Annotated in this window: 54 protein-coding genes, 1 tRNA gene and 1 other RNA gene (2 of these 56 cut by a window edge); 45 read left to right on the top strand and 11 right to left on the bottom strand. The window is 43.8% G+C overall.

Going from position 1 to position 57671, the window contains the following annotated elements; translation table 11 throughout:
* From nagA to RH061_RS20630, 4 genes are all read right to left on the bottom strand, one after another.
* Positions 1-240, bottom strand: partial view of an N-acetylglucosamine-6-phosphate deacetylase gene (gene nagA, locus RH061_RS20645; RefSeq protein WP_311072661.1) — the 5' end (the start) only. It extends 930 nt beyond the left edge of the window; 240 of the gene's 1170 nt are visible here — the first part of the coding sequence; its start codon is at positions 238-240; its stop codon lies beyond the left edge, outside the window.
* A 133-nt stretch (positions 241-373) separates the two neighbouring features.
* Entirely contained in the window at positions 374-1288 is a 915-nt protein-coding gene (gene murQ / locus RH061_RS20640) for an N-acetylmuramic acid 6-phosphate etherase (protein WP_311072660.1), read from the bottom strand.
* Positions 1269-2354 (bottom strand): DUF871 domain-containing protein, encoded by a 1086-nt coding sequence (locus tag RH061_RS20635; protein ID WP_311072659.1) that lies wholly within the window; start codon positions 2352-2354, stop codon positions 1269-1271. Before RH061_RS20635 ends, murQ begins: the two co-directional genes overlap by 20 nt.
* Positions 2355-2462: 108 nt before the next feature.
* Positions 2463-3836, bottom strand: a complete 1374-nt coding sequence (locus RH061_RS20630; protein WP_311072658.1) for a PTS transporter subunit EIIC — start codon at positions 3834-3836, stop codon at positions 2463-2465.
* A 270-nt stretch (positions 3837-4106) separates the two neighbouring features.
* Here RH061_RS20630 and hprK point away from each other — a divergent pair, with 270 nt between their 5' ends.
* From hprK to RH061_RS20605, 5 genes are all read left to right on the top strand, one after another.
* Positions 4107-5042, top strand: a complete 936-nt coding sequence (gene hprK, locus RH061_RS20625; RefSeq protein ID WP_311072657.1) for an HPr(Ser) kinase/phosphatase — start codon at positions 4107-4109, stop codon at positions 5040-5042.
* Positions 5043-5320: 278 nt separating this feature from the next.
* Positions 5321-6133: a prolipoprotein diacylglyceryl transferase gene (lgt, locus tag RH061_RS20620; protein WP_311072656.1), complete on the top strand. Its 813-nt coding sequence runs from the start codon at positions 5321-5323 to the stop codon at positions 6131-6133.
* A 74-nt stretch (positions 6134-6207) separates the two neighbouring features.
* The gene (locus RH061_RS20615) at positions 6208-7152 is read left to right on the top strand and encodes a nucleoside recognition domain-containing protein (protein ID WP_311072655.1); all 945 of its coding nucleotides are present in this window, start codon (positions 6208-6210) and stop codon (positions 7150-7152) included.
* Entirely contained in the window at positions 7142-7786 is a 645-nt protein-coding gene (ppaX, locus tag RH061_RS20610) for a pyrophosphatase PpaX (RefSeq protein WP_311072654.1), read from the top strand. The genes RH061_RS20615 and ppaX overlap by 11 nt, the downstream gene beginning before the upstream one ends.
* 1 nt (position 7787) lies before the next feature.
* The gene (locus RH061_RS20605) at positions 7788-8324 is read left to right on the top strand and encodes an acyltransferase (RefSeq protein ID WP_311072653.1); all 537 of its coding nucleotides are present in this window, start codon (positions 7788-7790) and stop codon (positions 8322-8324) included.
* A 313-nt stretch (positions 8325-8637) separates the two neighbouring features.
* On the opposite strand, the gene RH061_RS20600 is transcribed toward RH061_RS20605, so the two are convergent.
* Positions 8638-9189, bottom strand: coding sequence for an HAD hydrolase-like protein (locus RH061_RS20600; RefSeq protein ID WP_311072652.1), 552 nt, complete (start codon positions 9187-9189; stop codon positions 8638-8640).
* 193 nt (positions 9190-9382) lie between these two features.
* On the opposite strand from RH061_RS20600, the gene RH061_RS20595 reads away from it, so the two are divergent.
* From RH061_RS20595 to RH061_RS20525, 15 genes are all read left to right on the top strand, one after another.
* Entirely contained in the window at positions 9383-10558 is a 1176-nt protein-coding gene (locus RH061_RS20595) for an ATP phosphoribosyltransferase regulatory subunit (RefSeq protein WP_311072651.1), read from the top strand.
* Entirely contained in the window at positions 10555-11178 is a 624-nt protein-coding gene (gene hisG / locus RH061_RS20590; protein ID WP_311072650.1) for an ATP phosphoribosyltransferase, read from the top strand. Before RH061_RS20595 ends, hisG begins: the two co-directional genes overlap by 4 nt.
* Before the next feature lie 122 nt (positions 11179-11300).
* Positions 11301-12569 (top strand): histidinol dehydrogenase, encoded by a 1269-nt coding sequence (hisD, locus tag RH061_RS20585; protein WP_311072649.1) that lies wholly within the window; start codon positions 11301-11303, stop codon positions 12567-12569.
* 24 nt (positions 12570-12593) lie between these two features.
* Positions 12594-13181, top strand: coding sequence for an imidazoleglycerol-phosphate dehydratase HisB (gene hisB, locus RH061_RS20580; RefSeq protein ID WP_311072648.1), 588 nt, complete (start codon positions 12594-12596; stop codon positions 13179-13181).
* Positions 13182-13236: 55 nt separating this feature from the next.
* A complete protein-coding gene (gene hisH, locus RH061_RS20575) occupies positions 13237-13875 on the top strand; it encodes an imidazole glycerol phosphate synthase subunit HisH (protein ID WP_311072647.1) in 639 nt (212 codons plus the stop codon).
* Positions 13875-14606: a 1-(5-phosphoribosyl)-5-[(5-phosphoribosylamino)methylideneamino]imidazole-4-carboxamide isomerase gene (hisA, locus tag RH061_RS20570; RefSeq protein ID WP_311072646.1), complete on the top strand. Its 732-nt coding sequence runs from the start codon at positions 13875-13877 to the stop codon at positions 14604-14606. The genes hisH and hisA overlap by 1 nt, the downstream gene beginning before the upstream one ends.
* Complete coding sequence (gene hisF / locus RH061_RS20565; RefSeq protein WP_311072645.1) at positions 14606-15364, top strand: imidazole glycerol phosphate synthase subunit HisF; 759 nt, start codon at positions 14606-14608, stop codon at positions 15362-15364. Before hisA ends, hisF begins: the two co-directional genes overlap by 1 nt.
* The gene (gene hisIE, locus RH061_RS20560; RefSeq protein ID WP_311072644.1) at positions 15361-16005 is read left to right on the top strand and encodes a bifunctional phosphoribosyl-AMP cyclohydrolase/phosphoribosyl-ATP diphosphatase HisIE; all 645 of its coding nucleotides are present in this window, start codon (positions 15361-15363) and stop codon (positions 16003-16005) included. The genes hisF and hisIE overlap by 4 nt, the downstream gene beginning before the upstream one ends.
* A 491-nt stretch (positions 16006-16496) precedes the next feature.
* Positions 16497-18005 carry a tetratricopeptide repeat protein gene (locus RH061_RS20555; RefSeq protein WP_311072643.1) on the top strand — a complete coding sequence of 503 codons (1509 nt, stop codon included), beginning with the start codon at positions 16497-16499 and terminating at the stop codon, positions 18003-18005.
* 222 nt (positions 18006-18227) lie between these two features.
* Positions 18228-19178 carry a thioredoxin-disulfide reductase gene (trxB, locus tag RH061_RS20550; protein WP_311072642.1) on the top strand — a complete coding sequence of 317 codons (951 nt, stop codon included), beginning with the start codon at positions 18228-18230 and terminating at the stop codon, positions 19176-19178.
* 469 nt (positions 19179-19647) lie between these two features.
* On the top strand, positions 19648-20106 hold the full coding sequence (locus tag RH061_RS20545) for an NUDIX hydrolase (protein WP_311072641.1): 459 nt from the start codon (positions 19648-19650) through the stop codon (positions 20104-20106).
* Positions 20107-20137: 31 nt separating this feature from the next.
* The gene (gene rapZ, locus RH061_RS20540) at positions 20138-21031 is read left to right on the top strand and encodes an RNase adapter RapZ (RefSeq protein WP_167833117.1); all 894 of its coding nucleotides are present in this window, start codon (positions 20138-20140) and stop codon (positions 21029-21031) included.
* On the top strand, positions 21028-22011 hold the full coding sequence (locus RH061_RS20535) for a gluconeogenesis factor YvcK family protein (RefSeq protein WP_311072640.1): 984 nt from the start codon (positions 21028-21030) through the stop codon (positions 22009-22011). Before rapZ ends, RH061_RS20535 begins: the two co-directional genes overlap by 4 nt.
* Positions 22012-22138: 127 nt before the next feature.
* The gene (gene whiA, locus RH061_RS20530) at positions 22139-23086 is read left to right on the top strand and encodes a DNA-binding protein WhiA (protein WP_226085834.1); all 948 of its coding nucleotides are present in this window, start codon (positions 22139-22141) and stop codon (positions 23084-23086) included.
* Positions 23087-23108: 22 nt separating this feature from the next.
* Positions 23109-23366, top strand: coding sequence for an HPr family phosphocarrier protein (locus RH061_RS20525; RefSeq protein WP_311072639.1), 258 nt, complete (start codon positions 23109-23111; stop codon positions 23364-23366).
* Between the two features lie 59 nt (positions 23367-23425).
* On the opposite strand, the gene clpP is transcribed toward RH061_RS20525, so the two are convergent.
* A complete protein-coding gene (clpP, locus tag RH061_RS20520) occupies positions 23426-24031 on the bottom strand; it encodes an ATP-dependent Clp endopeptidase proteolytic subunit ClpP (RefSeq protein WP_311072638.1) in 606 nt (201 codons plus the stop codon).
* Between the two features lie 362 nt (positions 24032-24393).
* On the opposite strand from clpP, the gene RH061_RS20515 reads away from it, so the two are divergent.
* The 18 genes from RH061_RS20515 (at position 24394) to RH061_RS20430 (ending at position 43674) form a co-directional block, all read left to right on the top strand.
* A tRNA-Arg gene (locus RH061_RS20515) sits at positions 24394-24465 on the top strand.
* Between the two features lie 447 nt (positions 24466-24912).
* Complete coding sequence (gene rpoN / locus RH061_RS20510) at positions 24913-26256, top strand: RNA polymerase factor sigma-54 (protein WP_311072637.1); 1344 nt, start codon at positions 24913-24915, stop codon at positions 26254-26256.
* 265 nt (positions 26257-26521) lie between these two features.
* Entirely contained in the window at positions 26522-26782 is a 261-nt protein-coding gene (locus tag RH061_RS20505; protein WP_311072636.1) for a glutaredoxin family protein, read from the top strand.
* 123 nt (positions 26783-26905) lie between these two features.
* Positions 26906-27931, top strand: a complete 1026-nt coding sequence (locus RH061_RS20500; protein ID WP_311072635.1) for a sugar-binding transcriptional regulator — start codon at positions 26906-26908, stop codon at positions 27929-27931.
* A 49-nt stretch (positions 27932-27980) separates the two neighbouring features.
* Positions 27981-28988 (top strand): type I glyceraldehyde-3-phosphate dehydrogenase, encoded by a 1008-nt coding sequence (gene gap / locus RH061_RS20495; RefSeq protein ID WP_192470056.1) that lies wholly within the window; start codon positions 27981-27983, stop codon positions 28986-28988.
* 128 nt (positions 28989-29116) lie between these two features.
* Positions 29117-30301, top strand: coding sequence for a phosphoglycerate kinase (locus tag RH061_RS20490; RefSeq protein ID WP_311072634.1), 1185 nt, complete (start codon positions 29117-29119; stop codon positions 30299-30301).
* 164 nt (positions 30302-30465) lie between these two features.
* On the top strand, positions 30466-31227 hold the full coding sequence (tpiA, locus tag RH061_RS20485) for a triose-phosphate isomerase (RefSeq protein WP_311072633.1): 762 nt from the start codon (positions 30466-30468) through the stop codon (positions 31225-31227).
* Positions 31220-32758 (top strand): 2,3-bisphosphoglycerate-independent phosphoglycerate mutase, encoded by a 1539-nt coding sequence (gpmI, locus tag RH061_RS20480; protein WP_311072632.1) that lies wholly within the window; start codon positions 31220-31222, stop codon positions 32756-32758. The genes tpiA and gpmI overlap by 8 nt, the downstream gene beginning before the upstream one ends.
* Positions 32759-32782: 24 nt before the next feature.
* On the top strand, positions 32783-34081 hold the full coding sequence (eno, locus tag RH061_RS20475; RefSeq protein ID WP_311072631.1) for a phosphopyruvate hydratase: 1299 nt from the start codon (positions 32783-32785) through the stop codon (positions 34079-34081).
* A 613-nt stretch (positions 34082-34694) separates the two neighbouring features.
* Entirely contained in the window at positions 34695-35504 is an 810-nt protein-coding gene (locus RH061_RS20470) for a polysaccharide deacetylase family protein (protein WP_311072630.1), read from the top strand.
* Positions 35505-35626: 122 nt separating this feature from the next.
* Positions 35627-35860 (top strand): preprotein translocase subunit SecG, encoded by a 234-nt coding sequence (gene secG / locus RH061_RS20465; protein WP_102264285.1) that lies wholly within the window; start codon positions 35627-35629, stop codon positions 35858-35860.
* Positions 35861-36032: 172 nt separating this feature from the next.
* On the top strand, positions 36033-36779 hold the full coding sequence (locus RH061_RS20460; protein WP_311072629.1) for an alpha/beta hydrolase: 747 nt from the start codon (positions 36033-36035) through the stop codon (positions 36777-36779).
* A gap of 84 nt (positions 36780-36863) precedes the next feature.
* The gene (gene rnr, locus RH061_RS20455) at positions 36864-39254 is read left to right on the top strand and encodes a ribonuclease R (RefSeq protein ID WP_311072628.1); all 2391 of its coding nucleotides are present in this window, start codon (positions 36864-36866) and stop codon (positions 39252-39254) included.
* Positions 39255-39401: 147 nt separating this feature from the next.
* Positions 39402-39869, top strand: a complete 468-nt coding sequence (gene smpB / locus RH061_RS20450; protein ID WP_226643393.1) for an SsrA-binding protein SmpB — start codon at positions 39402-39404, stop codon at positions 39867-39869.
* 157 nt (positions 39870-40026) lie between these two features.
* Positions 40027-40362: a transfer-messenger RNA gene (ssrA, locus tag RH061_RS20445) on the top strand.
* Positions 40363-41082: 720 nt separating this feature from the next.
* Positions 41083-42792, top strand: coding sequence for an ATP-dependent nuclease (locus RH061_RS20440; protein WP_311072627.1), 1710 nt, complete (start codon positions 41083-41085; stop codon positions 42790-42792).
* Positions 42793-42857: 65 nt separating this feature from the next.
* On the top strand, positions 42858-43391 hold the full coding sequence (locus RH061_RS20435; RefSeq protein ID WP_311072626.1) for a hypothetical protein: 534 nt from the start codon (positions 42858-42860) through the stop codon (positions 43389-43391).
* Between the two features lie 142 nt (positions 43392-43533).
* Positions 43534-43674 (top strand): hypothetical protein, encoded by a 141-nt coding sequence (locus RH061_RS20430; RefSeq protein WP_311072625.1) that lies wholly within the window; start codon positions 43534-43536, stop codon positions 43672-43674.
* A gap of 69 nt (positions 43675-43743) precedes the next feature.
* Here the strand turns inward: RH061_RS20430 and RH061_RS20425 are convergent, their stop codons facing one another.
* Positions 43744-44583, bottom strand: coding sequence for a tyrosine-type recombinase/integrase (locus tag RH061_RS20425; RefSeq protein WP_251618767.1), 840 nt, complete (start codon positions 44581-44583; stop codon positions 43744-43746).
* A gap of 145 nt (positions 44584-44728) precedes the next feature.
* Here RH061_RS20425 and RH061_RS20420 point away from each other — a divergent pair, with 145 nt between their 5' ends.
* From RH061_RS20420 to RH061_RS20395, 6 genes are all read left to right on the top strand, one after another.
* Positions 44729-45583, top strand: a complete 855-nt coding sequence (locus tag RH061_RS20420; RefSeq protein ID WP_311072624.1) for an alpha/beta fold hydrolase — start codon at positions 44729-44731, stop codon at positions 45581-45583.
* A gap of 480 nt (positions 45584-46063) precedes the next feature.
* The gene (locus RH061_RS20415) at positions 46064-46534 is read left to right on the top strand and encodes a DUF5412 family protein (protein ID WP_311072623.1); all 471 of its coding nucleotides are present in this window, start codon (positions 46064-46066) and stop codon (positions 46532-46534) included.
* Between the two features lie 29 nt (positions 46535-46563).
* Positions 46564-47472 carry a polymorphic toxin type 44 domain-containing protein gene (locus RH061_RS20410; protein WP_311072622.1) on the top strand — a complete coding sequence of 303 codons (909 nt, stop codon included), beginning with the start codon at positions 46564-46566 and terminating at the stop codon, positions 47470-47472.
* Between the two features lie 1630 nt (positions 47473-49102).
* Positions 49103-49825, top strand: a complete 723-nt coding sequence (locus tag RH061_RS20405; RefSeq protein WP_311072621.1) for a hypothetical protein — start codon at positions 49103-49105, stop codon at positions 49823-49825.
* 833 nt (positions 49826-50658) lie between these two features.
* On the top strand, positions 50659-52470 hold the full coding sequence (gene ltrA, locus RH061_RS20400; RefSeq protein WP_463675596.1) for a group II intron reverse transcriptase/maturase: 1812 nt from the start codon (positions 50659-50661) through the stop codon (positions 52468-52470).
* Between the two features lie 219 nt (positions 52471-52689).
* Complete coding sequence (locus tag RH061_RS20395) at positions 52690-53118, top strand: NUDIX hydrolase (protein ID WP_311072620.1); 429 nt, start codon at positions 52690-52692, stop codon at positions 53116-53118.
* Here RH061_RS20395 and RH061_RS20390 read toward each other — a convergent pair.
* The 4 genes from RH061_RS20390 to RH061_RS20375 are packed head-to-tail and all read right to left on the bottom strand — an operon-like array spanning position 53103 to position 56059.
* Positions 53103-53339 (bottom strand): DUF5348 domain-containing protein, encoded by a 237-nt coding sequence (locus RH061_RS20390; protein WP_311070899.1) that lies wholly within the window; start codon positions 53337-53339, stop codon positions 53103-53105. The genes RH061_RS20395 and RH061_RS20390 overlap by 16 nt on opposite strands.
* On the bottom strand, positions 53336-54136 hold the full coding sequence (locus tag RH061_RS20385; RefSeq protein ID WP_311070901.1) for an ExeA family protein: 801 nt from the start codon (positions 54134-54136) through the stop codon (positions 53336-53338). The genes RH061_RS20390 and RH061_RS20385 overlap by 4 nt, the downstream gene beginning before the upstream one ends.
* Complete coding sequence (locus RH061_RS20380; protein ID WP_311070902.1) at positions 54129-55484, bottom strand: DDE-type integrase/transposase/recombinase; 1356 nt, start codon at positions 55482-55484, stop codon at positions 54129-54131. Before RH061_RS20380 ends, RH061_RS20385 begins: the two co-directional genes overlap by 8 nt.
* A 44-nt stretch (positions 55485-55528) precedes the next feature.
* A complete protein-coding gene (locus RH061_RS20375) occupies positions 55529-56059 on the bottom strand; it encodes a DUF6431 domain-containing protein (RefSeq protein ID WP_311070903.1) in 531 nt (176 codons plus the stop codon).
* Between the two features lie 607 nt (positions 56060-56666).
* Between RH061_RS20375 and RH061_RS20370 the strand changes: the two genes are divergently transcribed.
* Positions 56667-57671, top strand: partial view of an IS110 family RNA-guided transposase gene (locus tag RH061_RS20370; protein ID WP_311072619.1) — the 5' portion only. It continues 198 nt past the right edge of the window; only the first 1005 of its 1203 coding nucleotides appear in the window; the start codon lies at positions 56667-56669; its stop codon lies off the right edge, out of view.

Raw genomic sequence — 57671 nt, 5'->3', positions numbered from 1 at the left:
GATCGCCTCAATGGTTCCATCCATCGTATCGGATCCGCCAGCACCGTGAATGTGCACATCGATGAACCCTGGGACAATCGTGCTGCCCGCTGGAAGCTCGACGACCTCGGCCTGATGTTGGGGGAGGGAGGTTATCGGGCCCGTTTCGGCAATCTTCCCGTGCTTTATATAAATAAATCCTTTTTCAATCATGCCAACCTGTGTTAACACAGAGGCATTGATGAGCAATAAATCCTTCATTTTATATCACCTGAAAGTTGTGTCCTGTTCTTCTTTCTTTACCCTTTGTCACTCTTATTATACAAATACCCGCCAGGGCTTGTCTATACCACAATACGCAAGTGTTGGTGAAGTCGATTTTGGTATAGACAGGTTATTTGCCGTTGTTTTCGTAAAAATCGCTGATGGCGTCGCGCAGATAGCCTTCATGTTTTTCCAAAAGTTCTTTTGCCTCAGTGCCCCTGAGTCCCGTCGTGATTTGGAGGATGGCCGCTTTCGTGTGATAGTTTTGCTCCTTTATGGCTGTTCGAGCTTCCTCGTCAGACGCACCGGTTGCCATTTTCACGATATTGACAGCGCGGTTATGTAATTTTTCATTCGTCATCTGGACATCGACCATCAGGTTGCCATATACTTTGCCCAGTTTGATCATCGAAGCAGTTGACAGCATGTTCAAAATCAGTTTCTGGGCCGTACCTGCTTTCATCCTTGTGGAACCGGTGATCACTTCAGGTCCGACAACCGCGGCAATGGTATGGTCGGAGATTTTCTCCATTTCGGAATCCTTGCTGCAGACCACGGATACTGTTGTTGCTCCAATCTCCTTTGCGTACTCCAAAGCCCCAATCGTATATGGTGTGCGTCCACTGGCAGCGATCCCTACAACAATATCATCAGGTGTCAGGTTGATGTTTACCAGATCAGCCCGGCCCTGGTCTTTGTCATCCTCGACTCCTTCCAGTGCTTCGGTCATCGCTTCCTTGCCGCCGGCGATGATCCCGATGACAAGTTCCGGGGCCGTTCCGAATGTCGGAGGGCATTCGGAAGCATCGATGATTCCGAGCCGCCCGGAAGTCCCTGCACCAATATAGATCAGTCGGCCGCCGTTTTTAAAGGCAGCGACGATTTTGTCGACGACTTCCGAAATGTTCGGAACCTGCCTTGCGAGCACATTCGGAACGATTGTGTCCTCCTGGTTGATAACGGTGATGATTTCCTCTGTCGACATCAAGTCAATATTCATTGTTTTCGGGTTCTGTTGTTCTGTATTAAGCTTTGCTATTTCCATGTCCATCCCTCACAATAAAATGAAATTTTTGTCCTGCTTTGATCTCATCAAGCAATGGCAGGTCTTCATGTACTACTTTACCAATGCAATTTACTTTTTCGTCCTGTGGCAGGTCATTTACGGCGATTTGCAATTCGCCAGCATAGCGGCCGTATAGCTCATTGTCGATGGTAATCGTTCCGCGCAGCCTTTCGTGCTGATTAGAAGGTGGAATCTTTACTTCTCCTATCGAAGCAAAGGAGCGTGATTCAACCGCCCTAATGACATCGCGGGCAGGGTCCATTCGGTTCGTCAGCGGCCTATTCATTAATTCGGAGTGCTCCTGGCTTTCGGGCTCAATCCGCAGCGGGATGATTTTTTTACCCAAGAAAGCCAATAACTCCAGCTGTTCGTCTGTTACAGAGTGATCCCCAATCAAGATCTTATCGGTAAAACAAGAGCCCATCAGTTCTGCAGCAGCTATGTGCGGCAGCTGACACCGATGTTTTTCAAGGGTAGGGAGCCCGGAAAAAACAGGCCCGCGCAAATCCTTATCCCCAGGGACGAAAGCCATTGTCGTAATTCCAAAGGAACGGAACATTAGATTTCTTTCTATCAGGAAACCCTTGTCCAATCCCGTTTCAGGGCGCGGGTAAAAATTATGCCATGCTTCGACGTTGCCGGTATTTAAACCGGCACCTTTCCAGGCAAGCAGTTCCTCTTTCGTTACCGTACTGGCATTGATTCCTATCTTCATTTTATGCGAAAGCTCCACAATCTGCTGTATTGTAAATCCATAATCAGCCCTGATTCCCGATAGCCCCCATTGAAGCAGCTCATCGTATTGCTCCCATTCGAGGCCGAGGTAATCCAATGAGCGAGGAGAGACATCGGCCATCAGCTCCATGCTATGCTTTTTCGCAAGTTGTCCGAGCTTCTGTAAAAGCTCTTTATACTCAGCAGGATTGTCTTCAGGTATATGTAAGGAAGTGAAGATGGAGTTCAGTCCATATTGAGCTGCTTTTTCAATCCAGGCTGCATTTTGATCCATCATATCCTTTTTCAGATATACGGAAATGCCAAGCATGGCAATCCCTCCAATCAAAAATGTGTGTTTGAAAATTGAACAACGAAAAGGCCACTAGAAAAGAAGAAAGGAGGAAAATTGCTCTCCTCCTTTTTCTGTATTTGCCTGTTAGATGTCTTTAGCCATTTCTTCTTTAAAGCCAAACGTCCAGGTGAAGATGAACCCGAATACGTAGGCAAGCAGAAGCCCAAGCAAGTAGAGCAGTATTTGATTTGTATGAACTAGGAAGGCAAGCGGGATACCGGAAACACCGATGGCAATCGTTGCAATTTTAAAGAATGCCTGGAATGCTCCGCCGACTGCTGCCCCTAGACATGCAGTGATGAATGGACGGCCAAGCGGCAGGGTGACACCGAAAATAAGCGGTTCGCCGATGCCGAGCATACCAACTGGAAGCCCGCCCTTGATGACCTTTTTAAGTCTCTCATTCTTTGTTTTAAAGTAAATCGCAAATGCCGCACCAACCTGGCCTGCACCACCCATTGCAAGGATAGGCAGCAGCGGGTCGTCACCAATCGTGTTGATCAATTCCATATGCACAGGAGTCAAGCCCTGGTGCAAACCTGTAACAACAAGAGGAAGGAATGTTCCGGCAAGGACCAGTCCTGCAAGGATTCCGCCGACATCAAGAAGGCCAAGCAAGCCCTTTGTGATCAAATCGGAAATCCATCCCCCAACAGGCTGAAGCACGAATAATGTAGCAATACCAGTAATCAATAATGATAGAGTAGGAGTAATGATAATATCCAAAGAAGACGGAACGAATTTACGGATCCGTTTTTCAAGCAATGCAATGAAAGCTGCAGCAAGCATGACGCCGATCAACCCACCGCGGCCAGGAACAAGTGCTTCACCAAACAAAGTGATGTTCGCAAGACCCGGGTTGATGATCAGGATACCAGCAGCACCGCCAAGTGCAGGCGAGCCTCCGAATTCACGAGCCGTGTTGATACCGACAAATACACCGAGATAACTGAAGATACCCCAGCCGATCAGGTTAAGAAACTGAATAAGCGTCGATTCAGGGTCAGCACCAGAACGGATGATGACATTGGTGATTCCCGCAATTAAACCGGATGCGACAATCGCCGGAATCAGCGGAATGAAGATGCTGGCAATCCTTCTTAGGAAAAGCTTGAACGGAGTCGCATTTTTCTTGTTGAGTTCGTCCTTCGTACGTCCTGCAAGTCCCTCGAAGGGATCCGGATCGGATTCGTCTACTAAACTGGCAGTCTTGCCGGTGATCTCTGAAACTTCATTCGCTACTTTAGTGACAATCCCAGGTCCAAGGATAATCTGTAATGTTTCTGCTTCAACGACACCGAGCACGCCATCGACTTTTTTGATGCCGGCAAGATTGACTTTGCTGTAGTCAGCCGGCTTGACACGCAGGCGGGTCATGCACGAGGCAACATCAGCAATATTATCTGCGCCGCCAAGCTGCGCAAGTATTTCCCTTGCCAGGCGTTCTTCATTACGCATGGTATTTCCCCCTCTTAATGTTAATTAATAGAAAATAATGAATTCGCTTACAAACTGATGATAACAAGCTTACTGTATAGTTGTCTATACCTTTTTTTAAAAATTGAGCAGTTAGTATTAATATGAAGGGGTGGATAATACCAATTTGGAAGTTTGCCTGCGAGGATGGTGTTTTTTATCAGCTTATATTTGGTTCTTCATGAAAAAGTGCTAAAATAAAAGGTATTGTGATCATGTGGAAATTTACACTTTTATAAAGGAGGAACTTCTTTGCCGAAAGTCCGTACGAAAGACCTCATCAAGAAATTCGACATGGAATTGATAAGTGGAGAGGAAGGAATCAACCGTCCAATCACCACGACTGACATTTCAAGACCAGGACTAGAAATCGCTGGCTATTTTGAATATTATCCTGCAGAGCGCCTGCAGCTTCTCGGTAAAACAGAGCTGACCTTCTTTGAAAAATTGGCTCCCCGAGACAGGGAAGAGCGGATGCAAAAGCTTTGTACAGATATTACACCGGGCATCATTGTCACGAGAGACATGGAGGTTCCTGCCGAACTGGTCGAGGCAGCAGAACGAGAATCAGTGCCGCTTTTGCGATCAAAGCAAAAAACGACAAGGCTCTCCAGTCACTTGACAAATTATCTTGAAAGCAAGCTGGCACCGACGACCGCAGTCCACGGTGTACTGGTCGATTTGTATGGAATAGGCGTCCTGATCACTGGAAAAAGCGGTGTAGGTAAAAGTGAAACAGCGCTGGAATTGGTCAAAAGGGGACACCGTCTCGTAGCCGATGATTGTGTTGAAATCCGCCAGGAGGATATCGGGACACTCGTCGGGAACTCACCTGATTTGATTGAGCATCTTCTCGAAATCCGCGGCGTAGGGATCATCAATGTGATGACGCTGTTCGGTGCTGGTGCCGTACGTTCACATAAACGGATTTCACTGATCATTGACCTCGAGATCTGGGACCAGAAGAAATCTTATGACAGATTGGGACTTGATGAAGAGAAGCTGAAAATTCTCGACACTGATATAACAAAGCTGACGATCCCGGTTCGCCCAGGCCGAAACCTTGCTGTCATCATCGAGGTAGCAGCAATGAACTTCAGGCTGAAGCGCATGGGTGTGAATGCAGCAGAGCAATTCACCAACAGGCTGTCTGATGTCATTGAAGACGGCGACCATGATGAACATTAATCAGTAAAATTTAATGCAACTGTACACTTAGTTTTACGAAATAAACCTTAATCAAACGTTTGATTAAGAACGGTCAAAGTGTTGGTACGACTGATTTTTTTAATTATTTGAGTATATATATAATTAAATTCGAGAATTGTCTAGCTTCAGCGCCTAGCCCTCCGAGTCGCTTCGGTCCACCCCATGAAGTCAAAGAACGACTTCACCGGTCGGCCCTCCAGCGCTTGTCAGGGCTGGACAAGGCGCTTGCGCTTTTCTTGTGATAAAGGGGAAATGACATGGAGAAAAATATTCAGCCGATCGACCCGATTGCCTTTTCGCTCGGGCCGATCCAGGTGCACTGGTATGGTGTCATCATCGGACTTGGAATTGCGCTTGCGTTATGGATTGCCATGCGCGAAGGCGAACGCCGCGGACTTCCGAAAGATATTTTTGCGGATCTGATGCTTTGGGCGATCCCGATCGCAATCCTATCAGCAAGGCTTTACTACGTAATCTTCCAGTGGGATTATTACGCACAGTATCCAGGTGAAATTTTCAAAGTCTGGAATGGCGGCATTGCGATTCATGGTGCGTTGATTGGATCTGTAATCACTGCGTATTTCTTTACAAAGGCACGGAATGTTTCGTTTTGGAAGCTGGCGGACATCGCTGCGCCAAGCATCATCCTTGGACAGGCAATCGGCCGCTGGGGAAACTTCATGAACCAGGAAGCCCACGGCGGAGAAGTGACTAGGGCATTTTTGGAGAACCTCCACCTGCCTGAGTTCATCATCAACCAGATGTACATCAATGGAACGTATTATCATCCAACGTTCTTGTATGAATCGATCTGGAATCTGCTCGGTTTCATCCTGCTGATGTCGTTGCGCAGAGTCAATCTGGGCCGCGGGGAAATTTTCCTCAGCTATATCATCTGGTATTCAATCGGCCGCTTCTTTGTTGAAGGAATGCGAACAGACAGCCTGATGCTGACAGAATCATTGAGGATTGCCCAAACCATTTCAATTGCACTGATTGTTTTTGCAATTGGCTTATGGATTTTCAGAAGAGTCAAGGGTTATTCAAAAGTACGATATTTAGAGAACTAGAAATTTCGGATTACTAAAAGTGAAAACTTACAAATACATGAATCAAGGCATTAAGTAATGGGAGAGATGATTCAATGGGTTCTACATTAAAAAGAGGGTTGATGGTTGGCTTGAACACAACTTGGGCGCTCGGGAAGGTCATCTTTCCCGTCACCTTGATTGTGTCGATCCTTCAATACACCCCGATCCTGCCATGGTTAATCAAACTGATCACGCCACTGATGTCGCTGCTCGGATTGTCAGGGGATGCGGCAATTCCGCTTGTCATCGGGAATTTCCTTAATTTATACGCGGCGATTGGAGCGATCCTGACACTTGATTTGACGGTAAAAGAAGTCTTCATCATTGCGGTGATGCTGAGCTTTTCACATAATATGCTGGTTGAATCGAGTGTAGCCGTCAAGGTTGGCGTCAAGCTTTGGATTATCGTCCTGGTCCGTCTCGGACTCGCATTCATATCTGCAGTGGTCATCAATCTTGTTTGGAATGGCGGATCTGAAATCGCGAAATACGGGATGGTCCCTGCTAAAAGTGAAGAGGTTTCAGGATGGGGAGCAATCCTGCTTGAAGGCATCACGAAGGCGGGGCTCGGCATATTCCAGCTGGCCATCATCGTCATCCCGCTGATGGTCGTTGTCCAGATCATGAAGGATAAGCAATGGCTTGCCGTTTTTTCAAGATGGATGGCACCTGCAACAAGAGCGCTCGGCATGAAGGAGAACACATCGACGACAATGGCTGCCGGCCTGCTGATCGGGCTTGCATATGGCGCTGGCGTGATGATCCAGGCGGTCCAGGAAGATGGAGTCAGCAAGAAGGATGTCACGCTGGCATTCATATTCCTCGTTGCCTGCCACGCCGTCGTTGAAGATACTTTAATTTTTGTTCCGCTTGGAATTCCAGTGCTGCCGCTATTGCTGATCCGACTTGGTGTGGCAATCTTACTGACAATCACAGTTGCGATCATTTGGAACCGCGCGGACATCGCAAAAAGAAAGGAAGCAGTATATGAACAATAAAATAGATACGGTCCTGTTCGATCTTGACGGGACCTTGATTGATACGAACGAACTGATTATTTCATCATTTCTCCATACAATGGAAACCTATTATCCCGGCCAATACAAACGGGAGGATGTCCTTCCGTTTCTAGGGCCGTCGCTTAAGGAAACATTTGAGCCGATGGATCCCGAAGGCTATGAGGAAATGATCAAAACCTATCGTACATACAACCTGGCTAACCACGATATGCTGGTAAAAAGCTTCGAGGGCGTTTACGAAACAGTCCGGACACTGAAAGAAAACGGCTTCCACCTTGGAATCGTAACCACGAAGCTATCTGATGTAGTCCAGATGGGCTTGAAGTTGACAGGTTTGGATGAGTTCTTCGAGGTTGTCGTCGCGCTTGATCACGTTGAAAAAGCGAAGCCGGATCCGGAGCCGCTTTTAAAAGCATTGGACATGCTTGGTTCTTCACCGGACCGTGCAATCATGGTCGGTGATAATCATCATGATATCCTTGGCGGCAAGAACGCCGGCACCAAAACAGTCGGTGTCGCATGGTCCATCAAGGGAAGAAAGCATCTAGAGGAATACAAGCCAGATTATATCTTGGAAAATATGGCTGATATCCTGCCAATACTCGGGGTGTAAAATGAGAAGGACGACTCGTTACCGAGTAGAAGGAGCAAACTCACTCTGGCATGTGTATAAAACCGTCCCGTTCTGGAAAGTCGTCAAAAATTTCGTCGTCATCCAGGTGGCGCGCTACACGCCGTTTCTTGGTATGAAAAACTGGCTGTACCGCACCTTTCTGCGAATGAAAGTCGGCGACCAGACCTCCTTTGCGCTGATGGTCATGCTTGACGTCATGTTCCCAGAAAAAATCTCTGTTGGCCGCAATACCGTCATTGGCTATAACACGACGATCCTGGCGCACGAATATTTGATCAAGGAATACCGCCTCGGCGACGTTGAAATTGGCAGTGAAGTCATGATCGGCGCCAATTCCACCCTCATGCCAGGCATCAGGATCGGTGACGGCGCCATCGTCTCTGCCGGAACACTCGTACACAAAGACGTCCCGGCCGGAGCCTTTGTCGGCGGCAACCCGATGCGCGTGATCTACACAAAAGAAGAACTCGCAGAACGCTGGGCAGATGATGAGATCTATGGGACTAGCACCAAATAACAAAAAGCGAAACGGACATTGCTCCGCTTCGCTTTTTTTCGTATCCATTAGTTTTCAAAGTAGCAAGATTTTAGATTGTAGCCCTTCGGTGAAAAATTGGATTAACGAGGATCCGCTACTGGAAAAAATCCGCGAAAATTTCCAAGTCGCCAATAAAAATTGATTTTCGCCAATAAACATCTATTTATCGCCAATAAAATCAAATTATCGCCAATAAAATTAGTAAATCGCCAATAAAAATGTTTTTTCGCCAATAAAAGTCCTCTGCTGCAAAAATAAACTCCTAATTAGATTAAATTTATGCATTTCACTTCTACTTATATGGAAATTCCGAATAACAATAGATGGTTTTGTCTGCAAACTCATTCGCTTCACGGAAGGAACAGGTTTGAATTCCGATTTTCCTTGCGGGAATCAGGTCGGTGCTCTGATCGCCGACTGCAAGGTCCAATTGATACCGATCATGCAGGTACTTATAGGCATGGATATCCGGCTTTAGCGAATAGCCGTCATCAGCAGGGCATATGACTTCCTCGAAAAATGGCCCGAGATCCCAGTGTTCCAGCAGCTCTTCTGTTGAGCGCCGATTACGATGCGTGACGAGTACATTTGCATCCGCGCTTGCAAGCACATCCTTAACATATGTAAAAAGCGGCTTCCTGTCATTGGACAAAGTGCGTTCAATCTCGCGGAATTCAGTTACCTTCTTTTTATCGACACCGTAAAATTCATAGGCTGTCCCATATTTCAAATGAGGCAGGACTTCTTCATACTTCAGATCTTTATTTGCCACAACCGTAAATGCCTCGACAAGTGTCGGCCACGTATCAAGGATTGTACCGTCCAGGTCCCAGAGGATTTTCATTGCGCAAGCCCCCTTTTTATTTGCCACCATTCTACCAGCTCTATTTTAAAAAGCAAACATGAACAGCTTATGGTTGACGGATAATAAAATGAACGATAAACTACATATAACTTCATCTTGTTACCATATTAGCGAACTAAAGGATTGAGAATATTTATATATTAAGCACCAGCAACGAAGAGGGTGAAAATCAATGAGCAGATTATTCATGTTTGAAAAGCCGCTTGGCATGCGGGATACACTTCCGGAATTGCATGAAGCGAAGGAAAAAGTCCGAAGCTCCATTCAAAAAGAAATGAAGCAATGGGGTTTCCAATTCATCGAGACACCGGCGCTCGAATATTACGAAACAGTTGGCACGGCTTCAGCGATCCTTGATCAGCAGCTGTTCAAGCTGTTGGACCAGCAGGGGCATACGCTTGTGCTGCGGCCGGATATGACCGCACCGATTGCGAGGGTTGCGGCTTCTAAATTATTCAAGAATCAGGTTCCGTTAAGATTGGCTTATTCTGAGAATGTCTACCGCGCCCAGCAGCGGGAAGGTGGCCGGCCGGCTGAGTTCGAGCAGATTGGTGTAGAGTGCATTGGCGACGACTCGGTAAGTGCAGATGGCGAGATGATCTCACTGGCGATTTCCTCGCTGAAAAAAGCTGGACTGGAACAGTTTCAGCTTTCCGTCGGGCATGTGGGTTTCGTCAATGAATTGTTCGTCCAGATTCTAGGCACGGAAGAAAGAGCCAGGGAACTGACGAAATTTTTATATGAGAAAAATTATGTCGGTTATCGCGAGCATGTCAAAGGTTTGCCACTGTCATCAATCGATTCACAAAGGCTTCTCGCATTCCTTGAACTGCGCGGCGGTCCTGAAGTGATTGACAGGGCATCCGAGCTGATAGAAAACGGAAAAGGCAGGGCGGCGCTTGATGAATTAAAGCTGCTTTTTGACATCATCGAAGATTTCGGCGGCAGCGACCGAATTAAATTTGATTTACCGATTGTCAGCCATATGAGTTATTATACGGGCATTCTATTTGAGGTTTACGCAGGAATGGTGGGCTTCCCAATCGGCAATGGCGGTCGCTATGACAAACTGCTCGAGAAATTCGGGAAATCGACTGGCGCCACGGGATTCGCGATCAGGCTCGACCGTCTGCTTGAAAGCCTCGGCGACTTGGGTGAATTTGAACCTGTCACATGCATTCTTTTCAGTCATGAACGAAGAAAGGAAGCATACCAGCTTGCTGCCCAGCGCAGGGAGGCCGGGGAACGGATCATCCTCCAGGACATCAGCGCCGTTAGAAATCTTGATGCTTGTTCCGCTGCTTTTGCTGATGTCGTTTACCTTGTTGGGAAGGAGGGAGTGCAATGAATGGACAGTTGACCATCGCGATGCCTAAGGGCAGGATTTTTACCGAAGCGGTTGAGCTGCTGCGGAACGCCGGCTTTAATTTGCCTCCTGAATTTGATGATTCCCGCAAGTTGATCATTGACGTGGAAGAAGAAAATTTCCGCTTTATCCTGGCAAAGCCGATGGATGTCGCTACATACGTCGAACATGGCGTTGCTGATCTCGGGATTGCCGGAAAGGACGTCCTGCTCGAGGAAGAAAGGGACGTCTACGAACTTCTGGATTTAAAAATAAGCGGCTGCTATCTTGCTGTCGCGGGATTGCCGGATACGAAAATGAATGATGTCGCCCCGAAAATCGCGACGAAATATCCGAACATCGCCGCAGCCTATTTCCGTGAACAGGGTGAGCAAGTAGAAATCATCAAACTGAATGGATCAATCGAACTTGCGCCATTAATCGGGCTCGCCGACAGGATCGTCGACATCGTTTCAACCGGAAGGACATTAAAGGAAAATGGCCTGGTCGAATACGAAACGATCACAAACGTCACCTCTAGGCTAATCGTCAATCCAGTAAGCTATCGGATAAAGGATGAGCGGATCAGCGAGCTGATCAAACGTTTGGATAAAGTTATCTAGACCAGATAAACAGAGTCTGGAATTTATTGAACCGAAGTCTTTTATATAAAAAGCTGAACGAACCCTAATCAATCATTCAGCTTAGATGATATAGATCGTGAATCTGAAAGGATTTGAATTCCATGGAGATTTTACAAATAGATGGAAGCTTGTCGCTCAAACGGACAGTAGATGGCGGAACGGAAGAGCAACGAAAAGCGGTACAGAGCATTATCGCGGAAGTCAGGGCTTCCGGTGACCAGGCGCTCAGGACTTTTACCGAAAAGTTCGATAGAGTGGCGCTCGGCGATTTTCTGGTAACAGACGATGAAATTTCAGAAGCCTATAAATCGGTCAGCAGCCAGCTCGTGGACATTATCACAGAGGCAGCAGACAATATCCGTAACTACCATGAAAAGCAGCTGCGTCCGTCATGGATGACGACCGAGGAAAATGGCACGATGCTCGGGCAGAAGGTGACGCCGCTCGATTCTGTCGGTGTATATGTGCCTGGCGGGACAGCGGCTTATCCTTCATCGGTCTTAATGAATGTCATCCCGGCAAAAACCGCTGGTGTTCAGCGGATCGTGATGGTATCACCGCCTGGACAGGACGGTAAGCTCCCTGCAGGAGTGCTCGTTGCCGCAGATATTGCCGGGGTAAAAGAAATCTATAAGATTGGCGGAGCCCAGGCGATCGCGGCTCTGGCATACGGGACTGAAACGATTCAGCCAGTCGATAAAATCACAGGGCCGGGAAACATTTATGTCGCCCTCGCCAAGCGTGAAGTTTTTGGCGACGTTGCGATTGATATGATTGCAGGTCCAAGTGAAATCGGCATTTTGGCGGACGATACAGCGCATGCCAATGAAATTGCAGCGGATCTGCTTTCCCAGGCAGAGCACGATCCGCGGGCATGTGCGGTTTTAGTGACAACATCCCGTACTCTTGCTGAAGATGTTCAAAACGAGGTATACAAGCAGCTATCCCAATTGCCTAGAAAGGAAATCGCGACACAGGCAATCGAAAATTTTGGAGCGATTTATGTGGCAGCTGATATGGATGAGGCAGTCGGCGCCATCAACCAGCTGGCGCCGGAGCACCTTGAAATCATAACAGAGAATCCGATGGAGCTGCTCGGTAAAATCAAGCACGCTGGCGCGATTTTCCTTGGTAGATACAGCTCAGAGCCTGTCGGAGATTACTTTGCCGGACCGAACCATGTCCTGCCAACGAACGGGACAGCGCGCTTCTCAAGCCCATTGAGTGTCGAGGATTTCCAAAAGAAATCGAGCATCATCCTTTACAGTGAGAAAGCGATGGCCGACAACGGTGCAAAGATTGCACAGTTCGCCCGGCTTGAAGGGTTGGAAGCCCACGCCAGGGCAGTGGAAACAAGACTTAAATCGTAATGAAAGTGGATGGAGGGAAAGCTGATGGAACGCACCGCAACGGTGAATCGATATACAAATGAAACAAAGATAGATCTTGATTTTAGTATAGATGGCGAAGGGAAAACGGAACTGGAAACTGGTGTCCCTTTTCTTTCGCATATGCTCGATTTGTTTGCAAAGCATGGACAATTTGATTTGAATGTAGATGCGAAGGGTGATGTAGAGGTGGATGGCCACCATACAACCGAGGATATTGGCATCTGCATCGGACAGGCGCTTCGCGAAGCACTCGGCGATAAAAAAGGGATCAAGCGCTATGGCAACGCCTTTGTTCCAATGGATGAGGCCTTGGCGCAGGTGGTCATCGATCTTAGCAACCGCCCGCACCTCGAAATGCGCGCAGAATTCCCTGCCCAGCAGGTGGGAACTTTTGATGTCGAGCTTGTCCATGAATTCCTGTGGAAGCTGGCACTCGAAGCAAGAATGAACCTGCATGTCATCGTCCACTACGGAAAAAACACTCACCACATGATCGAAGCAGTGTTCAAGGCCCTTGGCCGCGCGCTTGATGAAGCGACGACCATCGACCCGCGGGTAAAAGGAGTACCTTCATCGAAGGGAATGCTGTAGGGGAACTTACAACCAGTTTCCCCGGAATACTTGAAAAAAGGAAGGAAGTAAACTCATGATAGGCATCGTCGATTACGGCATGGGCAATCTGTTCAGCGTCAGTAAAGCGCTCGAACGGCTGGATGCGCCATATTTTATTTCACAACATAAAGGCAATTTAATGGATGCAGATGCGATGCTCGTCCCTGGTGTCGGTTCATTCCGAGATGCTATGGATGAATTGAACCGAACCGGTTTGACGCAAATGATCCGTGATTTTGCATCGACCGGCAAGCCTGTGCTCGGAATCTGCCTCGGCATGCAGCTGTTGTTTGAAGAAAGCACGGAAAATGGGCTGACAAAGGGTTTGAACCTGCTCCCTGGTAAAGTGGAACGTTTTACAGGAGTGACCGCAGAAGGCCAGCCTTATAAGGTTCCGCATATGGGCTGGAACAAGCTTCGTTTTATGGGTGCCTCGCCATTGCTGGACTCTCTTGAAGAAGATTATGTTTACTTTGTTCATTCTTATTTTGTAAAAACGAACGAGCCTGGAGTCCTGGTCGCGGTCGGAGATTATTATGATGTTGAAGTGCCTGCCATCGTTGGCCGGGAAAATATATTCGGGATGCAATTCCATCCGGAAAAAAGTAGTGGTATGGGAATGGCGTTGCTCCGGAATTTTGCCAACCTTGCAACAGAAAGGATGTCTGATTAATGAAATTCACAATCTACCCGGCGATCGACATGCGTGGCGGAAAATGTGTCCGGCTGCTGCAAGGCGATTATGAAAAGGAAACAGTTTATGGAGATTCTCCTTTTGAAATGGCGAAGAAATTCGCTGATGAAGGAGCAAAATGGATTCATATGGTCGACCTCGATGGAGCTAGGGATGGCAAGAGGGTGAACGATCAATTCGTCATCCAGTCAGCGAAGGAGCTTGGCGTGAACATCCAAATCGGCGGCGGAATCCGCAGCGAAGATGATATCAATCACTATCTTGAAAATGGCGTCACCCGTGTCATCATTGGCAGCATTGCTGTATCGAATCCGGAGTTTGCAGAGGAGATGGTCAGGAGGTACGGGGCAAAAATCGCAATTGGTCTTGACGCGAAAAATGGATTCGTGGCTACACACGGCTGGCTGAACACTTCAGAGGTAAGTGCTGTCGAGCTTGGTAAAAGATTCGCTGACGCCGGAGCAGAGACCTTTATTTTTACCGACATCGCGACGGATGGTACGCTAACAGGGCCAAATGTCGAGGCAACCCGCCAGCTTGCCCTGGAAACAGGCAAAAGCGTCATCGCATCTGGAGGTGTCAGCTCGCTTGACGATCTAGGTGCTCTCCGTCAGCTAAGCGAAGATGGCGTAAGCGGCGCAATTGTCGGCAAAGCTATTTATGAAGGGCGCTTTTCAGTAAAATCAGCGCTTGGATTGGGGGGATCCTGATGTTGAGCAAACGGATCATTCCCTGCCTTGATGTAAAAGAAGGACGCGTCGTAAAAGGAGTGCAATTTGTGCAGCTTCGCGATGCCGGCGACCCTGTCGAGTTGGCGCGCGTTTACGATGAGCAGGGAGCAGATGAGCTCGTATTCCTTGATATATCTGCATCTGTTGAAGGAAGGAAGACAATGGTCGACGTCGTCAGGGAAGTCGCATCAGAGCTGGCCATCCCATTCACTGTCGGCGGCGGCATAAACACACTCGAGGATATGAAAAAGATGCTTCGTTCAGGAGCTGACAAAGTGTCCTTGAATACTGCTGCTGTCAATAATCCAAAATTAATCGCAGAAGGCTCTGATTTCTTTGGCGCACAGTGTATCGTCGTCGCCATCGATGCGAAATACGACCCAGAGCTTGGCTCATGGCGTGTTTACACCCACGGCGGGCGCACACCGACTGATTGGGAAGTGATTGACTGGGCAAAAGAGGCTGTCCGCCTCGGAGCCGGAGAAATCCTGCTGACAAGCATGGACAGTGATGGCGAAAAGAAAGGCTTTGACCTGAGATTGACCCGTGCTGTGAGTGAAGCGGTGACTGTCCCGGTGATTGCCTCTGGCGGTGCCGGAAACGCCGGCCATTTTGTTGAGGCTTTTACCGAAGGAAAAGCAGATGCCGCACTGGCTGCATCAATCTTCCACTATCGCGAAACCTCTGTAAAAGAAGTAAAATCACATCTCCGTGAAAAAGGAGTGACCGTACGATGAATTTAGAAGAATTGAAGTTTGATGATAAGGGTCTGATTCCTGCAGTTGTCCAGGATGCAGCGACACGTGAAGTCCTGACCGTTGCCTATATGAATGAAGAATCCCTTGCCAAGTCGCTTGAAACACGGGAAACCTGGTTTTACAGCCGTTCCCGCCAGGAGCTCTGGCATAAAGGCGCAACGAGCGGCAACACCCAGAAGATCGTCGAGATAAAATACGACTGTGACGGAGATTCCCTCGTGGTGCTCGTCGACCCAGCCGGACCGGCATGCCACACCGGCGCAGTCAGCTGTTTCTCGGAAAACCTGCTAGAGCCATCTGCTGATGAGCTTACATCATTGGGTGATTTTGCTGTAATGCTTGAGTTAGAAAAAACCATTCGCCAGCGCGAACAGGAAATGCCGGAAGGCGCCTATACTACCTATCTATTTGAAAAAGGCGTCGACAAGATCCTGAAAAAAATCGGTGAAGAAGCCGCCGAAGTCATCATCGCCGCCAAAAACCGCGACCCCGAAGAACTGAAGTGGGAAGCCGCGGACCTTCTTTACCACCTGATGGTCCTGCTGCAAGAACAAAAGCTGCCGCTTAAAGAAGTACTAGGAGTATTGAATAAAAGGAAGAAGCCCAGCGCAGAAGAATAGATTGCGCTGGGTTTTTGCACTGAATTGTGTTAGTTGAAATGCAATATTAGCATGTCTATCAGCGTTGGGTAGCCATTATAAGGATATATTGCAAAAAAATCGCCCTCTTGAGATCAATTTAAACCCGATATAGGGTTAAATAGGTAACTGGAAAAATTATTCTGTTAATAAAACTAGATAATTGCACCAAAAACAACTGGAATTGCACACTCATCCACGATAATTGCACAAAACTAAGCCGGAATTGCACGGATAACTGCAATAATTGCACATTTATCCAAATTAAGGAAAATGAAATGCACCAGCCCTCCATCAATGACATTCCGATCATCCCTGCAGCCCACATTTTCAAATCCACACCTTCTCGAACACTCTGTCCGTATGTTATACTACATTAGTTAAAGTTGCTTCGATAAAACACTGTATGTGTATTCTTATACAATCTAAAGGTTCAAAGGATATGGTTTACTAAAATACAAATGGAGGATCACATGGGAAAAGACTCTAAAGCAATGAAGCAAAAAGGCCAATTGCTGTCATTCGTTCCGACTGGTGAGTACTATTTCACCAAAGGGGTCAAGGCTTTTCACAGGCGGGACCTTAAAAAGGCTGAGAAGTATTTCCGACGAGCGATGCATCTTGAGCCTGGCGAGCCGATGATCGTTTGCCAGCTGGCGATTGTGCTGTCGGAGATGGGTGAATATCAGCAGTCTAACCGCCTATTGCACTTGGTCCTCGAAGAACTCGATGAAAACATGGCAGAGTGCCATTATTTCTTAGCGAATAACTATGCTCATCTGGGATTGTTCCGCGATGCGTTCAGGCATGCTAATCTTTATTTGGAATTGAATGAAGATGGCGAGTTTGCCGAGGATGCGAACGATCTGCTTGATCTTCTGACAATGGAAGCGGAAGAGATGGATGAGGATTATTATGAAGAGGATGACCTGATCGTCAAGCAGGAGGAAGCGCGCAATCATCTTGAATCGGGCGAGTTTCCGAAGGCGATTGAGATCTTCCAGGAGGTCATCGAAGAGTATCCGGAATACTGGTCAGCCTACAATAATCTGGCGCTGGCGTATTTTTACCTCGGCGAAGCGACGAAGGCACGTGACATCCTGAATGATGTGCTCGAGCGGAACCCTGGCAACCTGCATGCATTGTGCAATGCCCTTGTTTTTGCGCATTATCAGGGTCAGGAGAAGGAAGGCCAGGATCTTAAGGACTCTCTGGAAAAAATCCATCCGATCCACGTTGAACATCAGTTCAAGCTTGGTGCTACATTTGCGCTTGTCGGTGAGTACGAGCTGGCATACCGCTGGCTGAAGAAGCTGCAAAAAACAGGCTTTGAAGGCGACGGTGCCTTCTATTACTGGCTGGCGCATGCTTCCTATTTTACCGGCAGGGAAAATACCGCAGTATCAGCCTGGAAAAAGGTGCTCGAGTTCAGTCCTGAAAAAGAGGGAATGGAGCCGTGGGCTGACAAACGTGACGTAAAATTTGAATCGCAGGTTTCGGCGATCCTGAACCAGCTGAACAGCGATTATCCGGAGGAACGGCTATTTGCGCTATTCCTTACATCTCTGTCTGCTAAAAAGAAAGAAATCCTTGCGGCCGATACATCAACAGATAAAATGACCGAAATGGAAAAATCATACCTTGCGTATGTGAGTTCCGGCAAACTGAACAGCAAGGAAGATGAAGTAAAGGGCGCGCATGAAACGGCAAAGCTTCTTTATGACCACCACCAGCCGATCGGCAAAAATGAAGCTGGTGTCTACATTATGTGGTTCTCAGTATTCGAGCAGGCAGCTGAAGCGGGCTATGACTTCAAGAACAAAAAGGCGTGGGCTGCAGCGGTGGATTATCTGTGGGATAAACTAAGAAATATCAAGACGTCAAAAGCGGCAGTCGCGAAAAAATACGGTTTGTCTGTATCGACGCTTTCCAAATATATAAATTTGGCAAACGAGTTTCTACAGGAAGAAGACAGCATTTAAGAGGGTAAACTAAGTCCGAGAAATCGAGACGAGGTTTACCCTTTTCTCATTTTTAAAAAATACAAAAGAGGGTATGTAAAAACTATATGTCAATTCCGTGAACTTAAGCATATTTTTGGACTATGCTTCACTTGTTTTATAGGATATGTTTAGGCAGGAAATACTAATTATGGTATGAAACCGAAAAATAACGGATCATGATATTCAAAGGAGTTGTACACCATGTCAGAAGAGAAAATTTATGACGTCATTATCATCGGAGCTGGACCGGCTGGGATGACGGCTGCTGTTTATACTTCACGTGCGAATTTGTCGACATTGATGCTCGAGCGCGGCGTGCCGGGCGGACAAATGGCGAACACAGAAGAAGTGGAAAACTATCCAGGCTTTGATCACATTCTTGGACCTGAACTTTCTACTAAAATGTTCGACCACGCGAAAAAGTTTGGTGCAGAATATGCCTACGGCGATGTAAAAGAAATCATCGACGGAAAAGAATATAAAACGATCAAGGCTGGCAACAAGGAATACAAAGCACGTTCCATCATCATCTCTGCTGGTGCGGAGTACAAAAAGCTTGGCGTTCCCGGCGAGCAGGAACTTGGCGGCCGCGGTGTTTCTTACTGTGCGGTTTGTGATGGCGCATTTTTCAAAAATAAAGAACTTGTTGTTGTCGGCGGCGGAGATTCAGCGGTTGAAGAGGGCGTGTACTTGACTCGCTTCGCATCAAAAGTGACAATCGTTCACCGCCGTGACGAGCTTCGTGCGCAAAAAATCCTTCAGGACCGCGCATTTGCCAATGACAAGATTGATTTCATCTGGAATCATACAGTCAAGCAAATCAATGATAAAGATGGCAAGGTAGGCAGCGTGACCCTAGTCTCTACACAGGACGGCGCTGAAAAGGAATTCGCGGCAGATGGCGTATTCATCTACATCGGAATGGTTCCTTTGACAAAGCCATTCGAAAGCCTTGGCATCACGAACAGCAATGGCTATATCGAAACGAACGAGCGAATGGAAACGAAAGTGCCTGGCATCTTCGCAGCCGGCGACATCCGTGAAAAAACGCTTCGCCAGATCGTTACAGCAACAGGCGATGGCAGTATCGCGGCACAAAACGCACAGCACTTTGTCGAGGAATTGCAAGAAGAATTAAAAGCAAAGGCATAATATAAACACCAAACCCGCTGGATCGTTCAGCGGGTTTTTCCAACGTGATGGTAAAAACAGCATGTCACGGCATAAATTAACAAAACGTAATTATTTATTAATTCTCCTGTAACAGTAGTGAAACAATCATGGGGTATTATAGGAATAGAAATTGACCCCCTTTTAAAAATATAATCCTTTGACGGCACAGGTTTATCCTGTGCTCTTTTTTTTGCGAAAAAATGAAACAGGCTTTTTCAAAAGATTATAACACCATATTCATGTTGGATTTCTCCATCGATGTTCCTCATCATTCCTTAACAAAAATATCATCTTTGTATTCATTGTGGCGAAAAACTAAAAATAGTATAATGGAAAGAATAAAAGTTCGGCTAACCGCTGATTTTCGATGTTGTTTGGACTCTGAATCAGCTTTGATCATAAAAACGTTAAAGTGCCTTATGCACGCACATATAAAGAGGTGGATTTGATGCAGCGAGTGACGAATTGTGTTTTAGTAAAAGATGAAAAAATTTTACTGCTGCAAAAGCCGCGCCGAAATTGGTGGGTGGCTCCTGGCGGAAAAATGGAACCCGGAGAGACCGTGAAGGATTCATGTGTAAGGGAATTCCGTGAAGAAACAGGGATTTATCTCCGCAATCCGCAAATCAAAGGGATTTTTACATTTGTCATCAAAGAAGATGGTCAAGTCGTATCCGAGTGGATGATGTTCACATTCTACGCAACTGAGGCAGATGGCATCAATCTCGATGAATCGGAGGAAGGCACGATTTCCTGGCACCAGCTTGATGACATCAAGGACCTTCCAATGGCTGCAGGTGATTATCACATCCTGGAATATATGGTCCATGGACAAGGAATTATCTATGGCACCTTTACTTATACACCGGATTTTGAGCTGATCAATTACAGGCTCGATCCAAACTGATCACATAAATAATTTGCAGGGGGAAAGAGAAATGAGTACCGGTTCAAGCACTGATACCCAGCTCGTCATTATAACAGGTATGTCTGGCGCAGGTAAGACCGTCGCTATCCAGAGCTTCGAAGACCTAGGTTTTTTCTGCGTTGACAACCTGCCGCCGACATTGCTTCCGAAATTTCTGGAGTTAATGAAGGAATCTGGCACAAAAATGAACAAAGTGGCACTTGTCATGGATTTGAGAGGACGCGAATTTTTCGACTCTCTATTCAAAGCGCTTGATGATCTGGCGGAAACTTCATGGGTGACACCGCAAGTATTGTTCCTTGATGCGGAGGATTCCACGCTAGTGCGCCGATATAAAGAAACAAGGCGTTCGCACCCGCTGGCTCCATCAGGGCTGCCGCTCGAAGGCATCCAGCTTGAGCGCGAGCTTTTGGAAGAGCTGAAGGGAAGGGCTCAGCTTATTTATAAAACAACGGGCATGAAGCCGAAGGATCTCCGCGAAAAGATCCTTGAAGAGTTTTCCGTGAATAAGAAGACGATTTTCACCGTGAATGTCATGTCATTTGGTTTCAAGCATGGAATTCCGATCGATGCTGACCTTGTTTTTGACGTCCGCTTTTTGCCGAATCCGCATTATATCGAGCACATGCGACCGAAAACTGGTCTTGATGAAGATGTGTCGACATATGTTTTAAAATGGAATGAGACGTCCAAGTTCCTTGAAAAGGTGACCGATCTGCTGAGTTTCATGCTTCCGCACTATAAGCGGGAAGGAAAGGCGCAGCTTATCATCGCCATCGGCTGCACAGGCGGCCAGCACCGTTCCGTTGCATTGGCAGAACATATCGCCAAGTTTTTCGAGAAGGACTACCATACCCGTGTGACCCACCGTGATATCGATAAAAGGCAGGGACTTCTGAAATGATGAATGATGGTCTGCCAAGAATCGTCATCATCGGGGGTGGAACCGGACTCCCAGTCCTGCTGCGGGGCTTGAAAAAGCATCCTGTCGACATTACGGCGATCGTCACGGTCGCAGATGATGGCGGCAGCTCGGGCCGATTGCGGGAGGATATGCATATTCCTCCGCCCGGTGATATCCGGAATGTCCTGGCAGCACTATCTGACGTGGAGCCGCTGATCGAAGAGATGTTCCAGCACCGGTTCAATACAAGCAATGAGTTGTCCGGCCACTCGCTCGGAAATCTGATCCTTGCCGCGATGACATCGATCACCGGAAACTTTGTCCATGCGATCCAGGAAATGAGCAAGGTGCTGAATGTGCGCGGGAAAGTACTGCCGGCAGCAAACAGGAGTGTCATGCTGAATGCGGTCATGGAGGATGACAGCATTGTCAGGGGAGAGTCCAAGATCCCTTACTCGGGAAAACGGATCAAAAGAGTCTTTTTGAATCCGGAAGGTGTAAAACCATTGCCTGAAACGCTCCAGGCCATCAGGGAAGCTGATTTGATTGTAATCGGACCTGGCAGTTTGTATACAAGCATCCTGCCGAACTTGCTCGTAAAGAGGCTGGGCAAGGAAGTATGCCAGGCGAAAGCACGAAAGGTGTATATCTGCAACCTGATGACACAGGCAGGAGAGACTCATGATTTTGCCGCCAGTGATCATATCAAGGCCATCTATGACCATATGGACTGTGCTTTTATTGATACGATTCTAGTGAACAGTGAGACCATCCCGCCCGATGTCGAGCTGCGCTATAAGGAAGAGTTGGCGCAGCCTGTCCATTTTGACCTTGACATGCTGATGTCATTGGGAGTGGAAGTCGTCCAGGAAGAAATCGCTGAGCTCGACGGCAATGTCATCAGGCATGATACAAAAAAAGTTTCAGAAATTTTATATTCTATGATAATAGATGAAACCAAAAAGAGATATAACGCGTAAATATAGGATGCAAGCGTTTGTCTCTCTTTGGCAATAGGTGTCCTGGTATCTCTCAGGCGCCACAGCGAAAAAGACAAAATCAGCTGCTGTGCTTAAGCCGGCGCTATATAACCAGGGGGGTGAGAAGGTGTCGTTCGCTTCGGAAACAAAAAAGGAACTCACAAATATCGACGTGAAGGGCTGCTGCGCTGATGCGGAACTGTCCGCTTTAATCCGGATGAATGGTTCCCTTTCCTTCTCAAATCGCAAACTCATCGTAGACATACAGACTGAAAATGCCGCGATCGCCAGACGAATCTACACCTTGATCAAGAAGAGTTATCAGGTTCAGGTGGAGCTGCTGGTGCGTAAAAAGATGCGGCTGAAAAAGAATAATGTTTATATTGTCCGCCTTAAGGAATCAGCCAGGGAAATTCTGGAGGATTTAAAGATTTTAGGAGAAGGCTTTGAAATAATCCACGAAATTTCGCCTGAACTAGTGAAAAAGAAATGTTGTAAGCGTTCTTATTTAAGAGGTGCATTTCTCGCGGGAGGCTCTGTGAACAATCCGGAGACATCTTCCTATCATTTGGAGATTGCTTCCATGTACCAGGAGCATAATGACTCATTATGTGAGCTGATGAATACGTTCGGGTTGAACAGCAAAACGCTTGAGCGTAAAAAAGGCTTCATCACCTATTTGAAGGAAGCGGAAAAAATCACCGAGTTCCTGAACATCGTTGGCGCCCATAATGCACTGTTGCGATTTGAGGATATCCGGATTGTCCGCGATATGAGAAACTCGGTCAATCGTCTCGTGAATTGTGAAACAGCTAACTTGAATAAAACAATTGGTGCCGCATTAAGGCAGGTGGAAAATATCCGCTATATCCGGGATACCGTCGGCCTGCAAATTCTGCCGGATAAACTGAGGGAAATCGCTCAGCTCCGTGTCGACTACCAGGATGTCACCCTTAAAGAGTTGGGCGAAATGGTCAGCGGAGGATCAATCAGCAAATCAGGGATCAATCACCGGCTGCGAAAGATCGATGAAATAGCAGATAAACTGCGTGCCGGACAAATTACAAATAAATAGAGGGCTAGAGGAGGAAAACGCAATGGTTGAAAAACAGGTGAAAGTGAAATTGAAAACAGGTTTACAGGCTCGTCCAGCGGCATTGTTCGTGCAGGAAGCAAACAGGTTCTCATCCGATATTTTTCTCGAGAAAGACGGTAAAAAAGTGAACGCGAAAAGCATCATGGGATTGATGAGCCTGGCTGTAAGTGCTGGCGCATCCGTGAACCTAATCGCTGAAGGCAATGATGAAGAAGAAGCAGTAGAGAAACTGGCTGAATATATCCAGCAGGAAAACTGATTCTTTGCTCCGACAATCAAAAAACTCGCTCCCGATCAGGAGCGAGTTTTTCATTGAGCTTATTTATCCTTCTTTTCTTCCAAGATGTTGCGAGTGATAATCTGGTCAACCAGACCGTATTCCTTCGCGCGCTCAGCAGTCATGAAGTTATCGCGGTCCGTATCTTTCGCGATGACATCAAGCGGCTGGCCAGTGCGCTCGGAAAGGATGGTATTCAGCTTTTCACGAAGGAAAAGAATGCGCTTCGCAGCGATTTCGATTTCTGTCGCCTGTCCTTGAGCACCACCAAGTGGCTGGTGAATCATGACTTCTGCGTTCGGAAGGGCATAACGCTTGCCTTTAGTACCAGCAGCAAGAAGGAATGCACCCATTGAAGCAGCCATACCGATACAGATTGTCTGTACATCCGGCCTAATGAACTGCATTGTATCGTAGATTGCCATGCCGGCAGTGATGCTGCCGCCCGGGCTATTGATGTAGATGGAGATGTCCTTTTCCGGATTTTCAGCTTCCAGGAAAAGCAGCTGGGCTACGATGGAATTGGCAACATTGTCATCAATCCCGCTTCCAAGCATAATGATGCGATCCTTTAAAAGGCGGGAATAAATGTCATATGCCCTTTCGCCCCGATTCGTTTGTTCAATAACTGTAGGAATCAAGTTCATGTTTGTTTTCCTCCTTTAACGTAAGATCATTTCACTGCATTTACTAAAGGCATTACAGTCTTTATAAAAGCAGTGCACTGCCCTAAAAAGGCAGATTGCAGGCTGGCATAAACTGGTTCGCTTGCCAGAACACCTATGTAGTTTTAATGATACACGCATGGTCAATAAAGGTCAAACGAATCGCTTGTAATGCCTGCATAAACTGTTCGACAATAATGTATATTCTCATTTACTGTACCGTATCCATCTTACCCAAGATTGTCATTTTTAAACAAATAGCAGTCTTGGCATCCTAAAAAACCTGCTTGCAAAGGGACCGAACATATCCTATAATAGGTAAGCGTAACGCCAACTACAAACATGCCCTCGTGGTGCAACGGATAGCACGTAAGATTCCGGTTCTTGAGATGTGGGTTCGATTCCTGCCGAGGGCGTAAATAGTTAATGCAATGGCTTTTGAGAGTTCTCAGATAAAACTGTCCAAGTTTTGTCCGATTACCTTAAAAGCCTTTTTTATTGTCCCCTATTCGATTTGTTTTCCATTAATTTGGGATAATGTGCAATTATCCTTGATGTTTACGCAATTCCACTCAGTTTTTGTGCAATTGTTGGGTTGATTTACGAAATTCTATCCTCTGACTGTGCAATTATAGCGATTCATTAAGAGAATGATTTTTCCAGTTGCTTCTTTGCTGGTTATTATATAAAAATTGCTAGGTTAATTGACTCGTTTGCAATTTTTTCGGTGGATGTCCGGGTGATGAACATACTATTACCCCTAAATTGCTATCTTCCTGACCAGATAACCAATTGGTAATGCCAAATTCTTTCCCTACACCAAAGCCTGTTTATCATGTAAAATGAGTGCAGGGGTGATTGAGATGGATTTGAAGGCTGGTTTATGGCAAAAGCAGACAATAAAATTGGCGATGACTCAGGAACTGACCCAGGCGATTGCGCTCTTGCAATACTCCGCACAGGAGCTTGCGGCGTTTCTTGAAGCTAAATCAATGGAAAATCCCCTGATGCAAGTGGACTTTAAAAACATCTCCCATTTTGATGCAAATATGGACCGTACGCGAAAAACGAGGAAAAAGACGTTCGAACGGGACCAGAAGAATTTGATTGAACAGATTGGCGCGGGGACAAGTGATACACTTGAAGACTATCTCCTATCCCAATTAAACTTGTTAAAAGCAACACCTGAAGAGAAATTGATTTTACATGAATTGATTGAAAACATAGATGAAAACGGTTACTTGAATCTGCAAAAAGAAGACCTTGTTAGAAGGTTTTGTGTTGATGATGAAATTGTCGATTGTGCTTTTTTTAAGCTTCAGTCCCTTGATCCTGCGGGAATCGGCGCGAAAGATCTCCAGGAATGCCTGCTGCTTCAATTGACAAGGCAGAAGCGCACACCTGAAAATGAACTGGCAATTATGATTATCCGTGACCATTTCCTTCTTTTTGCCGAGAAAAAGTGGAAAGCAGTGGCGAAGATGCTGAATGTCGATTTGAAGGATATCCAAAAGGTACATGATGATATCCAGCTGCTGAACCCCAAACCCGGTGCAGCGTTCCAGCGAGAAAAGCCTGCTTACATTGTTCCGGATGTGGTTGTAAAACGGGAAGGAAATGAACTCTTGGTTAGTGTGTTCGATGCGCTGATTCCTAAAGTTTCTTTTAATGAAGGGTATTTTCAGCAGCTGTCTGGGCACAGTGATCCGGACGTCAATAGATTCCTGCAAGAAAAGCAGGGAGACTACCAGTGGATCCAGCGGAGCCTTGAACAACGGAAGGAAACTCTGCTGAAGGTATCGATGAAAATCATTGATAAACAACAGGAATTCTTTTTAATTGGGCCAGACCATCTGAAACCGATGACGATGAGGGAGGTGGCCGACGAACTCGAAATCCACGAATCGACGGTCAGCCGAACCGTCCGCGAAAAATACATGCAGACACCAGCGGGCACTTATGAATTGAAATCATTTTTCACAAGCGCGATTTCAACCACAGAGAACAACCAGGCATCTTCTCAAAAAGTAAAAGCAGCCATTGAAAGATTCATAAAAGAAGAAGATAAAAAGAAACCTATATCCGACCAAAAACTAGTCGAACTGCTCGAAGACCAAGAAGGCATGGTCGTATCAAGAAGAACCGTCGCAAAATACAGGGACCAGCTAGGCATCCCATCGTCATCGAAACGGAAGCGGTTTTATTAATGCGCAGATGATCAAGTGTTTAAAGTTAAATATTTACTTTAACTAGATGGTTTTAACACAAAACATTATTAATAAGTTGATTGGAACGGAAGGTGCGAGACTCCTGCGGGATCAGCGGGACAGGTGAGACCCCGCAAGCGCTTTAGCGCTGAGGAGGCTCACCGCACGCCCCGCGGAAAGCGAAGCAACCTGGAGTGGAAATCAACTTATTAGCAGAACATTAATATAAGAAAATAATTTTAGAGATCAGCCGAAGGAGCAAAAAATGCAAAAAACAGTCAAACTATACTCACGTCCACGCTGCCATTTATGTGAGACGGCAAGGGAAATCCTCGAAGACCTACAAACCAAATGGAGATTTACAATAGAAGAGATCAATATCGACCTCGATGATGCGCTCGTCGAGAAGTACGGAATCATGATTCCAGTCATCGAATTGGACGGCGAAGAGCTGCAATACGGAATCATTAACAAAAAGTTCATAGATGAAGCGTTTTCACGAAAAAACCTAGAGTTTATAAGTTGATTAAGGGTTTCACTCCTGTTAGAATGAATTTTGTAGCAGGGGTGATTTTTTTTACCGCGAGTGGGACATAATATGTCTTAGCGGGACATTTTAAGTCCAACGCTGGAAAAGGAGAATATCAAAATGGACTTTTCGCTCATTGATATTCAAAAAAGAATATTGCCCGATTTATTGCAAGTTATGCAAAAACGATACCTCATCCTCCAATACATAAACGTGATGCAGCCAGTTGGCAGGAGAAATCTTTCAGTCAGCCTCAATTTGACTGAACGGGTTTTGCGTTCAGAGGTGGAGTTTTTGAAAGACCAGAATCTGATCTCGATGTCGGGTCAGGGAATGACACTGACTAAAGAGGGAAAAGATATACTGGAAAGTCTTGATAGTGTAATGCGGGACATTATGGGTATAGACAGACTAGAGCGCCAGCTTCAGGAGCGCATGGGGATCAGGAAAGTGATTGTTGTCCCAGGGGACAGCGATCAGTCGCCGTGGGTAAAAAGTGAGCTGGGGCGAGCGACAGCGCATAGTATGAAAAATCTTCTTCAAAGCAAAAATATAATTGCTGTGACCGGGGGATCGACTATGGCGGCTGTGGCAGAAATGTTGACACCCGATTTCGGCGAGAAGGATTTGCTGTTCGTACCAGCAAGGGGCGGAATTGGTGAGGACGTCAAGAATCAGGCAAACACGATTTGCGCGATCATGGCGGACAACACGAATTCACGCAACAGGGTCTTTTATGTGCCCGACCAGGTCAGCAGCGAAGTCTATAAAACCTTCATCAAAGAACCGCTGATTTATGAGGTTTGGAATTTAGTTAAATCAGCAAGCATGGTTTTACATGGTATTGGAGACGCTATTACAATGGCGGAACGCCGCAATACCAGCCCGGAGGATTTACATAAGATCCTCAATGGAAAAGCAGTTGGCGAGGCTTTCGGCTACTATTTCAATGAAGCCGGGGAAATCGTCCACAAAGTGCTGACGATCGGCCTCCAAATGGACGATCTCAGAAGTGTAGGGGATGTCATTGCAGTTGCCGGCGGAGCGTCAAAGGCAAAGGCAATCAGAGCCTATATGAAACAGGCACCTTCCTCAACGATCCTGATCACGGATGAGGGCGCCGCTAAAACATTGTTACAAGGGTAACACCTTAATATAAACAACACCTTTATAGGAATCAAAGGAGGAAATACACATGGCAGTAAAAGTTGGTATTAACGGATTTGGAAGAATTGGACGCGTAGTTTTCCGCGCAGCATTGAAGAACCCTAATGTGGAAGTAGTAGCAGTTAACGATTTAACTGATGCAAACATGCTTGCTCACCTTTTAAAATATGACACAGTTCACGGAACTTTGAACGAAGAAGTAACTGTTGACGGCGACTATCTTGTAGTTGCAGGACAGAAGGTTAAAGTTTTAGCTGAAAGAGATCCAGCACAACTTGGCTGGGGCGACCTTGGCGTAGAAGTAGTCGTAGAATCTACAGGACGTTTCACTAAGCGCGCTGACGCTGCGAAACACCTTGAAGCAGGCGCAAAGAAAGTTATCATTTCTGCTCCAGCATCTGACGAAGATATCACAATCGTTATGGGTGTTAACGACGACAAGTACGATGCAGCTAACCACCACGTAATTTCAAATGCATCTTGTACAACAAACTGCTTGGCTCCATTCGCGAAAGTCTTGAACGACAATTTCGGAATCAAGCGCGGTATGATGACAACAGTTCACTCATACACAAATGACCAGCAAATTCTTGACCTTCCGCACAAAGACTACCGTCGTGCACGTGCAGCTGCGGAAAATATCATTCCTACAACTACTGGTGCTGCAAAAGCAGTTTCTCTAGTATTGCCTGAGCTTAAAGGCAAATTAAACGGTGGAGCAATGCGTGTACCAACTCCAAACGTTTCATTGGTTGACCTTGTTGCAGAGCTTGACAAAGACGTAACAGTAGAAGAAATCAACGCAGCTTTCAAGAAAGCTTCTGAAGGCGAACTTAAAGGAATCCTTGGATACAGCGAAGAGCCGCTTGTATCAAGCGACTACAACGGCAACGCATACTCTTCTACAATCGATGCACTTTCAACAATGGTTATGGAAGGCAGCATGGTAAAAGTAATCTCTTGGTATGACAATGAGTCTGGTTACTCTAACCGTGTAGTAGACCTTGTTGATTTCATCGCTAAAAAAGGTCTGTAAGCTAAGATTGGATAACTAATCCAATATTGACTATAATGTAGTAGGATGAAAAGGGGAGCGGGGTAATTCCCTCTCCTCTTTTTCTGCTTAATCGCGCCTTGGCGCTATTTTAAAGGAGGTCTCTAGCCTTGAACAAAATGACAGTAAAAGATGTGGATGTAAAAGGAAAACGAGTTTTTTGCCGCGTTGATTTCAACGTGCCGATGAAGGATGGACAGATTACGGATGAAACACGGATCCGTGCAGCGCTGCCAACAATCCAGTACCTTGTTGAACAGGGTGCGAAAGTCCTTCTTGCAAGCCACCTTGGCCGTCCGAAGGGACAGGCTGTTGAAGAATTGCGTTTGACTCCAGTTGCGAAGCGTTTGTCTGAGCTGCTTGGCAAGGATGTTAAGAAAACAGATGAAGCTTACGGCGACTCTGTGAAATCTGAAATCGACAGCATGAACGAGGGCGATGTCCTGCTTCTTGAGAATGTCCGTTTCTATCCAGGCGAAGAGAAGAATGATCCTGAACTTGCAAAGGCATTTGCAGAGCTTGCAGATGTTTATGTGAACGATGCATTCGGAGCTGCACACCGCGCGCACGCTTCAACAGAAGGCATCGCCAAGTACATTCCGGCTGTATCAGGCTTCCTGATGGAAAAAGAACTTGAGGTACTTGGAAAAGCCTTATCAAACCCTGAGCGCCCATTCACAGCCATCATCGGCGGTGCAAAGGTTAAAGATAAGATCGGCGTCATCGACAACCTATTGGAAAAAGTAGATAACCTGATCATCGGCGGCGGACTTGCTTATACTTTCGTAAAAGCACAGGGCCACGAAATCGGAAAATCTCTTTTAGAAGAAGATAAAATTGATTTGGCTAAGAGCTTCATGGAAAAAGCAAAGGCAAAAGGCGTTAACTTCTACATGCCTGTAGATGCTATCGTTGCTGATGATTTTTCTGCAGATGCAAATTCAAAGGTCGTAGCAATCGAAGAAATCCCATCAGACTGGGAAGCTCTCGATATCGGACCAAAAACAGCTGAAACCTACCGCGATGTGATTCAGAAGTCCAAATTGGTCATCTGGAACGGACCAATGGGCGTCTTCGAAATCGACAAATTCGCTGAAGGAACAAAAGCTGTCGCACAAGCATTAGCCGATGCTAACGATACATACTCAGTCATCGGCGGAGGCGACTCTGCAGCAGCAGTCGAAAAATTCGGCCTAGCTGAAAAAATGAGCCACATCTCCACAGGAGGCGGCGCTTCCCTGGAATTCATGGAAGGCAAGCAGCTCCCAGGTGTAGTGGCATTGAACGATAAGTAAGATTTATACACAGGAGCGGTGCCGCAGCAATGTAAGGGTGCGGATCCTGACCATTGTTTTTAGCCGTTCCTATTAAAAGATACATTCAGCCCAACATCCAGTGGGAACATTTTTATAGCATTAAAACGCTGCATACGCAGCAAACATTGAAAGGAAGTGTCAGCATGCGTAAACCGATCATTGCAGGAAACTGGAAAATGCATAAAACGCTGCCTGAAGCCAAAGATTTTATCGAAAAAGTAAGCGGACTTGTTCCGTCAAACGACAAGGTTGAATCAGTAGTTTGTGCTCCGGCATTGTTCCTAGGACAGCTTGTCGAGCTTACACAGAATTCAGACGTAGAAATTGGCGCTCAAAACATGCACTTTGAAGAAAGCGGTGCTTTTACAGGCGAAGTGAGCCCAAAAGCATTGCAGGACATCGGTGCAAAATACGTGATCATTGGTCACTCTGAACGCCGCGAAATGTTCAATGAAACAGATGACACTGTCAATAAAAAGACTTTGTCAGCATTCAAATACAATTTGACTCCGATCGTTTGCTGTGGCGAAACGCTTGAACAGCGCGAAAACGGCGAAACAAACGAGTTTGTCGGCGGACAGATCAAAGCGGCGCTTAACGGCCTGACAGATGAACAAGTGAAGCAAACTGTCATCGCTTATGAGCCAATCTGGGCGATCGGAACAGGTAAATCTTCTACAGCAGAAGATGCAAATGAAACTTGCGCGCACATCCGCAAGGTGGTTGCAGAGCAATTTTCACCAGAAGTGGCTGAAGCAGTCCGCATCCAGTATGGCGGAAGCGTAAAGCCAGCTAACATCAAGGAATACATGTCGCAATCTGACATCGACGGCGCATTAGTCGGCGGAGCAAGCCTTGAGACAGATTCTTTCTTACAGCTATTGGAGGCAGGTTCCAATGAGTAAGACGTCACCAACAGCTTTGATCATTCTGGACGGTTTCGCATTGCGCGGCGAACGGATGGGAAATGCCGTAGCCCAGGCGAAAAAGCCGAATTTTGACCGTTACTGGAACCATTATCCGCATGCACAGTTAATTGCGAGTGGGGAAGCGGTCGGCCTGCCAGAGGGCCAAATGGGCAACTCTGAGGTAGGACACCTGAACATCGGTGCCGGCCGCATTGTGTACCAGAGCCTGACACGCGTGAACATTTCGATCCGTGAAGGCGAGTTTGAAAAAAATGAAACATTCCTTGCCGCAATCAAGCATGCGAAAGAAAAAGGCACTGCCCTTCATCTGATGGGCTTGCTGTCTGACGGCGGCGTTCACAGCCATATTGAGCATATGTTTGCTCTATTGAAGCTGGCTGCCAGCGAAGGTCTGGAAAAAGTGTATGTACACGGATTCCTTGATGGACGCGATGTCGGACCGCAAACTGCGCCAGGATACATCAAACAAACGCTAGAGAAAATGAGTGAAATCGGTGTCGGTGAATTTGCGACGATTTCTGGGCGATACTATTCTATGGACCGCGACAAGCGCTGGGAGCGTGTGGAGAAATCCTACCGTTCCATGGTGTATGGAGACGGACCTACGTATTCAAACCCAATGGAGTTGATCGAAGATAACTATAATAATGGAATCTTTGACGAATTCGTTGTTCCATCGGTGCTAGTGCGTACTGATGGTTCACCGGTTGCGACGATCCAGAACGACGATGCTGTGATTTTCTACAACTTCCGTCCTGACCGCGCAATCCAGATTTCAAACACTTTTACCAATAAAGACTTCCGTTCATTCGATCGAGGAGAAGGCCATCCTGAAAACCTTCACTTCGTGTGCCTGACTCACTTCAGTGAAACAGTTGACGGTTACGTGGCATTCGAACCATCAAACCTTGATAATACTGTCGGTGAAGTGATTTCACAGGCTGGAATGACTCAGCTTCGCATCGCTGAAACGGAAAAATATCCGCACGTGACATTCTTCATGAGCGGGGGCCGTGAGCAGGAATTCCCTGGTGAAAAGCGGATCCTGATCAACTCGCCAAAGGTTGCGACTTATGACTTGCAGCCTGAAATGAGCGCTAATGAGGTTACGGAGGCATTGCTCAAGGAAATCGAAGCAGATAACTTCGACGCGATTTTATTGAACTTTGCTAACCCTGATATGGTTGGACACTCAGGTATGCTTGAGCCAACAATTCAGGCAATTGAAACAGTTGACGAATGTCTTGGTCGTATCGTTGACCTGATCGTTTCTAAGGGTGGAACAGCCATTATCACTGCTGACCACGGAAATGCGGATGAGGTTGTTACCCTTGAAGGAAACCCGATGACCGCACACACAACAAACCCGGTACCTGTCATTGTAACGAAAGAGGGCGTGGAGCTCCGTGAAGACGGAATCCTTGGCGACCTTGCACCGACAATGCTTGAATTACTGGGACTGAACCAGCCAGCAGAAATGACTGGAAAATCATTGATTAAAAAATAAACTTAATTATAAGGAGAGATACCTATGCCATTCATTACAGACGTATACGCACGCGAAGTATTAGATTCCCGCGGTAACCCAACAGTTGAGGTAGAAGTTTTCACAGAATCAGGCGCTTTCGGACGCGCATTAGTTCCAAGTGGTGCTTCTACTGGTGAATACGAAGCAGTTGAACTTCGTGACGGCGACAAAGGCCGCTACCTTGGAAAAGGTGTTTTAAAAGCAGTTGAAAACGTGAACGAAATCATCGCACCATTCTTGGTTGGCGAAGAGTTCAACGTTCTTGACCAAAACGGCATCGACCAGGCACTAATCGAATTAGATGGTACTGAAAACAAAGGCAAGCTTGGCGCTAACGCAATCCTAGGCGTTTCTATGGCTGTTGCACACGCTGCGGCAGACTATCTTGACCTACCTTTATACCAATACCTTGGCGGATTCAACTCCAAGCAGCTTCCAGTTCCAATGATGAACATCGTGAACGGCGGCGAGCACGCTGATAACAACGTGGACATCCAGGAATTCATGGTCATGCCTGTTGGCGCTGAGAACTTCCGTGAAGCACTTCGCATGGGTGCGGAAATCTTCCACAGCTTGAAGGCAGTTTTAAAAGAAAAAGGCTTGAACACAGCTGTAGGTGACGAAGGCGGATTCGCTCCAAACCTAGGTTCAAACGAAGAAGCACTTCAAACAATCGTTACGGCAATCGAAAAAGCAGGCTACAAGCCAGGCGAGCAAGTCATGCTGGCTATGGATGCTGCATCTTCTGAGTTCTACAACAAAGAAGACGGCAAGTATCACCTTTCTGGAGAAGGCGTTGTGAAGACATCTGTAGAAATGGTTGACTGGTACGAAGAAATGGCTTCCAAGTACCCAATCATCTCAATCGAAGACGGTTTGGATGAAAACGACTGGGAAGGCCACAAGCTATTGACTGAGCGCCTTGGCGGCAAAGTCCAGCTTGTTGGTGACGACTTGTTCGTTACAAACACGAAGAAGCTTGCTCAAGGTATCGAGCAAGGCGTTGGCAACTCAATCCTGATCAAGGTTAACCAAATCGGTACTTTGACTGAAACATTCGACGCAATCGAAATGGCGAAGCGCGCAGGTTACACTGCTGTCATCTCTCACCGTTCTGGTGAAACAGAAGATTCAACAATCGCTGACATCGCTGTTGCAACGAACGCTGGCCAAATCAAGACTGGTGCACCATCACGTACAGACCGCGTAGCGAAGTATAACCAGCTTCTTCGCATCGAAGACCAGCTTGGCGAAACAGCTCGCTTCAACGGAATCAAATCTTTCTACAACCTTAAGAAGTAATTTTGCGAGGTGAATCGCCTAATGTGGCGATTGAACCCGTAACATAAGGACACCGGTAGCATGACGATGCTGCCGGTGTTTTTTTTGTGGGCAGAAGGACAATTCGAGTTGAAGAAATCTTTAATGTTTCTTGTAAAAGGGCAGTTATAGACATTTCAGGAGGACAATCCGATCAAAATGTCTAATAAAAAGGGTTTAATAGACATTTCAGGAGGACGAGCTAGTCAAAATGTCTAAAAAAAGGGGTTTAATAGACATTTCAGGAGGACAATCCGATCAAAATGTCTAATAAAAAGGGTTTAATAGACATTTCAGGAGGACGAGCTAGTCAAAATGTCTAACAAAAGGGGTTTAATAGACATTTCAGGAGGACGAGCCGATCAAAATGTCTAATAAAAAGGGTTTAATAGACATTTCAGGAGGACGAGCTAGTCAAAATGTCTAAAAGAGATTTCTGACGTCCATCATCATGTCCAATCCCCATTCCCTAATAAGTATTACTACGCCAACCACCCCACTAGTAAAAATAGCCCACCATATATCCATGATATAAACTGGCTGTTAATCCACAATACTATAGCTAAACTCAACTTAGATGGGAGCCGGTTGAAATATGAAAAAATATCTTCTTGCCGCAATCCTTATAACCTTTACCCTATCCTCATCCGCTTCTGGTACTGCTCTTTCAGTAACCAGTCAAAACCCTGCAGAGGTGTCGTCATCAGCAAAAAAGCCTAAGCAAGAAGCTCCTTCCTCGGTGAAACGAGCGAAATACGAAAAGACTGGCCATGTGTTCTGGGATCTTCCCGTGGAAGAAAAGCTTGTGGCGTTTACGTTTGATGACGGGCCTGATCCGACGTTCACTCCGCAAATCCTTGACGCTCTGAAGAAGTATGATGCGAAAGCTACTTTTTTTGTCATTGGCGAGGAGGCGGAAAGATACCCGGAAATCGTTAAACGGCAGGTAGCAGAAGGGCATGAAATCGGGAATCACACCTACAGGCATCGTTTCCGGGACGGCTATTCCCCAGCGATGCTCAGAAAGGAACTAGATAAGAACGCTGAGGTCATTCATGATCTGACCGGCATCAAGCTTTCGCTATTCCGGCCGATCGCAGGTTATTATGATAAGGAAATTGTCGATACAGCGATTGAAGGGGGCTACAATGTCATCCTCTGGTCATGGCATCAGGAAACTCGGGACTGGAGCAGGCCGGGTGCGGCAAAGATCACGCAAAATGTTATATCCGATACTCGACCAGGCGACGTGATCATTTTCCATGATGCTGGTGGAGACCGTTCGCAAACGGTGAAGGCGGTGGAAGACATCCTGGAAATTTTATACAAGAACGGATATCAATGCACGACTATTTCGGACCTGCTGTACAGATCAAATTCGCTGCTTCCTGCACCATTGCGTTAACAACTGCGAGAAATTAAAGTACCTGCCCAATAAAATTCATAACAATTCGGACAAGTATTGTTCTATTCCTGAAAATGTGATAAATTTAAAATACTGTTAGCAGTTTTATCGGGAGGTACGTCATGCATACATTGTTAGTTGTTCTTTTAGTGATCGTCAGCATTGCTCTTATTGGAGTTGTTCTTCTTCAATCAGGCAAGAGTGCTGGTCTGTCCGGTGCGATTTCCGGCGGCGCTGAGCAATTGTTCGGCAAGCAGAAGGCAAGAGGTCTTGACCTTGTGCTGCACCGTGTTACGATCGTGTTGTCTGTTTTATTCTTTGTCTTGACTATTGCCGTTACTTATTTCGAACTATAATACACACAATGACCCGGCTTCAATAGAGGCCGGGTTTTATTGTGTTTACATAAGCAAAATCCTCACATAATTCTGTTGAATATGGGTATTTACATATATAAAGGCTTTTAATTGAATGTTACAAGCATGTTTGTTAAAACTAAGGAAGATATCTGATAGAGGGAGTAGGAAAATGAGAAAGTTAGTGCCAAGACCATTTACATTTAAAGCTGGAAAAAGAGCGGTATTGCTATTGCATGGATTTACCGGCAATTCTGCGGATGTCAGGATGATGGGCCGTTTTTTAGAAGGGAAAGGATATACATGCCATGCACCTGTATTTAAAGGACATGGAGTGCCGCCTGAAGAACTGATACATACGGGTCCTGAGGATTGGTGGCAGGATGCGCTTGATGGCTACGAATTCCTCAAGAGCGAGGGCTATGAGGAGATTGCTGTGGCAGGTTTATCGCTGGGCGGAGTCCTTTCGCTTAAGCTGGGATATACCAAGCCACTCAAGGGAATCGTGCCAATGTGCGCGCCGATGCATCTTAAGACGGAAGAATTGATGTACCGCGGTGTACTCGAGTATGCGCGCGAGTATAAGAGGATGGAAGGCAAGCAAGAGGAGCAGATCGAGGCAGAGGTAAAAGAGCTCGAGCAGAAATCGATGGCTACGCTCAAAGACCTTCAGGAGCTGATCAAGGAGGTCCGTGGCAGCATCGACCTGATCTATACGCCAACCTTTGTGGTCCAGGCAAGGAACGACGTCATCATCGACCCTGACAGCGCGAATATCATTCATGACAATATCGAATCTGAGCATAAGAAACTCAAATGGTATGAAGAGTCAGGCCATGTCATCACGCTTGATAAAGAACGTGATCAGCTGCACGAAGATGTTTACGAGTTTCTACAGTCATTAAATTGGAAAGAATAAAAACATAGAAAATTTATTGTGTTGTTTTTTACACCATGAACTCAACATGATTTCGAAAATAGCATAATAAAGGAGGGATTTTTAATGGATGAGAATATTAAAGGCCATATAGACAGGCTGTTGAATTATATGAAGGATGAAGCTTACAAGCCGCTTACCGTCCAAGAGCTGGAAAGTGCCTTTGGAATTGAGGATTCATCGACATTCAAGGATTTCGTCAAAGCACTGGTGGTCATGGAAGAGAAGGGGCTGGTCGTCAGGACCCGAAGTGACCGATACGGCCTTCCGGAAAAAATGAATCTCGTGCGTGGACGATACAGTGCGCATGCGAAGGGGTTCGCTTTTGTCATTACAGAAGAACAGGGAATGGATGATGTCTTCATTCCGCCGAATGAAACGAGCAATGCGATGAACGGTGATACCGTCCTTGTCCGCGTATCGTCAGACAGCTCGGGGCAGCGCCGTGAAGGAACAGTCGTGCGCATCCTTGAAAGAGGAGTGTCGCAGATTGTCGGCACTTATACCGAAAGCAAGCATTTCGGTTTCGTGATTCCTGATGATAAAAAGTTCACGAGCGACATATTCATTCCAAAAGAAGCCGGGATGGGTGCAGTCGAAGGTCATAAGGTCGTCGTCAAACTGACAAGCTATCCTGAGGGCCGCAAGAGTGCCGAGGGAGAGGTTGTTGCCATCCTTGGCCATAAAAATGATCCTGGAGTCGATATCCTGTCTGTCATCCACAAGCACGGACTGCCGATGGAATTCCCTGATGAAGTCATGGAGCAGGCGAATAATGCCCCGGATCAAATCGATGAGAGCGAGTTGGCAAACCGCCGCGACCTGCGTAATGAAGTCATCGTCACGATTGACGGTGCAGATGCGAAGGACTTGGATGATGCCGTCCAGGTAATAAGACTTGAAAACGGCAATTATAAGCTTGGTGTCCATATCGCGGATGTTACGTACTATGTAACCGAGGACTCACCGATTGACCGCGAAGCAGAAGACCGTGCGACGAGTGTTTATTTGGTTGACCGGGTGATCCCGATGATTCCGCACCGCTTATCAAACGGAATTTGCTCGTTGAATCCTAAGGTCGACCGCCTTACGCTGTCTTGTAATATGGAGATCACTCCAGATGGGCAAGTGGTAGACCATGAAATCTACCAGAGCGTCATCAAGACTACTGAGCGAATGACATATTTCGATGTCAACAGGATTCTTGTTGATAAAGACGAGGAAACCCGCTCAAATTATGAATCTCTTGTGCCAATGTTTGAATTGATGGAAGAGCTTGCTGCTATCCTTCGTAAAAAAAGGATGGAAAGAGGCGCCATCGACTTTGATTTTAAAGAATCAAAAGTACTGGTTGATGAGGAAGGCCACCCAACAGATGTTGTTCTGCGTGAGCGGTCTGTCGCTGAAAAACTGATCGAAGAATTCATGCTAGCGGCAAACGAAACAGTCGCCGAGCATTTCCACTGGCTGGATGTGCCATTCATCTATCGTATTCACGAAGATCCGAAAGAGGATAAGCTGAGAAAGTTCTTTGATTTCATTACAAACTTCGGATATCTTGTCAGAGGCTCCGCAAACGGAGTGCATCCAAGAGCACTGCAGGAAATCATCGAGGAAGTCCAAGGCAAGCCGGAGGAAATGGTCGTTTCAACTGTCATGCTCCGTTCGATGCAGCAGGCGAAATACTATCCTGAGAGCCTCGGGCACTTCGGTCTTTCAACAGAGTTCTACACGCACTTTACATCACCAATCCGACGCTATCCTGACTTGATTGTCCACCGCTTGATCAGGACTTACTTGATCGAGGGCAAGCTCGACCAGGCAACAAAGGAAAAATGGAATGCGATGCTGCCTGATATTGCCGAGCATTCATCCAACATGGAACGCCGTGCAGTTGAAGCTGAACGTGAAACAGATGAACTGAAGAAAGCGGAATACATGGAAGACAAGGTTGGAACGGAATACGATGGCATCATCAGCTCTGTTACGAACTTCGGGATGTTCGTCGAGCTTCCGAACACAATCGAAGGCCTGGTACATGTCAGCTACATGACGGATGATTATTACCGCTATGACGAACGCCATCTGGCGATGATTGGCGAGCGAACAGGCAATGTCTTCAGAATCGGCGATGAAATTACAGTCCGAGTCATCAAGGTTAACAAAGATGAGCGCTCCATTGATTTTGAAATCGTCGGCATGAAGGGCACGCCAAGGCGTGAGCGTCCAGCCCAGCCAAAGATCTTCAAGACGGGCAGCAGTGATAAAAAGCCGCGCCGCGGTAAAGAAGAAGAAGGCAAGCGAGGCGGCAGAGGTTCGGGCGGCGGAAGAGGATCAGGAGGAGGCAGAAATGGCTCCAGTTCAGGCTCCGGCTCCGGTCCAAAACCAAAGAGCAAGAAGAAAAAGTTCTTTGAGAACGCCCCGGCCGCAAAGCGCAAATCTAAGAAAAGAAAATAGGCAACTCATTGAGAGCTCCTGATCAGGGGCTCTCTGTTGTCCTCTATTGCTGGCACGTTAATCTGTGCTGACCAAGGCGCTTGCGCTTTTCATTGTGGGAGAATGGGATATTTGCTAAAATGAGAGAAATAGAAGGGGGAAGTTTTTATGCCAAAAGGTGAGGGAAAAGTCGTCGCGCAGAATAAAAAAGCAAATCACGACTATTTCATCGAAGAAACTTATGAAGCCGGAGTGGTCCTTCAGGGAACAGAGATTAAATCGATCCGTAACGGACGTGTCCAGCTAAAAGATTCATACGCAAAAGTCCATAATGGAGAATTGTTCTTATATAATCTGCACATCAGCCCCTATGAACAGGGAAACCGTTATAACCATGATCCTCTGCGCACAAGGAAGCTTTTGCTTCATAAACGCCAAATCAATCAGTTGATTGGTGAAACGAAGGAAGCAGGTTATGCGCTTGTGCCATTGAAGATTTACCTGAAGAACGGTTACGCAAAGGTTTTAATCGGTCTTGGTAAGGGTAAAAAGAACTATGACAAGCGTGAGACGCTGAAGAAGAAGGAAGCAAGCCGCGATATCGAGCGTGCATTCCGTGAGCGCCAGAAAATGTAAGCTTGTCAGCTGAGGAAGAGTGTACCAGTTGAAAAAAGTACTCAGTGTGTTATAATAATAACTGTCACCAGCGAGTGACAACATAACTTTTGCTCGGCTTAACCGAGTTCTCCTAACGTCTGTATCACAGATACAGCAACCTTTTATATGGGGACGTTACGGATTCGACAGGGGTAGTTTGAGCTTAAGTGGCGAGTCGAGGGGATCGGCCTCGTAAAAACGTCAACGCCTATAACTGGCAAAGAAAACAACAACTTCGCTTTCGCAGCTTAATACTGCATAGCGGTTCGCCCCTCCATCGCCCATGTGGTAGGGTAGCGGACTCACTCTAAGTGGGCTACGCCGGATTCCACCGCCTGAGGATGAAGGAAGAGAACAACCAGGCTAGCTGGCCGGCCGCCTGTCGGTAGGCAAAAGGACCAGCGAATCGCCAATATGCCGACTACACTCGTAGAAGCTTAAGTGCCAATATCTTTGGACGTGGGTTCGATTAGTAATTAGTCGCCTTGCGTGGCAACATGCAAGTGAAAATCCGGCTTTATCGGTGAAACCTAAGTCGCGGATAGCGATAGGGCAATGCCGAGTGGTATGTGGAGCAATCCAACAGCCATGTATCGACTTATAGGCTGCCAGCAATGGCAGTACTAGGATGCTTGATCTATCCGGGAGTCCGGATAAAACTACATCTCGCATAATACGCCGGAGGACCTGCTGAAGCAGGTTCAAGATATAGTCAGTGCCATGACGAAAGCATGGAATAGCACGTCCCACCGTCTCCACCAATACATATGTTGGTGGATTTTTATTTTTTGTGATGTGACGTAAAGCATAAAATTTCCGTTTGGAAACTTTATGCTTTATTTTTTTTTCGGAAATTTTATGCTTGATTTCTGTGACATTAAGCATGAAAATGTCACTATTACATCATTATGCTTAAAGTAGCTTGTGACAATATTATGCTTGAAGCATCTTATTGAGTCCTATTATAAAAAATGTAGATCTTTAAAAAGGTTTACATTTTTTTTTGCTTTCCATACTTTTTATTTTTCCCAGCAACGGGTGAATTACTTAAATAATAGTCCGATAAATTATATATGACCTAACGGTAACATTTAAAGAGCTGGCTTGCTGCTGGCTCTCTTTATTTTGTCACCTTAGAATATGCAGGATATATATGGTAGAATTTAACTAATACATATAGGAGGGGAATTATATGAGATTAACAAAGTTTACTGTTACTAATTATAAGGTTTTTAAAGATACCTTTACCATTGACTTTTCAAAAGACTCAATTGCTATTTTAACGGGAAGAAATAACACAGGGAAATCAACTATATTAGAAGCAATAAACTGCTTTTTTCAAAAAGAGTCTAAAGCAAAAACTATTCCTAATGATTGCTTTTCTGTACGAAATGCGAAAATAATTTTGAAAGCAGTATTTGAAACTGATAAAGACAAAATTACTATCGTGAAGAAATACAAAGAGGAGTCTTCTCCTAGTTTTTATGATGAAAATGATGTTGAAATTAAAGCAAGTCACGAACTGAAAGATAAACTAGATGAAATTTTAAACAATAAACCATTTTACATAACCCCTTCTATGTTACCAGATGATATTAATGGTTTAATTCAAAATATATATACAGAGATCCTTAAAAATAATTTAGAAAAACTTGAAAGCGATGAAGGCAACGTTGAAGAAAATGAATTAGCTGCAGAGTATGCTCAGCTCAAAAAGTCGTACCCTGAGTTTTTAAGAAAACTTAAGTTAAATACGGATAGACTACTTGAAGAAGTTAGTGGTGAGGTTTCTGATAACTTGCGAACTTTATTTTCTAATGATCATTTATCTTTAAATGTAGTAGGTGGGGAGAGCGAAGGCTTTTCATCAACAGAATTATTAAAAACTACAAGTTCTAGCGTTCATATAGATAGTAATAAGCAATCCAAAATGCCATTAGCAAATCAAGGAACTGGTTTACAACGAATGAGTTTGATATATCTTATTCAAAACATGATAGAGAAAAAACTTATGGGTGAAAGTGACAATAAATTATTATTGATTGATGAGCCAGAAGCTTTCTTGCATCCAGAAGCGGTTCGAGCGCTAAGTCGTTCTCTATATAAGATTGGTGAAAAAATGCCACTCATGATTTCAACACATTCGCCAATACTTATAGATTTATCTGAGAGACATACTTCCATTCAAGTTTTTCGTGTCGGTGAGAAAACAGCAATTCAATTATATAAATCTATTAGTGAACAATTTGATGAAGATGATATTAAAAATATGAAGATCCTAAATTATGTAGATTCGTATGTGAACGAATTTTTCTTTGCTGACAAAGTAGTGGTTGTGGAAGGGGATACCGAGTACATTGCTTTTAAACACCTTGCTAAATTAAAGAATGAGAACGTTCACATAATTCGTGCAAGAGGTAAAGCTACTATTTGCACCTTAATGAAAATTCTTAATCAGTTTAACTCAAGTTATGATATTTTACATGATGTGGACAACCATACTAAACACAATTCTTCCACATTAAAAGGTCAATTAACGAATTGTAAAAACATTCTTGAGTTAAAAGATAATGATAACATAAGAATTTTCTGTTCAATATCAAACTTTGAAAATGCTATAGGTATTGGAGACGTACCAAATAATAAAAAAACCCAAACAATTTATGAAATTTTACATGGAACCTCTGATACAGATGAGTTTGCTAAACCTAGGAGGATAGTACAGAATTTATATCAACAAATAATAAACCATGATGAAGAGAAAACTTTGGATATTGGTTTTCTTAGAATAAATGCTGAACAGGATTATGAGGATTTATTTGTTGGATTAATACAACAAAAAACCGAGGAAGAAATAGAAGAGAAGAAGAAAAAAGAAGCAGAAAAAGTGGCTTCAAACTAATGCAGAATACTTCAATAAGGAATATGGATATATATGGTATAATTTAGTGTATAGGGGGTTTGCATATGTATAGAAAAAAAGGAATAAACTATTTATCTTTTATATTGCTAATACTATTATTCGCACTAACAGCTTGCACTCAAAGTCCTGATTTTGAGTTGTACAAAGGAAAACCTTTAAAAATAGCGGTGGTTGGAGAACCACCAGAAGTTAAAGAGGAACAAGTGATATTTACAAAAATCTCATTTGATTCAATGGCTAGTAAAGAACTGAAGTCTTATGACGCAGTATTTATCACGGAAAATAGTCTTTCAGAGGCTTCTGAAAGCCAATATGCAGATGTTTACCTAAATTCATTAATTCCATTCTTTTTTATATCAGCTAATAATCATATTCCTTTTACCGTAAAAGAAACAGCATATAATGAGTCTTGGAATTGGACTGCTGGTCAAAGCTATGCTGTTGGAGTTCTTAATTCAAAAGATGATGAGTCGTTAAAAAGTTGGAAATACGGATTGTATAATGATAAAAAAACAGATGAACATATAAAAGATGTATATTCGAGAATATTCAAGACGATTGATGAACTTAATCAATAATATATAAAAGTTTTGTGGATAAATACACTTATAGTAACGGGTGCGTTTCTTTAGGAAGGAGATTGCACCCTTTTTGTTGAAATTTAGGGCAGGACAGTTGAAAAATAAATAAACATAGAAATCGCAGACTAGGGGGAATTATGTGGAGGTATTTGGAATTATGGGATTCACTTTCGGAGCAACGGGATTTATTTTTGGACTTATTGCTTTTACTACGGCGTTGACTAATAGTAACAAAGTAAAAGAACTTGAAAAGAGGATTTATGATTTAGAAGAAAAATAATAAACAATCTTCAAGTAAAGGGTGCAAGAGTAAGAAGCAACGCATAATTTGCGTTGCTTCTTCGCTTTCTTAGAAATATTTCTGATAAAACTCCTGTCTCAGCCTTCCGCTTAATTGGGCATATATTCGAGTGGTTTCACTTTTCTCGTGGCCCAAAAGGCTTTGGATAACTTCAACTGGGGCTCCATTATTCAATAAATGGGTGGCATAGCTGTGTCTGAGTTGGTGGGGATGAATTTCCTTATCTATGCCGGCACGCGCTGAGATTTTCTTAATGTAATACCTCATCTGTGCAATACTCATCCTGTGTGGCTGTCTCTCTGTTACAAAAATGGCCGGATCTTTATCCTGGCGGCTATCAATGTATCGCTTAAGCCATAATTCAGCCCGAATATTAAAATACACCTCACGTTCCTTGTCACCCTTTCCCCTGACGATGGCAGAGCGGTTAGACCAATTAATGCAATTGCGGTCAAGTGCAGCGATTTCTCCAATTCTGCACCCAGTAGAAAACATCAATTCGAATAGTGCCTTTTCCATAGGACTGATACAGGCTTCACGTAAAAGTTCAATCTCCCTTTCTGATAGAAACTTTGGAATTCTCTTGCCGGCTTTAGGTTCCTTGATCTTTGCTGCGGGATTACTGGGTAAATGTCCTTCCTCGTGACACCAGCGAAACAATGACTTCATAAACCGGATTCTGTGGGCCAAACTTGAGGGTTTTAAGTCCTTGCCTTGAGTAACAAGATATTTCTTTAATCCTTCTGTGTCGACACTATCGATTTTCTGATCATTAAAATAACCAATGAGCAACTTCGCTTGGATTCCATATGCCTTTAAAGTATAAGGTGAAAAGCCTTCTATACTTTTATCAGCTTCATAGGATTTCCACGCAGTTGATAATAACAAACTAATCCCTCCCATTTAATTGGAATACTAAAAGGAATTATTGCCTGTTTTGTAGAAATTAAGACTCAAGGTATTCAAAAGTATAGAAAGATTTATTCCAAGACTATTAGTGTAAAGATAACTAGATAGATAAGGAGATTTAGTAATGACCTACTGGGAAACGAAAACAATTAATACAGCACGAGGAAACTTTGAGGTCTTTGTAAAAGGAGAAGGTAGTCCAATTTGCGTCACTCATCATTATTCAGAGTTTAATCATACAGGTGATTACTTTGCAGATTCTTTGACAGAGAATAATACGGTCTACCTTGTGAATTTAAAGGAAGCTGGAAATTCAAGTAAGGCACATGAGGCTCATGAGTTGAGTATGTTTGATGCTGTTTATGACCTTGAAGCAATCCGAGAGGCGTTGGGGTATGCCAAATGGACATTTGCCGGGCACTCGACAGGAGGTATGATAGGAGTCATCTACGGTATTCATTTTTCTATGTCTCTTACTTCACTAATAATTGTGGGGGCAGCTGCCAGGAAATATGCCAATTCATCCTCTGAATGCATCTATCATCCAGACCATCCACACTTTGATCGAATGCAGCAACTTATTGAGACTTTAAAACGCTCTGATTTAACACCTAGCGAAAGGGAGCGTTTCTCAAAAGAGAGAACGAAACTGTCTCTATTTCACCCGGATAAGTATGATGAATACTTTTCTTTAGGCATACATAAAAAGATGTCTGCTCCAAGAATGAACTTTTTTATTAGGGAAGAAATGATCTTTGATGTAACCCGTGAGTTAGGAAAAATCTCAACTAATACTTTAATATTGAGTGGCCAATACGATGTACAATGTCCACATTCTTTCTCCGTAGAATTGAATGAGTTAATACCAAAATCACAACTAGTTGTTTTTAATGAAAGCAATCATTACCCTTTCCTTGAAGAAAAAATGTTGTTTAAACAAGTCATCTCAAATTACTTAAAAGAAAAGGTTTCTTATTGAACTATAGAAGCAGTAATGTTGATCATACGCTTATGAAATTGTTTCACTTAAATGCTGCGCTGGTCTCTTTTTGTACATTCTTTATTAAAGAAACGGTGCAGTAATGTTTAATAAAAAGCTCCACGGAAACAAACAAGTAGGAATATTATTATTAGTTATAGGATGAAAAGATTTAGACCAAAGAAGCTGTATGAATTGAATTAGGTTTTTTTACTTAAAGATGAATAGTCAAAAAAGGATGCTAGGGCTGGTTAATAACCACCCTTATTTTTTTATAAGCATCTTTAACAATATGAATTAATACTAAATTCAAAAAATAGTGAATTTTATTTACAAAATTGACAATATATGCTATTATTTTCAAGATAGTGTAATAATATTGCCATTTAGTGGAAAGGTGCGTAGGAATATGTAATTATTTCAATTGTCTCTGTGGTGTGTATAATTATCTTAATTAGTAACTTATAACGAGGTGGTAATATGAATAACACACTATTTAATGCTGTATTCTTTATTGGTTTGACTTCAGTCGTTGTATTTGTAATTTTAATCTTGGTCTTATTGATATTGACTGTAAAGGATAGGGTTACAAGCAAGAAAAACGTCAAACGAGGGCTAATTGGTTCAACAACAGTTTTTGGTATTATGGCTTTAGCTTTCATTTTAAATTGGATGTATAATCCTAACTTCTTGCCAAAGGGATATTTATCTCAAGAACTTGAATCTCCTGGTGGACAATACAGCGCAAGAGTCTATAACTATACCGGTTTCATAGATCACAAAAATGTTAGAGTTGAAGTTTTTAATAATGAAACCCAAAAAGAAAAAACTGTTTTTTATAGTTTTGTAGATGGTCCATTACAAATTAGTTGGAAGGGACAGAAAACTATCGAAATACAGGAAAAAACCTTAAATGTAGAAAAAGATACCTTTGATTTTAGATATGATTAATAAATCAAGGGTTAAATTCGGAGGAGAAAATGATAAAAAAAATATATTCATCAATCATTCTAATAACTGTTTTACTTTTCAGCCTTTGTCTTCCTTCCTCGACTTTTGCAAACGAAATTATCGAAACAACCAACGACTTACATGAATTAGTTGTACAAAATGGCATGGCAAGTTTGAATGAATCAGGCCAAATAGTGTTAGATCTAGAAGGAATTAAGACTTTAAATGCTGACGAAGAACTGGTAAATGCCTATATTAAGGAAATGGAACAATTAAACTGGAGTGTAGCAGAGGGTTTTATGGAGTTTGATGCCAATTTTGAAGTGGTTGCAGTCACTCCTGAAGAAGTAACTGAAATTGTTTACCAAGAATCATTAGACAATCCGGAAGACAGAATTATATATGAATCTGAGTTATCTGAGAACGATGTACTCTTGACTTCTCCATTAAAGTCCACAGGAGGAATCACGACTTACGCAATTGCTGATCAACCCCCGTATAAAAATGTCAAATCGTTAGTATTGGCAAATAGGGCAGAACTTGAAAAAGTTTATAATACTAATAAAACTTTGCAAAAATATGGCGGAGCAAACGCCTTTAGCGCGACAGTAGGTTGGTGGGTAGGAAGAGTTAAACCAGGGGGATCTTGGGACTATAAAGTAGTATCAGGTTATGCACCTTGGTATAAAGAATGGAGAGGCTTATTTTTTGATGGCTACCGATATGTTACCTCAGCCTACATCGGTAATTACAATTACGGATATACCGGAGAACTTCTCTTTACGAAAAGTACACTTCTGGCAGCAGGTGATGGAGTTTCTATCATAACTACTTTTATGAGTAATATTCAAAAAGGTCAATTTAAAGCTTCTTTAGATGGAGAGGATGATAAAGCCCCTGTCAGAAAAGGTTATGACGACGCAGTTAGATATGAATAATTTATCTTATGGATAAAATGCTCAATATTACGGAGTATATATACCAATTGCAAGGACTGTTTTAAAATAGAGATAGATAATGTTTTAATATAAATTCTCTAGGTAGAGAATCTTCTTTTATGGTACAAAAACTCATTGTAGGATTAAATTCTTATTCCTTCATGAGTTTTTTTGTGCCATAAAATGAAGGTCATATCAAAATCCTGCTTACTTGTTACTGGGTTAAATATTTTAAGTGCTATAAGGGATACAACAAATGATTCTACTCCAAAGCTAGAGGATGAATATAGATATTAATCTTCTTTCATCAAATGAACCAAATTTGAATATATTTGGTAAGAAAACTAGTGACTATTAGAGGGAATATATTGAGGTAAACGAAGGGCCAACTGAATGAAAAACCACAGTCGCTAATCCCAACAGAATAATTCCACTTCTTATTTAACAAAAGGGAGATTTAACAAGGAAGGCTTAATCCCTTTTTTTATTGAATCCCTTATTTAACAAGCGATGTAGCATTCCTGTAATAAACCGAGTTTGTGAAGAGATGTAAACGGGGGCTATGTTAAAAATGGGATGGCTGCGGCTATACCGTTTTCTTATTGTGCTAACGAAGCAGGATAGTTGTGCGAAATGTTCCTAGTTAAAATGGAGGATGGTAACATCACTCTGGTAAAGGCTAGGCAGTTCCTTTCGGAACTGAAGGATTATATCGAAGAATCAAATGAAGGGGTAACGCCCCGAAGGGTTCTCTCTTAGTCGAGTAGCACTGGATTGAGTAAGAATGAAAGTGTTATAAGCTCGGTGAAAAGGCGTGAGAATTTACCGTAACAGGTTAAGCTGACGAAAGCCTACCCGATGGGGTGGTGTAGATCATGATGCTTGAGTTGAATGAATATGGTGAGAATGCAAATAAACCTAAAAGAAAAGGTTAAGCTGGCGAACTTCTGAATGTACGGGTCTAGACCTGCGATACATAGAAATGTGTATATCACCAAATTGTGAGGTTAGCTGTGGGTAAGTAAGAATAACTAATATGAAAATCCATGATACGTTACAGGCGTATGAATGCTAACAGGCTTACAGGAAGCACCTAAGTTCATTCTATAATAGATATAATTCAACGTTGTAAGCTGATAACGTGGAGGGCTTACTCCCGAAGAAGCGTTGGCAAGGAAAGCAGTAATGACATTAGTTACTGTATAACTTGTCTTTATGTCAGTGAAAGTGGTGGCACAGTACCAACGAAAGGCCTAATCAGCCTGGAGGGATAGCCACTAGACTAATGAAGAATCATTTAATCATGTAAGGCAAGTCTTTATCGGTTAATAAGGTTCTTGTGAGACTAATAGAGGTTTACCTCCTACGGGAGGCACCGACTTATTGAAACGGAAGAATTGAGACATGAAGGGGCTAAGGTTTCTGAGGTGTTGATGATTAAATTGAATTGGATTAGTTGGAACGCCGTATGCGGTGAAAGTCGCACGTACGGTGTGAACAGGGGGAAAAGGGAGCGATAACTTCAAACCCTTACCTATCTGTATGCTTAAGGAAATAAATTAATTTACTCTCTGTACTTATGTTTTTTAAAATTCATTTTGGAGAATTTAAGTACAAAAGGGGTGTAAATATGTTCAATAAATTTTTTATAATCAGTGTTATTTTTATGATGTTATTTGGGAATTTGGAAAAAGTTTATGCGATAGATCGAGTTGTAATTAGGAGTATTACAGTAGATGATCCCGATAGATGGTATGAAAATATTTACTTAATCGCAGATAAGGATGGGATGGACTATAAGAATTTTACTGTCCAAGTTGGTGACTTTGGGAGAGGACTTTATAACTTTCCTAAATGGATAAATTATAGTTATGATCCAAATTTATATAAGGAAGATTTAAATGCCGATAAGCTAGAGGACATTATCATTGAATTAGTAACAGGTTCGGGTACAGGAGTATCAACAAAAGCTATTCACATTTTACATCAAGGTGATGTTGGTTTTTATAATTTTCAAGAGGTACCAGTTGAGCCTATAAAGGATGCCATTAAACGACTAGTAAAAATGGAGCAGAAAGGTAATGAAATTACGATTTCATTTGGTAAAAAGAATTATGTAGTATACTATTCAAAATTTGGCTACTACACTCCAGTTGACCGTCCTGGAGCAGGGTCAATTGAAGAGTATATACCTAAAGAAGGAATACTTTATGGCACAGCAAACGTTTTTGTAACGATTCCAGAAGCAAATATTGGTGGTTTAACCGTTAAATATGCTTGGGATGGAAAAATGTATAAGGCTGAATCTGTCACATTTGAGGCAGCACCTTATAAGTCATCAAGAACTAAGTAAACTAAAGGGTGCGAGTGTTAAATAGGTAGTGTTCGGCTGCACTTTTTGTTTATTCAACTATAGGAGCAGGATAGTTGTGCGAAATGTTTCTGGCTAAAATTGAGATTGGCCACAATCATCAGATAAAGGTCAGGCAGTTCCTTACGGAACTGAAGGGTTATATCGAAGAATCAAATGATGGGGTAACGCCCTGAAGGGTTCTCTCTTAGTCGAATAGCACTAGATTTAGTAAGAATGATAGTGTTATAAGCTCGGTGAAAAGGCGTGAGAATTTACCGTAACAGGTTAAGCTGACGAAAGCCTACCCGATGGGGTGTTGTAAATCATGATGCTTGAGTTGAATGAATATGGTGAGAATGCGAATAAACCTAAAAGAAAAGGTTAAGCTGGCGAACTTCTGAATATACGGGTCTAGACCTGCGATACATAGAAATGTGTATATCACCAAATTGTGAGGTTAGCTGTGGGTGAGTAAGAATAACTAATATGAAAATCCATGATACGTTACAGGCGTATGACGGTTAACAGGCTTAAAGGAAGCACCTAAGTTCATTCCATAATAGATATAACTCAACGTTGTAAGCTGATAACGTGGAGGACTTACTTCTTATGAAGCGTTGGCAAAGAAAGCATTAATGACACTAGTTGCTGTATAACTTGCCTTTATATCAGTGAAAGTGGTGGCATAGTACCAATGAAAGGTCTAATCAGCCTGGAGGGATAGCCACTAGACTAATAAAGATTTATTCAACCAAGTAAGGCAGTTCTTTAACGGTTAATAAGGTTCTTGTGAGAATAAAAGAGGTTTAACTCCGAAAGGAGTCACCGACTTATTGAAACGGAAGAAACTGAGGCACAGCGAATATTATAGTATGCAAGAGTGTTTTGACAGACTATATGCTCAAAGTGTCGGTGGTCATCACTTCTATGATTTAACAGAATTAATGAGTTCTAAAGATAATATACGACTTGCCTACCGAAACATCAAAAGAAATACAGGCAGCAAAACTGCGGGAACAGATAAACTGACAATTAATGATATTCTGCACTTAAAAGTGGACGATGTAATAGCAAAGGTTCAAGCCATGTTCAAATGGTATGAACCGAAACCAGTAAGGCGGGTATTCATTCCAAAAGGAAAAGGAAAAACCAGACCTTTGGGGATCCCCACGATATGGGATAGAATCTTTCAACAATGCATACTTCAAATTTTAGAGCCAATCTGTGAGGCAAGATTCCATAAACACAGTTATGGATTTAGACCAAATCGCAGCACTCATCATGCCAAAGCCAGGCTTGAATTTCTTATTAATCAGTCTGGACTCCATCATTGTGTGGATGTTGATATAAAAGGTTTCTTCGATAATGTTAATCATAGCAAACTTTTGAAACAAATGTGGTCACTGGGTATAAGGGATAAAGCGCTTCTATCTATTATTTCTAGGCTTATAAAAGCTGAGATTGAAGGAGAAGGAGTTCCAACAAAAGGCACTCCGCAAGGAGGTATCTTATCGCCTTTACTTTCAAATATTGTATTGAATGAATTGGATTGGTGGATAAGTGACCAATGGGAAACGTTTGAGAGTAGATATACTTACTCTACAAATGGAAGTAAATATCAACATCTAAAGAAAACAACTCTGAAAGAGTGCTTCATCGTTCGCTATGCGGATGATTTCAAGGTTATGTGCCGAACTAGGTCACACGCTATAAAAATGAATTACGCATTGAAAGACTTCTTGAGTAAAAGACTTCATTTGGAAACAAGTGAGGAGAAATCGAGGGTTATTAATCTAAAGAAAAACTCTTCCGAGTTCCTTGGATTTTCAATGAAAGTCGTAAGGAAAGGAAAAACAAGATTTGGCTATGTAGCAAGGTCCGATATGTCAAAAAAGGCCAAAGAGAACGCCTTTCAAAAGATTAAGGAAGCTATAAAAGTAGTCAAGAAAAAGCCTTGCATTCAGACAGTTTGGAATTTCAACACTGTTGTCATGGGAATTCAAAACTATTACTCTGTCGCTACTAACATCACTATCAATCTGAATGAGTTAAACGCTCATCTACGCAGAACGTTATATAATCAATTAAGGAACATTAGAACCGAGGCAAGTTTCCATGAGATGACTAAAACCTTACAGAAAAGATACAAGGGATATAAGGCAAAGTTGTATATGATACAAAAGATGGTCTTTGTCCCCATCCACGGACAACGGTGGAGAAAGACACTTGGATTCTCCCAGGTAATATGTAACTTTACTGCCGAAGGTAGAGCAAAGATTCATAATAGCCTAAAGGCTATTGATAAGATTACGCTATCTTACATCATGAGAAACTACATTCCAAATAGATCCATTGAATACAACGACAATCGAATCAGTAAATTTATTGCCCAGTACGGCAAATGTGCAATATTGGGAGAAGAGTTAGGGATACATGAATGGCATTGTCATCACATAATCCCTCATTATCTTTCGAAGGATGATAGTTATTCAAACTTGATAATTGTCCATAAAGCAATCCATCAGTTAATTCATCTGAAAGATAAAGTCAAAATAGAAATTCTTCTACAATCTTTAAAGCTTACTAATAAGCAGAAAGAAAAAGTTAATAATTTGCGATTAAGATGTCAGAATGAAATATTCTAACGTTGGAAAAACAGCACTCGTCTGCTTTAATACATAGAAAGAATAAATTGGATTAGTTGGAACGCCGTATGCGGTGAAAGTCGCACGTACGGTGTGAACAGGGGGAAAAGCCAGCGATAACTTCAAAGGCTTACCTATCTGTATTAAGAAGGGACTAGGTTGAAGAGGTAGAATATTATTAGTTAAACAGTTTTTATATTAAATAAAGAGGTATTATAAATGCAAAAATGGTTTGGTTCTTCAGGCGTATGTATTAATGAAAATGGTCATTTGTTAATGGTTTTGCAAGGAAAACCCGAAGAGAAAAAAACGTGGTCTATTCCATCGGGAGGAAAGGAACACAACGAATCATTTCGAGAATGTTGTGTTAGAGAAATTGAGGAAGAAACAGGTTATATTGCCGAAATAGTTGAAGAAATTAAGGTTAAAAGAGGAATTTATGAACACCTTAATATTTCATTTGAAGTCCATTATTTTTTAGTAAAGACAGTCGGTGGAAAAAGAAATTTCCAAGATCCAGTGTTAATGACGTTCTACAATGTCCAGAACTTGACGATGTTAATTGTCCTAAAACTGACGGAACTACTGTCCAAAATTGAAAGGGAAGCAGTTCACATGCTTCCCAAAAGTTTTTACAAATCAACTTGATAGGTCTCATTTTTCTTAAGATAGAATCTAACGTCATTTCGGCCGGTAAGAATATACCAATCTCTGCCCAGCTCCAGGCGGCAGGAAAGGGTCCGACCATTTCCTAGATGTAAATCAAACCATTCACCACATCGCATCTTATAGCCGGAGTTCTCTCCCCAAAACACAACCCAACAATCCAATTCTTCATTATAATTCATCTCTTTCCAGCGGGTTTTCATGAAAGTTCCCCCTGGATGACTTGCTTGATCATATGATCATCAATGATCCTTCGGCCATTTTGTGAACCATAGAGAAGACTATGTGTACAGAGCTTATTAATGAGCCTTGCGGCACCACCAGAGAAGCGATGAATCTCGTCAAGTGCTCCATCAGAGAATATTGGTTGATCAACACCGGCATATCGAAGGTGCCTAGAAACATATTCTTCAACCTGGGCACGGTCGAGATGTCCTAGCTGAAACTGGATATCGATTCTTTGGCGTATGGCTGCGTATGATTGGAGTCGAAGCCGATCCCATAATTCACTTTGACCGACCAGGATAAGCGCCATCGGGCTTTGCGAATCCATTTTGAAGTTCAGTAGGAAACGAACCTCTTCAAGCATTTCCCGGTCCAGAAGATGAGCTTCATCCACTACCACTACAGGTTGTAGCCCTCGTATGCCTTTCATTAATTCAATCTCACGATGAAGCTGCCGTTTTGCATCTCCTCGATAAAACTTCGCTTCAGAGCCTAACTGTTCCAAAAGACCTTTGTAAAAATGACGAGGCGTTAACTTAGAGTCGGACAGGTAAAGGATATGGAATTTCCCTTTATCCAATTTGTCCACAAACTTACGGATGGTTGTGGTCTTTCCAGTACCACTATCCCCACTCAGAACGGCAAAAAGCTGTCTTTCAGCTGTGTACTTCAGCCTACCAAGGATTTCTTGCACCATGGAGGAATCATACAATTGATCAGTCGGAAGATCTCTGGCGAAAGGAGTGTTGTCCATTTCATAGAATGCTTCAAACACGGGAATCTTCCTCCTTCCAAACGGCACGGAAGGTCACGGCAGGTTTCTGTTCGGTTAGGCGTTCCTGGTTCTTTCGTTCAGCTGCCTTTAATAGTCTTGAAGATTCTACACCCTGCACCTGCAGGTGCTCAGGTAATGCAGGACGCTTCCCAGCTCTTTCCCCAATGACAAGTTTCTTGGCTTTCCAAGGAGTATGATCCTCGAACTCAATGGTAAGCTCCTCGATATTCGCAGGATCATAAACCACCTCAACCTGTCGTCCAATGAAAGCCAGGCCGACCTCATATTTTTGATCCATGAAACTTATGCATCCTGATTTATCGACTTTCCTTGTTTCACAATGGAGGAATGCATTACTCAAGGTATCAGGATCGATGAACCTAATCGCTTTTTTATCTGAACGAAATGCCGTTTCCGGGCTGATTTTCTCCCCAAGTGCAGAATGAGGCTTATTCTGATAACACTCTGTGAGCCACACTTGGAAAAGCTCATTCAGACGATCAAGTGTATTGGGCTTTTCGATGACAGCCTCACTAATGAATGAATCTATGATTCTATTGAAGCGTTCAATTTTCCCTTTTGATTCAGCTGAGTACGGCCGTGTGTAAGTAAGGCGGGTGCCTATTTTTGAGCAGGTACGCGACATCCATTTGGTTCGATATTGCTTTCCATTATCAAAATAAACAGCCTCTGGAACACCATACTTCTGGATAGCCTGGCGGAAGGCATCCTCGATGATCCTTGAATCCAAGGTAGGATAGAAAGCTGCGTGAAGCACAAACCTGGTGGCGTCATCGATAAAGGCGACAAGATACACTTGTTTCTTTATTCCATTCGGACCAATCGGCAAGTAGGGACCATACTTGATATCTGACTGCCAGAGTTGGTTGCGATGTCGCTTCTGAAATCTTCTGGCAGCTACTCCTGTCTGGGAATAGAGTCGCATATGCCGGGTGCTGTAACCTTTTTCAGCGAGCTTTTCCTGGAGCGTTGATCTTTTGATCTGCCCTGGTTCAGCCAACCCTTCCCATTCGAGTATCTGTATGATTTGAGCCACGCTCCGGCTCGGCACTTCCTTACGCAGAAGGATTGCCTGTTCCAATAAATGAGGAGGGATAGCCTCAGACTTTCGAGCACCTTTTCTTCCTTGTGGCTTTAGTCCCCCAAACCCATCTTCCTGAAATTGAGCCAAATATCGCCTGATGGTTCTTTCTGAAAGACCGCTGGCCTTCGCTATCTGGTCTCTTAATTCCTTTACTTTCCCAGCGTCAAGCCCCTCTGCTAATAAAGGGGATATTAGCTGAAAACGATGCACTGCCAATTCTTCTGATTTCTTATGATCACTCATGATACACTCTCCTCTCTGTGTCTATCACGAGTGTAAATCAGGTGCTATTGGACAATGAATGCGGAACGGGTATGTATCCATAAATTAATATTTACGATGGGCCGGACAATTCTTGTCAGCCATCCATTGGCATCTCCTGCCAAGCGTCCTATCCTTTGAAGTGCGGTCCCTGAACATTTGGACGTGACATCCTGGGGGATATTTCCCTGGTTGGTCCTGATCATGATGGAATTCAAACAGCCAATCCAATAATCCACAAATTGATGAAACCAGCCGTGCCATCTCGAAAGAGTGGAATCATCGGCAGCAACAATATGGGCGGACGGGTTCGTAAGAACGTCTTCGATACATTCAGCCTCATAGCGTTTATAAGGAATCAATAAATCTGGAAGTTCATGATGGATGGTCTGACAATTGGTGCACTGCAATCTTCGGATGTTATATGTTTTACTCTGACCTGTATGATCCTTGGCTTTTCGATTCTTTGTACCTCTAACCAACATGTCTTTACCACAGCATGGGGAAGGAATCCTCCCCGCACCCCTAACTAAAAACTCCAGTATGAGTGTTTTCAATCAGCTGATAATCTGATACAATAACCATATACTTTTTGGTGGGACGTCTCCTGTATAACTGTTGGCGCAGTTATACATTTATGGGGGACGTCTTTTCCTTTCTCCAGAATAAATGTCGAAATGTTTCGAATTATATACGGACATTATAATCGACTAATTCTGGACAGGCAATACCGTCAACTTTCGGATAATTAATGGCGTCAAAAACAATCCAGATAATCTGATTTATGATATTGCTTGGAAAAACGTTGATGAAATAAAGACTTTCGAATTATCATTTCCAGAAGATAGAGATTTTTTAATGGACTACATAACGAAAGAATACAAGTCCCAATCTCTATTGAAGTAACGGGTGCCTTCGTATTATAGAGTTAACCAGTATTTACTGGTTGGCTCTTTTTTTTATAGGACCTATTATTTCAGTAGCCAGGGTAGAACGTACGGGTGCGTGGGAGTTAGATCTCGTAATATAAACTGTTCGCCCCCTACTTGTAGAATGATGTTTGAGGCTGGTTGGGACAATTTTGATCTCGTATAACAAGCGAAGCTATGGAACTACAGGAAGGTATTGGGGTTACTGGCGAGTAAACAAAGGGAGAGATAATCATTGAATCCAGTAGTTGGCCTGGATGTGGCCAAAGGAGAAAGTGAAGCTCAGGCATTTCTAGATAAAGACAAGCCATTTGGAAAGAGCTTCAGGATAAAACATATCAAGGAGGATTTAGATACCTTCATCTCTTTTTTGAAAGAGATAGAAAGAAAGACTGGCGTTAGACCAGCAGTAATTCTTGAATCTACAGGTCATTACCATACACCAATTATTCAATGTCTGGAGGAGAGTCAATATCTATATATCTTGGTAAACCCCATCATTTCTCATCAGGCCAAGAAAACCAGTCTTAGAAAGGTAAAGACGGATGCCGTGGATGCATATCAACTTTGTGTTTTGTATTACAAGGAAGAATTTGAGCCTTATAAGAAACGAGGACTAAGGCTACTAAATTTAAGAACACTGTCAAGGCAATACGAAGCCGTTTCGAACCTTTACATTCAGGCAAAACTTCAATTCCACACAATTCTTGACCAGGTATTTCCGGAATATAGGGGAGTCTTTGGAGATCTATTTTCAAAAGTTTCTCTACAGATTTTAAAGGAGTTTCCTACATCTGAAGATGTTCTGAGGACTGGTGAAGTAAAGATACTGGAGCGAATTGTGGGAATGCGTATAAAACGGTCTGAAGGTTGGGCCAGGGAGAGGGTAGCTAAATTAATAGCTTCGGCTGAGCGAAATCCTTTCCAACAAGGTGTGTATCAAAGTCAGTTGTTCAGTTTGGATATGTATATCTCTATGCTTCTTCAGTACCAAGAACACCTATCCAATATAGAGGCAGAGATAGATGTCCTGGCAGAAGAAATTGAAGAATGTAAGATAATCCAATCAATTCCCGGTATAGGAGGAAAGATCGCGGCAACGATCATTTCCGAAATCGGAGAAATTGACCGGTTTAATCACCCTAAAAAACTTGTGGCTTACGCTGGAATTGATCCAAGTGTCCATTCATCAGGTAAGTTTACAGCTACTATAAATCATATTACTAAACGAGGTTCAAGC

The sequence above is a fragment of the Mesobacillus jeotgali genome (assembly GCF_031759225.1).
Lineage (GTDB): Bacteria > Bacillota > Bacilli > Bacillales > Cytobacillaceae > Mesobacillus > Mesobacillus jeotgali_B.
The sequence above is the reverse complement of the archived record's forward strand: the minus strand, read 5'-3'. Positions and strand labels throughout refer to the sequence as shown.

Excerpts from the sequence above, each read along its gene's own strand:
- hisH (WP_311072647.1), top strand. The coding sequence starts at position 13,237 with ATGATAGGCATCGTCGATTACGGCATGGGCAATCTGTTCAGCGTCAGT.
- RH061_RS20605 (WP_311072653.1), top strand. The coding sequence starts at position 7,788 with ATGAGAAGGACGACTCGTTACCGAGTAGAAGGAGCAAACTCACTCTGG.
- RH061_RS20535 (WP_311072640.1), top strand. The coding sequence starts at position 21,028 with ATGATGAATGATGGTCTGCCAAGAATCGTCATCATCGGGGGTGGAACC.
- secG (WP_102264285.1), top strand. The coding sequence starts at position 35,627 with ATGCATACATTGTTAGTTGTTCTTTTAGTGATCGTCAGCATTGCTCTT.
- RH061_RS20435 (WP_311072626.1), top strand. The coding sequence starts at position 42,858 with ATGTATAGAAAAAAAGGAATAAACTATTTATCTTTTATATTGCTAATA.
- hisF (WP_311072645.1), top strand. The coding sequence starts at position 14,606 with ATGTTGAGCAAACGGATCATTCCCTGCCTTGATGTAAAAGAAGGACGC.
- RH061_RS20595 (WP_311072651.1), top strand. The coding sequence starts at position 9,383 with ATGAGCAGATTATTCATGTTTGAAAAGCCGCTTGGCATGCGGGATACA.
- RH061_RS20630 (WP_311072658.1), bottom strand. The coding sequence starts at position 3,836 with ATGCGTAATGAAGAACGCCTGGCAAGGGAAATACTTGCGCAGCTTGGC.
- RH061_RS20420 (WP_311072624.1), top strand. The coding sequence starts at position 44,729 with ATGACCTACTGGGAAACGAAAACAATTAATACAGCACGAGGAAACTTT.
- eno (WP_311072631.1), top strand. The coding sequence starts at position 32,783 with ATGCCATTCATTACAGACGTATACGCACGCGAAGTATTAGATTCCCGC.
- RH061_RS20460 (WP_311072629.1), top strand. The coding sequence starts at position 36,033 with ATGAGAAAGTTAGTGCCAAGACCATTTACATTTAAAGCTGGAAAAAGA.
- gap (WP_192470056.1), top strand. The coding sequence starts at position 27,981 with ATGGCAGTAAAAGTTGGTATTAACGGATTTGGAAGAATTGGACGCGTA.
- ppaX (WP_311072654.1), top strand. The coding sequence starts at position 7,142 with ATGAACAATAAAATAGATACGGTCCTGTTCGATCTTGACGGGACCTTG.
- RH061_RS20390 (WP_311070899.1), bottom strand. The coding sequence starts at position 53,339 with ATGAAAACCCGCTGGAAAGAGATGAATTATAATGAAGAATTGGATTGT.
- smpB (WP_226643393.1), top strand. The coding sequence starts at position 39,402 with ATGCCAAAAGGTGAGGGAAAAGTCGTCGCGCAGAATAAAAAAGCAAAT.
- hisD (WP_311072649.1), top strand. The coding sequence starts at position 11,301 with ATGGAGATTTTACAAATAGATGGAAGCTTGTCGCTCAAACGGACAGTA.
- hisIE (WP_311072644.1), top strand. The coding sequence starts at position 15,361 with ATGAATTTAGAAGAATTGAAGTTTGATGATAAGGGTCTGATTCCTGCA.
- RH061_RS20395 (WP_311072620.1), top strand. The coding sequence starts at position 52,690 with ATGCAAAAATGGTTTGGTTCTTCAGGCGTATGTATTAATGAAAATGGT.
- hisG (WP_311072650.1), top strand. The coding sequence starts at position 10,555 with ATGAATGGACAGTTGACCATCGCGATGCCTAAGGGCAGGATTTTTACC.
- RH061_RS20545 (WP_311072641.1), top strand. The coding sequence starts at position 19,648 with ATGCAGCGAGTGACGAATTGTGTTTTAGTAAAAGATGAAAAAATTTTA.
- hisA (WP_311072646.1), top strand. The coding sequence starts at position 13,875 with ATGAAATTCACAATCTACCCGGCGATCGACATGCGTGGCGGAAAATGT.
- RH061_RS20505 (WP_311072636.1), top strand. The coding sequence starts at position 26,522 with ATGCAAAAAACAGTCAAACTATACTCACGTCCACGCTGCCATTTATGT.
- RH061_RS20440 (WP_311072627.1), top strand. The coding sequence starts at position 41,083 with ATGAGATTAACAAAGTTTACTGTTACTAATTATAAGGTTTTTAAAGAT.
- RH061_RS20405 (WP_311072621.1), top strand. The coding sequence starts at position 49,103 with ATGTTCAATAAATTTTTTATAATCAGTGTTATTTTTATGATGTTATTT.
- RH061_RS20635 (WP_311072659.1), bottom strand. The coding sequence starts at position 2,354 with ATGCTTGGCATTTCCGTATATCTGAAAAAGGATATGATGGATCAAAAT.
- lgt (WP_311072656.1), top strand. The coding sequence starts at position 5,321 with ATGGAGAAAAATATTCAGCCGATCGACCCGATTGCCTTTTCGCTCGGG.
- RH061_RS20380 (WP_311070902.1), bottom strand. The coding sequence starts at position 55,484 with ATGAGTGATCATAAGAAATCAGAAGAATTGGCAGTGCATCGTTTTCAG.
- trxB (WP_311072642.1), top strand. The coding sequence starts at position 18,228 with ATGTCAGAAGAGAAAATTTATGACGTCATTATCATCGGAGCTGGACCG.
- RH061_RS20410 (WP_311072622.1), top strand. The coding sequence starts at position 46,564 with ATGATAAAAAAAATATATTCATCAATCATTCTAATAACTGTTTTACTT.
- RH061_RS20555 (WP_311072643.1), top strand. The coding sequence starts at position 16,497 with ATGGGAAAAGACTCTAAAGCAATGAAGCAAAAAGGCCAATTGCTGTCA.
- rnr (WP_311072628.1), top strand. The coding sequence starts at position 36,864 with ATGGATGAGAATATTAAAGGCCATATAGACAGGCTGTTGAATTATATG.
- RH061_RS20600 (WP_311072652.1), bottom strand. The coding sequence starts at position 9,189 with ATGAAAATCCTCTGGGACCTGGACGGTACAATCCTTGATACGTGGCCG.
- RH061_RS20470 (WP_311072630.1), top strand. The coding sequence starts at position 34,695 with ATGAAAAAATATCTTCTTGCCGCAATCCTTATAACCTTTACCCTATCC.
- RH061_RS20500 (WP_311072635.1), top strand. The coding sequence starts at position 26,906 with ATGGACTTTTCGCTCATTGATATTCAAAAAAGAATATTGCCCGATTTA.
- tpiA (WP_311072633.1), top strand. The coding sequence starts at position 30,466 with ATGCGTAAACCGATCATTGCAGGAAACTGGAAAATGCATAAAACGCTG.
- RH061_RS20415 (WP_311072623.1), top strand. The coding sequence starts at position 46,064 with ATGAATAACACACTATTTAATGCTGTATTCTTTATTGGTTTGACTTCA.
- RH061_RS20525 (WP_311072639.1), top strand. The coding sequence starts at position 23,109 with ATGGTTGAAAAACAGGTGAAAGTGAAATTGAAAACAGGTTTACAGGCT.
- rpoN (WP_311072637.1), top strand. The coding sequence starts at position 24,913 with ATGGATTTGAAGGCTGGTTTATGGCAAAAGCAGACAATAAAATTGGCG.
- rapZ (WP_167833117.1), top strand. The coding sequence starts at position 20,138 with ATGAGTACCGGTTCAAGCACTGATACCCAGCTCGTCATTATAACAGGT.
- clpP (WP_311072638.1), bottom strand. The coding sequence starts at position 24,031 with ATGAACTTGATTCCTACAGTTATTGAACAAACGAATCGGGGCGAAAGG.
- RH061_RS20615 (WP_311072655.1), top strand. The coding sequence starts at position 6,208 with ATGGGTTCTACATTAAAAAGAGGGTTGATGGTTGGCTTGAACACAACT.
- gpmI (WP_311072632.1), top strand. The coding sequence starts at position 31,220 with ATGAGTAAGACGTCACCAACAGCTTTGATCATTCTGGACGGTTTCGCA.
- hisB (WP_311072648.1), top strand. The coding sequence starts at position 12,594 with ATGGAACGCACCGCAACGGTGAATCGATATACAAATGAAACAAAGATA.
- murQ (WP_311072660.1), bottom strand. The coding sequence starts at position 1,288 with ATGGAAATAGCAAAGCTTAATACAGAACAACAGAACCCGAAAACAATG.